Source organism: Nonomuraea longicatena, from assembly GCF_039525605.1.
Classification (GTDB): domain Bacteria; phylum Actinomycetota; class Actinomycetes; order Streptosporangiales; family Streptosporangiaceae; genus Nonomuraea; species Nonomuraea longicatena.
Genome location: NZ_BAAAHQ010000008.1, coordinates 144,016 through 200,452 on the forward strand (window position 1 = coordinate 144,016; position 56,437 = coordinate 200,452).

50 protein-coding genes (2 of these 50 running past the window's edge) are annotated in these 56,437 nt (G+C 70.9%); 30 read left to right on the forward strand and 20 right to left on the reverse strand.

Annotation, left to right across the window (positions count from 1 at the left end):
- Positions 1-901: the start of an ATP-binding protein gene (locus tag ABD120_RS09880; RefSeq protein WP_343949452.1), read on the reverse strand. It extends 2,195 nt beyond the left edge of the window; only the first 901 of its 3,096 coding nucleotides appear in the window; the start codon lies at positions 899-901; the stop codon falls past the left edge of the window.
- A 58-nt stretch (positions 902-959) separates the two neighbouring features.
- Between ABD120_RS09880 and ABD120_RS09885 the strand changes: the two genes are divergently transcribed.
- Positions 960-1,808, forward strand: coding sequence for an NAD(P)-dependent oxidoreductase (locus tag ABD120_RS09885; RefSeq protein ID WP_343949453.1), 849 nt, complete (start codon positions 960-962; stop codon positions 1,806-1,808).
- Here ABD120_RS09885 and ABD120_RS09890 read toward each other — a convergent pair.
- The 4 genes from ABD120_RS09890 to ABD120_RS09905 form a co-directional block, all read right to left on the reverse strand.
- Entirely contained in the window at positions 1,805-2,767 is a 963-nt protein-coding gene (locus ABD120_RS09890) for an LLM class flavin-dependent oxidoreductase (RefSeq protein WP_343949454.1), read from the reverse strand. The two genes, ABD120_RS09885 and ABD120_RS09890, sit on opposite strands and share 4 nt — an antisense overlap.
- A gap of 112 nt (positions 2,768-2,879) precedes the next feature.
- Positions 2,880-4,199, reverse strand: a complete 1,320-nt coding sequence (locus ABD120_RS09895) for a maltokinase N-terminal cap-like domain-containing protein (RefSeq protein ID WP_343949455.1) — start codon at positions 4,197-4,199, stop codon at positions 2,880-2,882.
- A gap of 3 nt (positions 4,200-4,202) precedes the next feature.
- Positions 4,203-5,915 (reverse strand): maltose alpha-D-glucosyltransferase, encoded by a 1,713-nt coding sequence (gene treS / locus ABD120_RS09900; protein WP_343949456.1) that lies wholly within the window; start codon positions 5,913-5,915, stop codon positions 4,203-4,205.
- Positions 5,916-5,924: 9 nt separating this feature from the next.
- The gene (locus ABD120_RS09905; RefSeq protein ID WP_343949457.1) at positions 5,925-8,057 is read right to left on the reverse strand and encodes an alpha-1,4-glucan--maltose-1-phosphate maltosyltransferase; all 2,133 of its coding nucleotides are present in this window, start codon (positions 8,055-8,057) and stop codon (positions 5,925-5,927) included.
- 246 nt (positions 8,058-8,303) lie between these two features.
- Between ABD120_RS09905 and glgP the strand changes: the two genes are divergently transcribed.
- The gene (gene glgP, locus ABD120_RS09910) at positions 8,304-10,874 is read left to right on the forward strand and encodes an alpha-glucan family phosphorylase (RefSeq protein ID WP_343949458.1); all 2,571 of its coding nucleotides are present in this window, start codon (positions 8,304-8,306) and stop codon (positions 10,872-10,874) included.
- A 32-nt stretch (positions 10,875-10,906) separates the two neighbouring features.
- Complete coding sequence (locus ABD120_RS09915) at positions 10,907-11,782, forward strand: MurR/RpiR family transcriptional regulator (RefSeq protein WP_343949459.1); 876 nt, start codon at positions 10,907-10,909, stop codon at positions 11,780-11,782.
- A gap of 122 nt (positions 11,783-11,904) precedes the next feature.
- Here ABD120_RS09915 and ABD120_RS09920 read toward each other — a convergent pair whose 3' ends face one another.
- Together ABD120_RS09920 and ABD120_RS09925 are read right to left on the reverse strand one after the other, a co-directional pair.
- Positions 11,905-13,809 carry an N-acetylmuramoyl-L-alanine amidase gene (locus tag ABD120_RS09920; protein ID WP_343949460.1) on the reverse strand — a complete coding sequence of 635 codons (1,905 nt, stop codon included), beginning with the start codon at positions 13,807-13,809 and terminating at the stop codon, positions 11,905-11,907.
- A gap of 212 nt (positions 13,810-14,021) precedes the next feature.
- Positions 14,022-14,459, reverse strand: coding sequence for a VOC family protein (locus ABD120_RS09925; protein ID WP_343949461.1), 438 nt, complete (start codon positions 14,457-14,459; stop codon positions 14,022-14,024).
- 445 nt (positions 14,460-14,904) lie between these two features.
- Here ABD120_RS09925 and ABD120_RS09930 point away from each other — a divergent pair, with 445 nt between their 5' ends.
- From ABD120_RS09930 to ABD120_RS09945, 4 genes are read left to right on the forward strand one after another with little or no spacing between them, the layout of a single operon-like run.
- On the forward strand, positions 14,905-15,945 hold the full coding sequence (locus tag ABD120_RS09930; RefSeq protein WP_343949462.1) for an iron ABC transporter substrate-binding protein: 1,041 nt from the start codon (positions 14,905-14,907) through the stop codon (positions 15,943-15,945).
- A gap of 49 nt (positions 15,946-15,994) precedes the next feature.
- A complete protein-coding gene (locus ABD120_RS09935) occupies positions 15,995-17,479 on the forward strand; it encodes an ABC transporter permease (protein WP_343949463.1) in 1,485 nt (494 codons plus the stop codon).
- Positions 17,476-18,573 (forward strand): ABC transporter ATP-binding protein, encoded by a 1,098-nt coding sequence (locus tag ABD120_RS09940; protein WP_343949464.1) that lies wholly within the window; start codon positions 17,476-17,478, stop codon positions 18,571-18,573. Before ABD120_RS09935 ends, ABD120_RS09940 begins: the two co-directional genes overlap by 4 nt.
- Before the next feature lie 10 nt (positions 18,574-18,583).
- Positions 18,584-19,357 (forward strand): enoyl-CoA hydratase/isomerase family protein, encoded by a 774-nt coding sequence (locus ABD120_RS09945; protein ID WP_343949465.1) that lies wholly within the window; start codon positions 18,584-18,586, stop codon positions 19,355-19,357.
- Between the two features lie 94 nt (positions 19,358-19,451).
- On the opposite strand, the gene ABD120_RS09950 is transcribed toward ABD120_RS09945, so the two are convergent.
- Positions 19,452-19,973 carry a hypothetical protein gene (locus ABD120_RS09950; protein ID WP_343949466.1) on the reverse strand — a complete coding sequence of 174 codons (522 nt, stop codon included), beginning with the start codon at positions 19,971-19,973 and terminating at the stop codon, positions 19,452-19,454.
- A gap of 227 nt (positions 19,974-20,200) precedes the next feature.
- Between ABD120_RS09950 and ABD120_RS09955 the strand changes: the two genes are divergently transcribed.
- From ABD120_RS09955 to ABD120_RS09995, 9 genes are all read left to right on the forward strand, one after another.
- Positions 20,201-20,539 carry a hypothetical protein gene (locus ABD120_RS09955; RefSeq protein ID WP_343949467.1) on the forward strand — a complete coding sequence of 113 codons (339 nt, stop codon included), beginning with the start codon at positions 20,201-20,203 and terminating at the stop codon, positions 20,537-20,539.
- Positions 20,540-20,862: 323 nt separating this feature from the next.
- Positions 20,863-21,150, forward strand: coding sequence for a hypothetical protein (locus tag ABD120_RS09960; RefSeq protein WP_343949468.1), 288 nt, complete (start codon positions 20,863-20,865; stop codon positions 21,148-21,150).
- Between the two features lie 314 nt (positions 21,151-21,464).
- Entirely contained in the window at positions 21,465-22,307 is an 843-nt protein-coding gene (locus tag ABD120_RS09965) for a M55 family metallopeptidase (RefSeq protein WP_343949469.1), read from the forward strand.
- A 392-nt stretch (positions 22,308-22,699) separates the two neighbouring features.
- Entirely contained in the window at positions 22,700-23,221 is a 522-nt protein-coding gene (locus tag ABD120_RS09970) for a YbaK/EbsC family protein (RefSeq protein WP_343949470.1), read from the forward strand.
- A 178-nt stretch (positions 23,222-23,399) separates the two neighbouring features.
- Positions 23,400-25,724: a serine/threonine-protein kinase gene (locus tag ABD120_RS09975; protein WP_343949471.1), complete on the forward strand. Its 2,325-nt coding sequence runs from the start codon at positions 23,400-23,402 to the stop codon at positions 25,722-25,724.
- The gene (locus tag ABD120_RS09980) at positions 25,721-27,517 is read left to right on the forward strand and encodes a serine/threonine-protein kinase (protein ID WP_343949472.1); all 1,797 of its coding nucleotides are present in this window, start codon (positions 25,721-25,723) and stop codon (positions 27,515-27,517) included. The genes ABD120_RS09975 and ABD120_RS09980 overlap by 4 nt, the downstream gene beginning before the upstream one ends.
- Positions 27,518-27,553: 36 nt before the next feature.
- A complete protein-coding gene (locus ABD120_RS09985) occupies positions 27,554-28,753 on the forward strand; it encodes a serine/threonine-protein kinase (RefSeq protein WP_343949473.1) in 1,200 nt (399 codons plus the stop codon).
- Positions 28,754-28,946: 193 nt separating this feature from the next.
- A complete protein-coding gene (locus ABD120_RS09990) occupies positions 28,947-29,726 on the forward strand; it encodes an electron transfer flavoprotein subunit beta/FixA family protein (protein ID WP_343949474.1) in 780 nt (259 codons plus the stop codon).
- 19 nt (positions 29,727-29,745) lie between these two features.
- Positions 29,746-30,699: an electron transfer flavoprotein subunit alpha/FixB family protein gene (locus ABD120_RS09995; RefSeq protein ID WP_343949475.1), complete on the forward strand. Its 954-nt coding sequence runs from the start codon at positions 29,746-29,748 to the stop codon at positions 30,697-30,699.
- A 158-nt stretch (positions 30,700-30,857) separates the two neighbouring features.
- Here ABD120_RS09995 and ABD120_RS10000 read toward each other — a convergent pair whose 3' ends face one another.
- From ABD120_RS10000 to ABD120_RS10020, 5 genes are all read right to left on the reverse strand, one after another.
- Entirely contained in the window at positions 30,858-31,694 is an 837-nt protein-coding gene (locus tag ABD120_RS10000; RefSeq protein ID WP_343949476.1) for a hypothetical protein, read from the reverse strand.
- The gene (locus tag ABD120_RS10005; protein WP_343949477.1) at positions 31,673-32,197 is read right to left on the reverse strand and encodes an RNA polymerase sigma factor; all 525 of its coding nucleotides are present in this window, start codon (positions 32,195-32,197) and stop codon (positions 31,673-31,675) included. Before ABD120_RS10005 ends, ABD120_RS10000 begins: the two co-directional genes overlap by 22 nt.
- A gap of 66 nt (positions 32,198-32,263) precedes the next feature.
- The gene (locus ABD120_RS10010) at positions 32,264-32,752 is read right to left on the reverse strand and encodes an HIT family protein (RefSeq protein ID WP_343949478.1); all 489 of its coding nucleotides are present in this window, start codon (positions 32,750-32,752) and stop codon (positions 32,264-32,266) included.
- 92 nt (positions 32,753-32,844) lie between these two features.
- Positions 32,845-34,038: an MFS transporter gene (locus tag ABD120_RS10015; RefSeq protein WP_343949479.1), complete on the reverse strand. Its 1,194-nt coding sequence runs from the start codon at positions 34,036-34,038 to the stop codon at positions 32,845-32,847.
- Between the two features lie 217 nt (positions 34,039-34,255).
- On the reverse strand, positions 34,256-34,756 hold the full coding sequence (locus tag ABD120_RS10020) for a TetR/AcrR family transcriptional regulator (protein ID WP_343949480.1): 501 nt from the start codon (positions 34,754-34,756) through the stop codon (positions 34,256-34,258).
- A 54-nt stretch (positions 34,757-34,810) separates the two neighbouring features.
- Between ABD120_RS10020 and ABD120_RS10025 the strand changes: the two genes are divergently transcribed.
- Positions 34,811-35,974: a cysteine desulfurase family protein gene (locus tag ABD120_RS10025; RefSeq protein WP_343949481.1), complete on the forward strand. Its 1,164-nt coding sequence runs from the start codon at positions 34,811-34,813 to the stop codon at positions 35,972-35,974.
- Between the two features lie 85 nt (positions 35,975-36,059).
- Here the strand turns inward: ABD120_RS10025 and ABD120_RS10030 are convergent, their stop codons facing one another.
- The gene (locus ABD120_RS10030) at positions 36,060-37,100 is read right to left on the reverse strand and encodes a DUF695 domain-containing protein (protein WP_343949482.1); all 1,041 of its coding nucleotides are present in this window, start codon (positions 37,098-37,100) and stop codon (positions 36,060-36,062) included.
- A 64-nt stretch (positions 37,101-37,164) separates the two neighbouring features.
- Here ABD120_RS10030 and mnmA point away from each other — a divergent pair, with 64 nt between their 5' ends.
- A complete protein-coding gene (gene mnmA, locus ABD120_RS10035) occupies positions 37,165-38,226 on the forward strand; it encodes a tRNA 2-thiouridine(34) synthase MnmA (protein ID WP_343949483.1) in 1,062 nt (353 codons plus the stop codon).
- Between the two features lie 34 nt (positions 38,227-38,260).
- Here mnmA and ABD120_RS10040 read toward each other — a convergent pair whose 3' ends face one another.
- Positions 38,261-38,893, reverse strand: coding sequence for an MBL fold metallo-hydrolase (locus ABD120_RS10040; RefSeq protein ID WP_343949484.1), 633 nt, complete (start codon positions 38,891-38,893; stop codon positions 38,261-38,263).
- 44 nt (positions 38,894-38,937) lie between these two features.
- On the opposite strand from ABD120_RS10040, the gene ABD120_RS10045 reads away from it, so the two are divergent.
- The 6 genes from ABD120_RS10045 to gatB all read left to right on the forward strand — a co-directional run bounded on the left by ABD120_RS10045 (position 38,938) and on the right by gatB (position 47,809).
- Positions 38,938-39,933: a methionine synthase gene (locus ABD120_RS10045; RefSeq protein ID WP_343949485.1), complete on the forward strand. Its 996-nt coding sequence runs from the start codon at positions 38,938-38,940 to the stop codon at positions 39,931-39,933.
- 68 nt (positions 39,934-40,001) lie between these two features.
- Positions 40,002-42,188 (forward strand): NAD-dependent DNA ligase LigA, encoded by a 2,187-nt coding sequence (gene ligA, locus ABD120_RS10050; RefSeq protein ID WP_343949486.1) that lies wholly within the window; start codon positions 40,002-40,004, stop codon positions 42,186-42,188.
- Between the two features lie 210 nt (positions 42,189-42,398).
- A complete protein-coding gene (locus tag ABD120_RS10055) occupies positions 42,399-44,444 on the forward strand; it encodes a putative bifunctional diguanylate cyclase/phosphodiesterase (protein ID WP_343949487.1) in 2,046 nt (681 codons plus the stop codon).
- A gap of 85 nt (positions 44,445-44,529) precedes the next feature.
- Complete coding sequence (gene gatC / locus ABD120_RS10060) at positions 44,530-44,829, forward strand: Asp-tRNA(Asn)/Glu-tRNA(Gln) amidotransferase subunit GatC (protein ID WP_184960458.1); 300 nt, start codon at positions 44,530-44,532, stop codon at positions 44,827-44,829.
- Positions 44,826-46,316, forward strand: coding sequence for an Asp-tRNA(Asn)/Glu-tRNA(Gln) amidotransferase subunit GatA (gene gatA, locus ABD120_RS10065; protein WP_343949488.1), 1,491 nt, complete (start codon positions 44,826-44,828; stop codon positions 46,314-46,316). The genes gatC and gatA overlap by 4 nt, the downstream gene beginning before the upstream one ends.
- Positions 46,277-47,809, forward strand: a complete 1,533-nt coding sequence (gene gatB, locus ABD120_RS10070) for an Asp-tRNA(Asn)/Glu-tRNA(Gln) amidotransferase subunit GatB (RefSeq protein ID WP_343949672.1) — start codon at positions 46,277-46,279, stop codon at positions 47,807-47,809. Before gatA ends, gatB begins: the two co-directional genes overlap by 40 nt.
- Before the next feature lie 196 nt (positions 47,810-48,005).
- On the opposite strand, the gene ABD120_RS10075 is transcribed toward gatB, so the two are convergent.
- On the reverse strand, positions 48,006-48,518 hold the full coding sequence (locus ABD120_RS10075; protein ID WP_343949489.1) for a GtrA family protein: 513 nt from the start codon (positions 48,516-48,518) through the stop codon (positions 48,006-48,008).
- Positions 48,519-49,081: 563 nt separating this feature from the next.
- On the opposite strand from ABD120_RS10075, the gene ABD120_RS10080 reads away from it, so the two are divergent.
- Complete coding sequence (locus ABD120_RS10080) at positions 49,082-50,119, forward strand: NAD-dependent epimerase/dehydratase family protein (protein WP_343949490.1); 1,038 nt, start codon at positions 49,082-49,084, stop codon at positions 50,117-50,119.
- Here the strand turns inward: ABD120_RS10080 and ABD120_RS10085 are convergent.
- The gene (locus ABD120_RS10085) at positions 50,080-51,438 is read right to left on the reverse strand and encodes a hypothetical protein (protein ID WP_343949491.1); all 1,359 of its coding nucleotides are present in this window, start codon (positions 51,436-51,438) and stop codon (positions 50,080-50,082) included. The two genes, ABD120_RS10080 and ABD120_RS10085, sit on opposite strands and share 40 nt — an antisense overlap.
- A 374-nt stretch (positions 51,439-51,812) precedes the next feature.
- Here ABD120_RS10085 and ABD120_RS10090 point away from each other — a divergent pair, with 374 nt between their 5' ends.
- The gene (locus tag ABD120_RS10090; protein WP_343949492.1) at positions 51,813-52,667 is read left to right on the forward strand and encodes an SAM-dependent methyltransferase; all 855 of its coding nucleotides are present in this window, start codon (positions 51,813-51,815) and stop codon (positions 52,665-52,667) included.
- The gene (locus tag ABD120_RS10095) at positions 52,664-53,017 is read left to right on the forward strand and encodes a hypothetical protein (RefSeq protein ID WP_343949493.1); all 354 of its coding nucleotides are present in this window, start codon (positions 52,664-52,666) and stop codon (positions 53,015-53,017) included. The genes ABD120_RS10090 and ABD120_RS10095 overlap by 4 nt, the downstream gene beginning before the upstream one ends.
- Positions 53,018-53,188: 171 nt before the next feature.
- On the opposite strand, the gene ABD120_RS10100 is transcribed toward ABD120_RS10095, so the two are convergent.
- The gene (locus ABD120_RS10100; RefSeq protein ID WP_343949494.1) at positions 53,189-53,572 is read right to left on the reverse strand and encodes an alpha/beta hydrolase; all 384 of its coding nucleotides are present in this window, start codon (positions 53,570-53,572) and stop codon (positions 53,189-53,191) included.
- Positions 53,526-54,248 (reverse strand): alpha/beta fold hydrolase, encoded by a 723-nt coding sequence (locus tag ABD120_RS10105; RefSeq protein WP_343949495.1) that lies wholly within the window; start codon positions 54,246-54,248, stop codon positions 53,526-53,528. The genes ABD120_RS10100 and ABD120_RS10105 overlap by 47 nt, the downstream gene beginning before the upstream one ends.
- Positions 54,249-54,400: 152 nt before the next feature.
- Between ABD120_RS10105 and ABD120_RS10110 the strand changes: the two genes are divergently transcribed.
- The 3 genes from ABD120_RS10110 (at position 54,401) to ABD120_RS10120 (ending at position 56,247) form a co-directional block, all read left to right on the forward strand.
- A complete protein-coding gene (locus ABD120_RS10110; RefSeq protein ID WP_343949496.1) occupies positions 54,401-54,655 on the forward strand; it encodes a hypothetical protein in 255 nt (84 codons plus the stop codon).
- Positions 54,656-55,211: 556 nt separating this feature from the next.
- Positions 55,212-56,036 (forward strand): helix-turn-helix domain-containing protein, encoded by an 825-nt coding sequence (locus ABD120_RS10115; protein ID WP_343949497.1) that lies wholly within the window; start codon positions 55,212-55,214, stop codon positions 56,034-56,036.
- Positions 56,029-56,247, forward strand: coding sequence for a DUF397 domain-containing protein (locus ABD120_RS10120; RefSeq protein ID WP_343949673.1), 219 nt, complete (start codon positions 56,029-56,031; stop codon positions 56,245-56,247). The genes ABD120_RS10115 and ABD120_RS10120 overlap by 8 nt, the downstream gene beginning before the upstream one ends.
- Positions 56,248-56,326: 79 nt before the next feature.
- Here ABD120_RS10120 and ABD120_RS10125 read toward each other — a convergent pair whose 3' ends face one another.
- A protein-coding gene (locus ABD120_RS10125; RefSeq protein ID WP_343949682.1) for a WD40 repeat domain-containing protein crosses the window boundary here: on the reverse strand, positions 56,327-56,437 show its 3' portion. 1,773 nt of this gene lie beyond the right edge of the window; the window shows 111 of its 1,884 coding nt (coding positions 1,774-1,884); the start codon falls outside the window, past its right edge; the stop codon is at positions 56,327-56,329.

Below are 56,437 nucleotides of genomic sequence, written 5' to 3' on the forward strand. Positions count from 1 at the left end.
GGTGGCAGCCGGCCGCCTGCCCGGCCACGGCCAGGGCCAGCCGCGTCTTGCCCACCCCGCCGGGCCCGGTCAGCGTGACCAGGCGGTTGCCGCGAAGGAGCCCGCCGAGTTCGGCGACGGCCGCGTCCCGGCCGATCAGCTCGGTCAGGGAAGCGGGCAGGTTGGTGGCGGCTCGGGCGGGCGCGGCCAGCGCCGGGTCCTGCCTGAGGATCCGGGTGTGCAGGTCGGCGAGCGCGGGCGACGGGTCGACGCCCAGTTCCTCCGACAGGCGCTCGCGGAGCGCGGTGTAGGCGGCCAGCGCCTCGCTCTGCCGTCCCGCCCGGTAGAGGGCGGTCATCTGGACGGCCCGCAGCCGCTCCCGCAGCGGGTGCTCGGCCACCAGGTCGGCGATCTCGACCGGCTCGCCCAGCGCCAGCAGCGTCTCCGCCTGCTCCTCAAGGGCACTCAGCCGGGCCTCTTCGAGCCGGGAGACCACGGGTAGGGCGAAGTCCAGGTCCTCGAACCCCGAGTACGCGGGCCCGCGCCAGAGCCCGAGCGCCTCGGCCAGCGCGCCGGCCCGCTCGCGCGGCCCGGCGTCACCGGGGGCGACCAGGGCGAGGAACCGGTCGGCGTCGACCGCGTCGGCGGGCACGTCGAGCAGGTAGCCGGGCGGCTGGTGGCGCACCACGTCGCGGGAGCCGAGCGCGGTGCGCAGTTGCGACACCTTGACCCGCAGCGCCGCGACGGGGTCGCGCGGCGGACGATCCTCCCAGAGCGCGTCCACGAGCCTGGACGACGACACGACCTGCCCCCGGTCCGCGAGGAGCACGGCGAGCAGGAGCCGGACCTTCGCCTCCGGAACCGGCGAAGGAGCCCCGTCGGAAGCCCATACGGCCAGCGGACCCAGCACCCCGAACCGCATCCCCACCCCATAACGAATTCGAAATCAGACCATAATCCCCTGTCGGCACTCTAGGGCCATGACAAAGATCTCGATTGTCGGCCTGGGACTCATGGGTACCGCATTGGCCGAGACGTTGATGAACGCGGGGCACGACCTCACCGTATGGAACCGTACCGCCGCCAAGGCCGACGCCCTCGCGGCGCGGGGGGCGGTCAAGGCGGAGACGGCGGCGGAGGCCGTCGCCGCCAGCCCGCTGGTGATCGTCGTGACCTTCGACTACGCCTCCGTGGAGAGCACGCTGAAGGGCGCCGACCTCGGCGGCAAGGTCCTGGTCAACCTGACGAGCGGCCGGCCCGCCGAGGCCCGCCGTACCGCCGAGTGGGTGCGCGGGCAGGGCGGCGAGTACCTGGACGGCGGCATCATGGCCGTGCCTCAGATGATCGGCCAGCCGGGCGCGCTGATCCTCTACAGCGGTTCGCGGACCGCCTTCGACAGGTACGAGGGTGAGCTGGGCGCGCTCGCCGAGGCCAGGTTCATGGGCACCGATCCCGGGGTCGCGCCCCTTCTCGACCTGGCCATGTTGACCGGCATGTACGGGCAGATCGCCGGAATGATGCAGGGGGTCGCGCTGGCCAGGTCGGAGGGCATGTCGGCGGCCGACTTCACCCACAATCTGCTGATGCCGTGGCTGCGCGCGATGCTCGAACTGATGCCGGGCTGGGCGGAGGAGATCGACGCCAAGAGCTGGGGGACCGACGTCGCCAACCTCGGGGTCAACGGCGTGGCCCTCCGCATGATCGAGCAGGCCGGGCGCGAGCAGGGCCTGGAGCGCAACCTCCTGGCGCCGCTCAAGGAAGTGGTGGACAAGCGGGTGGCCGACGGAAACGCCGACCACGGTCTGCAGAGCCTGGTCGAGGAGCTTTAGCCCGCGATCAGTTCGATCGAGCGCAGCCAGGCCTTCCTGTCGGGCGCCGACGAGACGACGATCAGCTCGTCGGCGTCCGCGAGCTCGGCGAACCGGTCGAGGTAGTCGCGGACCTGCTGCCGTGTGCCGACGGCGGTGTACCTGGTCATCTGGAGGAACTGCTGCCCGGCGGGGGCGGCCAGCACCGCGTCGGCCTCGGCGTCGGAGAAGTCCTGCCGCAGGAACCTGCTCACCCGCCAGCGCTTGGCGGCAAGGAACTGCTCCTGCGCCTCCTGCTCGGTGTCGGCCGCGACCACGTTCACCCCCGCGATCACGTACGGCTCGGCCAGCTGCGCCGAGGCCCGGAACTCGGCGCGGTAGACCCGCACCGCCTCCTCCAGGGCGGCCGGGGCGAAGTGCGAGGCGAACGCGTACGGCAGCCCGAGCAGGGCGGCCAGCCGCGCGCCGAACAGCGACGAGCCCAGGATGTACAGCGGCACGTCGGTGCCCTTGCCGGGGATGGCGTCCACGCCCGGGATGCGGCTCTCACCGCGAAGGTAGCCCTGGAGCTCCAGCACGTCCTCGGGGAAGGCGTCCGAGGTCTCCGGCGTACGGCGCAGCGCCCGCAGTGTGGCCTGGTCGGTGCCCGGCGCCCGGCCGAGCCCGAGGTCGATGCGGCCGGGGTGCAGCGTCTCCAGGGTTCCGAACTGCTCGGCGATCGTGAGCGGCGCGTGGTTGGGCAGCATGATGCCGCCCGCCCCGAGACGGATCGTGCTGGTGTGGGCGGCCACGTGGGCGATCAGCACGCTCGTCGCGGAGGAGGCGATGCTGGGCATGTTGTGGTGTTCCGCGTACCAGACGCGGAGAAAGCCGAGTTCCTCCGCGCGCCGGGCCAGCGTCACGCTGGCGGCGAAGCTGTCGCGGGCGCTCTCACCAGGACCGACGTGCGCCAGATCCAGGATGGACAGTGCGGGTGCCATAACGGGTGCCAACACGGGCGCGCGCTCCGGTATTTCAGCCCTGGGTTCCCGCCGTGTTTCAGTCCCGTGTTTCAGCAGGGTGGTTCAGCCGGGTGTTTCAAGCCCCGGTGGTTCACCCGAAGGCCGCCAGCGGGATCGGCAGCCAGGTCGGCCGGTGCCTGGCCTCGTACACGACCTCGTAGACGGCCTTGCCCAGCTCGAAGGCGCGCAGCAGCGGGGTCTCGGCCTCGCCCAGGCTGCCACCGCCCGCCCGGTAGCCGCACAGGAAGGCCGCCTTGTTGCGGTCCGCCCAGTCGGCGGCCTGCGGTTCGTGCACCTCGGCGTCGGGGTGCCCGGCCAGCAGGTGGCGGGCGGCGTACTCGAACGAGCGCAGCATGCCGGCCACGTCGCGCAGCGGCGACGACAGCGCACGCCGTTCGGCGAGGGGCTGGCCGGGCTCGCCCTCGAAGTCGAGCACGATCCAGTCGGTCGGGGTGCGCATCACCTGGCCGAGGTGGTAGTCGCCGTGCACCCGCTGGACGTTCATGTCCCCGTCGAGGTCGTCGAGGGTGGCGATGGCCGCCTCGATCGCGCCGACGTGCGGGCGCAGTTCCGGCACCTCCGCGACGGCCCGGCCGAGTCTGCGGCGCAGGTCCTCGGCCATGAGCCGGATCTCGGGCGGCTCGACCGTGTCCACCGGGAAGGCGGCGGCCAGTTCGACGTGGACGCGGGCGGTCGCGGTGCCGAGCCGTTCGGCCTCGGCGGCGAAGTCGCCGCCCGCTTCGGCCGCGCCGGTCTCGGGCGGCGAGCCGTACAGGTCGCGGACGCTGGTGAGGGCGAGGTCCCAGCCGTCGTTCGCCACCGACAGGAACTCCTGGGTGATCGCGAGCGTGGTCGGTGTGCCGTCGAGGTCGGTCTCCACCCATCCGTACGGCTGGGCGATGTGGGGCGCCTGGCGGGCGGCGAGCGCGGTGACGATCTCCAGCTCCGGGTTGACGCCGGGGATGAGGCGGCGGAAGAGCTTGCAGATGTAGGACTCGCCGTACACGAGGGAGGTGTTGGACTGCTCGGCGCCGAGCACCAGGCTGCGCGGGGTGGTGTCGATCTCGGTGCCGGGGACGCGGCGCAGGCGCAGGCTCTCGCGGGTCTCGTCGCGGGCCATGCCCTCCAGGAGCCAGGTGGTGCACGTGGCGTCGTGCAGGGCGTCGTACGCGTACATGTCGTGAAAAATCCCGATCAGGGCGTGCTGGAGATTCTCCGGCAGCTCCTCCCTCAGCCCGAGCAGGACCTGGTAACGCTCGCGCGAGCCGTCCTGCCACACGCCGACGACCAGATGCCGCAGCCCCTCGCGCACCTCGATGTCGGCGTCGATCGACAGCGACTCGATCGCGCGCCCCTTGCCCCCGAACCAGCGCTGGTGCGGCAGCCACGCGGCAAGGAGCTGTTCGAGCACGACTTACTCCTCCCGGACGGCGGCAGGCGGCAGGGTGAACCAATAGAACCCATGCCCAGGAAGCGTCAGAAGATACGGAAGTTCGCCGATCGGGGGGAAAGGTACCCCGCCCATGGTCTCGACCGGTGAGACCCCGGTGAAGCGCCGCAGATCCAGCTCCACCGGCTGGGGGAAGCGCGAGAGGTTGTTGACGCAGAGTATGCGGTCGTCGCCCAGCTCGCGCACGAAGGCCAGCACGCTCGGGTTGGAGGAGTTCAGCTCGTTGAACTCGCCCAGCCCGAACACCGGGTGCCGCTTGCGGATCTCGATCATGCGCTTGGTCCAGTGGAGCAGCGAGCCCGCGTTCTTCTGCTGCGCCTCCACGTTGATCGCCTGGTAGCCGTAGATCGGGTCCATGATGACCGGCAGGTACAACCGCCCGGGGTCGCAGTCGGAGAAGCCGGCGTTGCGGTCGGGGTCCCACTGCATGGGCGTACGGACCCCGTCGCGGTCGCCCAGCCAGATGTTGTCGCCCATGCCGATCTCGTCGCCGTAGTAGAGCACCGGCGAGCCGGGCAGCGACAGCAGCAGCGCCGTGAACAGCTCGATCTGGTTGCGGTCGTTCTCCAGCAGCGGGGCCAGCCGGCGCCGGATGCCGACGTTGGCGCGCATGCGCGGGTCCTTGGCGTACTCGGAGTACATGTAGTCGCGCTCTTCGTCGGTCACCATCTCAAGCGTCAGCTCGTCGTGGTTGCGCAGGAAGATGCCCCACTGGCAGTTCTCGGGGATCTTCGGCGTCTGCGCCATGATCTCGGAGATGGGGTAGCGCGACTCGCGGCGCACCGCCATGAAGATGCGCGGCATCAGCGGGAAGTGGAAGGCCATGTGGCACTCGTCGCCGCCGCCCACCGGCTCGCCGAAGTACTCGACCACGTCGGAGGGCCACTGGTTGGCCTCGGCCAGCAGCACCCGGTCGGGGTAGAGCCGGTCCACCTCGGCCCTGACCGTCTTGAGGTAGGCGTGGGTGTCCGGCAGGTTCTCGCAGTTGGTGCCCTCCTCCTCGAACAGGTAGGGGATGGCGTCCATGCGGAAACCGTCGATGCCGAGGTCCAGCCAGAAGCGCAGCACCTCCAGCATCGCCTCACGCACCGCCGGGTTCTCGTAGTTGAGGTCCGGCTGGTGGTGGAAGAAGCGGTGCCAGTAGTACTGGCCGCGCACCGGGTCGTAGGTCCAGTTGGAGGTCTCGGTGTCGATGAAGATGATCCGGGCGTCCTGGTACTTCTCATCGCTGTCGTGCCAGACGTAGAAGTCGCCGAACGGCCCCTCCGGGTCGTGCCTGGAGGCCTGGAACCAGGGGTGGGCGTCGCTGGTGTGGTTCATCACCAGGTCGGCGATCACCCGCATGCCGCGCTTGTGGGCCTCGTCGACCAGCCTGACGAAGTCGCCGAGGTCGCCGAACTCCGGCAGGATCTTCATGAAGTCCGCGATGTCGTAGCCGCCGTCACGCAGCGGCGACTCGTACAACGGTAGCAGCCACAGACAGTCGACACCCAGCCACTGGAGGTAGTCCAGCCGCTGGATCAGGCCCTTGATGTCGCCCGTGCCGTCGCCGTTGGAGTCGGCGAAGCCTCGGATGAGCACCTCGTAGAAGACCGCGCGCTTGTACCAGTGGGGGTCGCGCGGCTTCTCCTCGTCGAAGGTGTTGGGGATGGCGGCGGTGTTCACGGTGTCGGCCAAGTGGGACTCCTACCTGTGAGCCGCTCGCACGGTGAAGATGTGCGCCGGATGCTTGTGGGGGTCGAGGCGCACGTAGTTGCTCTGCCGCCACCGGTACGACTCGCCCGACAGCTCGTCGTCCACGACGAACTCGGCGTTCCAGTCGAGGCCGAGGGCGGGCAGGTCGAGATCGACCGTCGCCTCGTGGGTGTGGTGCGGGTCGAGGTTGACGACCGCGAGGACCACGTCGCCGAGCCCGTGCCGCCGGGTGGCCGGGTCGTAGGCGCCGGGCAGCCGCTTGGAGAAGCAGACCAGGTCCGGGTGGTCGACCCGGTGGAAGGCCAGGTTGCGCAGCTCCTGAAGCGCGGGGTGGGCCCTGCGGAAGAGGTTCAGATGGGTGATGAACGGCGCCAGGCTGCGGCCCTCGCGCTCGGCCGCCGCCCACTCGCGCGGGCGGTACTGGAACTTCTCGCTGTCGAGGTACTCCTCGCTGCCCGGCCGTACCGGGACGTTCTCCCCGAGTTCGTAGCCCGAGTAGACGCCCCAGGTCGGTGAGGTCAGCGCGGCCAGGATCGCCCGGATCCGGAACGCGGGCACCCCGCCCTGCTGGAGGTATTCGTGCAGGATGTCCGGCGTGTTGACGAACAGGTTGGGGCGCAGGAAGTGCGAGCTGTCGCGGGCCAGCTCCGACAGGTACGCCTCGACGTCCTGCTTGGAGTTCTTCCACGTGTAGTACGTGTACGACTGGTGGTAGCCGACCTTGGCCAGCGTGTGCAGCATCGGCGGGCGGGTGAACGCCTCGGCCAGGAAGATCACGTCGGGGTCGGTGGTGCGGATGTCGGCCAGCAGCCGCTCCCAGAACGCCACCGGCTTGGTGTGCGGGTTGTCCACCCGGAAGATCCGGACGCCGTGCTCCATCCAGTGCAGCAGCACCCGCCTGACCTCGGCGTAGACCCCCTCGGGGTCCTTGTCGAAGTTGACCGGGTAGATGTCCTGGTACTTCTTCGGCGGGTTCTCCGCGTAGGCGATCGAGCCGTCCGCCCGGATCGTGAACCACTCGGGGTGCTCCTTGACCCACGGGTGGTCGGGGGAGCACTGCAGCGCGAAGTCGAGCGCGATCTCGATGCCGAGTTCGCGGGCGCGGGCGACGAACTCGTCGAAGTCGTCGATGGTGCCGAGGTCGGGGTGGATCGCGTCGTGGCCGCCGTCCTCCGAGCCGATGGCCCACGGCGAGCCGGGGTCGTCGGGTTCGGGGGTGAGCGTGTTGTTACGGCCCTTGCGGAAGGTGGTGCCGATGGGGTGGACGGGCGGCAGGTAGACGACGTCGAAGCCCATGCGGGCGATGGCGGGCAGCCGCTTGGCAGCAGTCTGGAAATTTCCGGACTTGCTGATGCCGGTGGCGTCGACCACCGCCCCTTCCGACCTCGGGAAGAACTCGTACCACGAGCCGTACAGCGCCCGGCGCCGGTCCACCCGCAGCTGGTGCGTCCTCGACCGGGTCACCAGGTCGCGCAGCGGGTGCGCGGCCAGCAGCGAGGCCGTCTCCGGCAGTTGCGCGATCGACAGCCGCGCCCTGGGGTCGAGGTCCTCGTCCCGCAAGGTGGCCGCGATCCCCAGCAGCGCCGCCCGGTGCCCGCAGGCACCGTCCCCGTCGGGCCGCTCGCTGTTCTGCTCGGCCTGCTGCCCGGTCTTCTGCTCGGTCTTCTGGCCGGCCTTCTGCCCTGTCTTCCGGCCGGGCTTCTCACTGGAGGGGGCCGGGCAGTCGGCCTGCCGTACGGCCCGCGCCGCCCGCTCGAACAGCCGCGCGCCCTCCTCGCACATCAGATCGGCGTCCAGCCCGCGCGGGATCTTGATTCCCGCGTCGTGCAGCCACGTGGCGATCGGGTCGCTCCACGCCTCCACGCGGAACTGCCAGTCGCCCTCGTCGGCCAGGCTGATCGGCACCGACCACCGGTCGGTGCCCTGTCCCTGCTCGCGCATCGGTTTGAGCCGCGAGCGCGTGCCGTCGGGCGACGTGAGCACCACGCCCGCCGCCACGGCGTCGTGACCCTCACGGAACACGGTGGCGGAGATGTCGAAGGTCTCGCCCGCGACCGACTTGGCAGGCCACTGCCCGCAGTCGACGACAGGCTGGATGTCCGTGATGGGAATGCGTCCGATCATCGTTTCTCAAGGTAGCGACGGCACGCCGGGTGCCGCCGGAGGCTTGCGTGGTGAAAACGATCCTTGCATCTAGATTGTGTAGGAGCGGGCAGCCTCTCCGATGTGTCCTCGGACGGCCCTAAAAGGGAACTGCCCCAATAGTCCCTCTTCATGCTTCCGGCGGGGAGGGGGTTTGAAGGCCACTGTCCGGGGTGAGGGACCTGACGTCCGGTCACCACGTGCTACGACGCCCTAGGGTTCACCAACGTGAGAGCAATCCGCAGGTTCACCGTCCGCACCGTCCTGCCCCCGGAGCTGTCCGCGCTGGACGAGCTCGTCCAGAACCTGCGCTGGTCCTGGCATCCGCAGACCACCGACCTGTTCGCCGAGGTCGATCCCGAGCTCTGGGAGCGCGTCGGCCACGACCCTGTGGCGCTCCTCGGTGCCGTGGACCCGGCGCGGCTCGGCGAACTCGCCGCCGACCCGGGCTTCCGGCAGCGCCTCGCCGACGCCGCCGCCGACCTGCGCGCGTACATGACGGCCCCGCGCTGGTACCAGGGACTGCCCCACGCCCCCCGCGCCATCGCCTACTTCTCCCCGGAGTTCGGCGTCGCCGGAGCCCTGCCCCAGTACTCCGGGGGGCTCGGCATCCTCGCGGGCGACCACCTGAAGACGGCCAGCGACCTCGGCGTGCCGATCCTGGGCCTCGGGCTGCTCTACCGGCACGGCTACTTCGCCCAGTCGCTGTCACCGGACGGCTGGCAGCTTGAGCACTACCCGTCGCTGGACCCCGGCGGGCTGCCGCTGTCGCTCCTCAAGGACGTACGGGTGCGGATCGGCCTGCCCGACCAGCGAGTGCTGCACGCCCAGATCTGGGTGGCCCAGGTCGGCCGGGTGCCGCTGCTGCTGCTCGACTCCGACATCTCGGACAACGACGCGGCCGCCCGCGACGTCACCGACCGCCTGTACGGCGGCGGCACCGACCACCGCCTGATGCAGGAGCTGCTGCTCGGCGTCGGCGGCGTGCGCGCCATCCGCGCCTACTGCGAGCTCACCGGTCACCCGGAGCCCGAGGTCTTCCACACCAACGAGGGCCACGCGGGCTTCCTCGGCCTCGAACGCATCCGCGAGCTGACCGAGTCCAGGCTCACCTTCGACGAGGCGCTGGAGGTGGTGCGGGCGGGCACGGTCTTCACCACGCACACGCCGGTCCCGGCGGGCATCGACCGGTTCCCGCGCGAGATGATCGAGCGGCAGTTCGGCGGCGACAACGCGTGGCCGACCGTACCCGTCGACCGGATCCTGGACCTCGGCGCCGAGGAGGACCCCGGCCGCTTCAACATGGCCGTGATGGGCATGCGCCTGGCCCAGCGGGTCAACGGGGTGTCGCGGCTGCACGGCGCGGTCAGCAGGGAGATGTTCCAGCGGCTGTGGCCCGGCTTCGACCTGGACGAGGTGCCGATCGGCTCGATCACCAACGGCGTCCACGCCCCGACCTGGGTGAGCCGGGAGATCATGGAGCTCGCCGGGCGCGAGCTGCCGTCCCTGGTCGAGAAGGCGAAGGGCTGGGAGGACATCCAGAAGATCCCCGACGCGGAGATCTGGGCGATCAGGGGCCGCCTGCGCGCCCGCCTGGTGGAACAGGCGCGCGTACGGCTGCGCGCCTCCTGGCGCTCGCGCGGCGCCTCCGACGCCGAACTCGGCTGGATCGACGACGCGCTCGACCCCGGTGTGCTGACGATCGGCTTCGCCCGGCGGGTGCCGTCGTACAAGCGGCTGACGCTCATGCTCTCCGACGAGGACCGGCTGCGCCGCCTGCTGCTCCATCCGGACAAACCCCTCCAGATCGTGATCGCGGGCAAGGCGCATCCCGCCGACGAGGGCGGCAAGCGCCTCATCCAGAAGATCGTGACCTTCGCCGACTCCGAGGACGTCCGCCACCGCATCGTCTTCCTGCCCGACTACGACATCGACCTCGGCCAGCTCCTCGTCCAGGGCTGCGACGTGTGGCTGAACAACCCGCTGCGCCCCCTTGAGGCCAGTGGCACCTCCGGCATGAAGTCCGCCCTCAACGGCGGCCTCAACCTGTCCATCCGCGACGGCTGGTGGGACGAGTGGTACGACGGCAACAACGGCTGGGCCATCCCCACAGCCAACGGCGTCGCCGACCCCGACCGGCGCGACGAACTGGAGGCCGCCGCCCTCTACGACCTGATCGAGCACGAGGTCGCCGAGCGCTTCTACGACCGGACGGCGGGCGAGCCGCCCCGGCGCTGGCTGGAGATGGTCAAGCACACGCTGACCTCGCTCGGCCCGAAGGTGCTGGCCGGGCGCATGATGCGCGAGTACGTCCTCGACCTCTACCAGCCGGCCGCCGCCTCGGCCCGCGCGCTCGCGGCCGACTCCTACGAGTCGGCGCGCGAGTTCGCCACCTGGCGGCTGCGGGTCACGAAGTCCTGGCCGGGCGTCCGGGTCGAGCACGTGGCGGCCTCGGGCGTCGGCGACACCCCGGAGGTGGGGGCGCGGCTCGACCTGCGGGCCACGGTCGCGCTCGGCGACCTCGACCCCGCGGACGTGCTGGTCGAGGCCGCCTACGGGCGGGTCGGCGGGCACGACGAGCTGATCCACCCGTCGTACCGGCCGCTTGAGCTGCAGGGCCGCAACGGCGACGACGGCCGCGCCCACTACACGGGGGAGATCCCGCTCGACCGTACGGGCGCCTTCGGCTACACCGTCCGGGTGGTGCCGTCGCACCCGCTGGCCTCCGCCCGCGCGGAACTCGGCCTGATCGCCGTGCCGGAGGAGCCGGTGGGGATGACGAACGGGACACTTCGCTGACCGCCGGGCGACATTGGGCCCATAATCGTCATGTGGACGATAGCCGCGACGGCCTGCGGGCCGACACCCTGGTGGCCACGGTTCGAGGTGTGCTGCCGTCGCTGACGCCCGCCGCCCAGACGGTCGCCCGGCTGATCCTTGAGGACCCCGCGACCGTGGCCAGGAGCACGATCACCGAGTTGTCGGCGGCCTCCGGCACCAGCGAGGCCACGATCGTGCGCACCGCCCGGCTGCTCGGCTTCGCGGGCTACCCGCAGCTCCGGCTGGCGCTGGCCGCGGCGGCGGCGCAGCCCGACCGGCTGGTGCCCGGCGACCTCGCACCCGACGACCCGCTGTCCGAGGTGATCATGAAGGTGGCGCGGGCCGAGTCTGAGGCGATCAACGACACGGTCGCCCAGCTCACCTCCGAGCGCCTGGGCCTGGTCGTCGACGCGATCACCGGCGCCCGCCGCGTCGACGTGTACGGCGTCGGCGCCTCCGGCCTGGTCGCCAATGACATGGCCCAGAAGCTGATGCGCATCGGCATGTCGAGTCACGCCTTCTCCGACGCCCATCTGGCACTGACCAGCGCGGTGCTGCTGCGGGCCGGTGACGTGGCCATCGGCATCAGCACCTCGGGGGAGACGCCCGACGTGCTGGAGCCGCTGGAGCGCGCCCGAGAGGCCGGAGCCACCGCGGTCGCGATCACCAACAACCCGCGCTCCACGATGGCCGCGCGCGCCGATCACGTGCTCATCTCGGCCGGGCGTGAGACGGAGTTCCGGCCGGGCGCGCTGGCCAGCCGCATCAGCCAGCTCGTCGTGGTCGACTGTGTGTTCGTCGGCGTCGCGCAGCGGGTCTATGACTCCTCGCAGGAAGCGCTGCGGCGCACCCGCTCGGCCGTCGCCGAGTACATCAAAAGACGCTGAGAGGACGTCGAGAGACGCCTGAAGGCCATCGGTTCGTCAGAAGACCCCGAGCACGTCGGGGACGTCGAGCATGTCGGGAGGCACCTGAGAGGAGGGCGCCCGGCGCCCTCCTCTCAGGTGGTTCAGGACCAGGTCAGCACGACGTCGTCGGCCTTGACGAACATCACGCGGTGCCCGAACTGGATCTGGTAGTACTTCGTCTTGCCCCTGACCACCTTGTGGGCGGAGGCGTCGAGCGAGACGGCCCGGTAGTACTCGCCGAAGCGCACCCCGCCGAAGGTGTACTTCTCACCCGCCGAGAACGTGTACTGCAGCGGCGTGATCGGCTGGTAGGGGATGTCGGCCGGGTAGGCCTCCTGCTCCGGGTAGGCGCGGCCGTACACCGGGACGGTGGCGAGGCCCGGCTTCGGTGTCACGACCAGCCCGGCCGACGGGATCGCCGTCGGGGCGGCCTGCGGGTTGTGGAACCACGCCTTCTGGCCGAGGTACCAGATGGCCGTCCACTCGCCCTGCCGGTCGGCGACGGCGTAGCGCTGGCCGGTCACCGCGCGGGCGCTGTGGTCGTACACGCTGTAGAGCGAACGGCCGGGGCCGCGCTTGCCGATGTCGTCGACGAGCGGGCCGTCGGTGCGCGGCTCCTTGCGCAGCCACACCGTGGAGGCGCTGGTGGGCGGGCAGGCGAGCTCGGGCTGCTTACGGTCGCAACCGTAGAAGTACGGCTTGTTGGTGGTGAAGTCCGGCCGGATCATGACAGAGCCGGAGTTCGCGCCGCCGGACGGGTGGAGCGGCTTGCCGAGGAGCTGGAAGTAGCGGTCCCAGTCCCAGAACGGGCCCGGGTCCTCGTGCATGCCCCTGACGGTGGTCGGCAGGGTGCCGGGCACGTTGTCGTGGCCGAGGATGTGGGCCCGGTCGAGCGGCACCAGGTGCTTCATGGCGAGGTAGCGCACCAGCTTGGCCGAGGTGCGGTACATCGCCTCGGTGTACCAGGAGCCGCGCTCGGCCAGGAAGCCCTCGTGTTCGAGGCCGATGGACTTGGCGTTGACGTACCAGTTGCCCGCCTGCCAGCCGACGTCCTTGGTCTTGAGGTGCTGGGCGATGTGGCCGTCGCCGGAGCGCAGGGAGTAGTGCCAGCTCGCCGCCCGCGCGGGGTTCTGCACCAGCCCGACCGAGGGCCCGAAGTAGCCCTCCATGTCGTGGATGATGATGTAGTCGACCTTCTGGTTCCACGGCCGGTTGGAGGTGTCGAAGTTGCCGTACTTCCCGCCCGGCAGCTCGGCCTGCTTGGCCGGGATCCACTCGCACGAGATCGAGCGCGGGCACTCGACGCCGTCGCGCTTCGGCGGCTTGAGGCCGAGCTTGTCGAGCCACTCCTTGATCGCCTCAAGGCCGGGCACGGGGTCGAGCGCGACCCGGTGGCCGTCGTCGGTGGTGCGACTGACGCCGGTCTTGATCGTCGTGTAGACCTCGTCGGCGAAGAACCGCGCGGCATCCTCCTCCGCCGCGCCCGAGTATCTGGCGACCGCGCCGTACCACTGGGCGGGGTCGTCGCTCAGCGGCGCGCCGAGGGCCTTCTGATAGGCGGCCAGCAGCGCGGCGCCGCCCCGGATGTTGGCGGCGGCGTCGGTGCGCAGCCGCTCGTGGGACTCGCCGGTGAGCTCGGCAGCCTTCTCCATCGTGCGCAGCGAGGCGGGCGGCTCCTGCGGAGCGGGCGGTTCCTTGTCGCCCGTCGAGGGGCGGCTGTCGTCGCCGCGTGGGTCCTCCTCGCCCTCCTCGTGGTGGTTGGTGGTGGTGTAGGCGGCCGCGTCGGTGAGGTGCATGGGGCCGAAGCCGGCGTCGGTGCTCGGCCGTCCGGCGTTGGCGTCCCACCGCGACTCCAGGTAGGAGACGCCGAGCAGGACGGATTCCGGGACCTTGAACTCGCCGGCGGCCGCCGTGAACGCCTGCTGGCGTTCGGAGGGCTCGGTCGCGCCGGCGGGCGAGGCGTTCAGTAAGGGGAGCAAGGCGACGATCGCCATCGCTCTGCGCATCTACCGCTCCTAGGCTGGGGGGATGTCGGGCGCAGCCAGCGTCTCAACATTTTCCTTCTCTGGCGAGAGCTTTGCGAAGGAATCTTTCATCCGTGGCTGTATGCCGACGTTCCTCGCACGGTGGAGGGCCTGGTCCGGCATTCCGGGCCGTGGTTCGGCCCCGGCATCCCGGGTCGCGGCTTGGCCCTGGCATCCCGGGTTGCTGGGGCGGATCAGCCGTTCGCGGCCTTCTCCAGCGCCCTGACGTCGATGCGGGTCATCTGGAGCATCGCCTGCACGGCCCGCTCGGCCCGGCCCGGGTCGGGGTCGCCGAGCAGGTGCGGCAGCGCTCTCGGGATGATCTGCCAGGACAGGCCGTACCTGTCCTTCAGCCAGCCGCACCGGCCCTCCTCGCCGCCGTCGGCGATGAGCCGCGCCCACAACCGGTCGACCTCGTCCTGGTCGTCGCAGTCGACGTAGAGCGAGACGGCCTCGTTGAAGGCGGCCTGGGGTCCGCCGTTGAGCGCGTAGAAGCGCTGGCCGTCGAGCTCGAAGGCCACCATGATCGGCGAGAGCTCGGTGATCCGCGAGTTGGGGAAGATCGACACATAGTGCCGAGCCGCCTCCTCTGCCTGGTGGTCGAACCAGAGGAAGGTGGTGATCTTCTGCATGCTGGGCTCCTCGTGGGTGTGCGCCGATGATGCGCCCCCGGTCGCGGGCAGAGCTCGCGGGTGCTCGGCCGGGATCACCCTCAGAAAGTAGCGACCGCGACCGACAGAACCCTTGAGGGCAGGGTGTCCGTACGGCGCCGAGTGAGGTTTGTCATCTTTACGGCCCCTATGAGGCGAAGCGTGGTGAGGTTAGGCTATCTTTACTCTCCAGTACGGGGTCAGAGAAGGGACAAAGGTGACGCTCGTCGTGACCGGGTCCGCCGACCCCTGCCGCGCGTTCGCGCGCGCCCTGCGCGACGACGACCACGACCTCGCCACAATGGGCATGACCTGCCCGGACGTACTTTTAGGCACCCGCTCACCGGTCTGTCGGGCGTTCACACGCACCACCCGCCTGGAACGCCGTCTTCGTCGTGTTCTTCACCACCGATCCTGAGGAATCCCCATGTCCCTGCGCAGACTGCTCGCAGCAGCCTCGATCCTGCTGGTCTCCGCAACCGCCGCCGCCTGCGGCTCCTCCTCCGGCACCGCCGAGCCCGCCGCGTCCGGCTCCGCGAAGCCCGACGCGGGCGCCGACGCCCTGGTCGTCTACTCGGGCCGCAACGAGAAGCTGGTCAGCCCGCTGCTGGACAAGCTCAAGGCCGCCACGGGCCGCGACGTCCAGGTCAGGTACGGCGACAGCGCCGAACTCGCCGCCCAGATCCTCGAAGAGGGCGAGCGCACCCGCGCCGACCTGTTCTTCTCCCAGGACGCCGGGGCCCTCGGCGCGCTGTCCAAGCAGGGCCTGCTGGCCCCCGTCGCCCAGCCGAGCCTCGACAAGGTCTCGGAGAAGTACCGGGGCACCGACTGGGTCGGCGTCTCCGGCCGCTCGCGCGTGCTCGTCTACGACCCCCGCGCGGTCCAGACGCCGCCGAAGAGCGTCTTCGAGCTGACCGACGCCAAGTGGCGCGGCAAGGTCGCCTGGGCGCCCACCAACGCCTCCTTCCAGGCGTTCGTCACCGGCCTGCGGGTCCTGAAGGGCGACGCCGCCGCCAAGGACTGGCTCGACGGGATGAAGGCCAACGAGACCCAGACCTTCAAGAGCAACGCCGAGATCCTGGACGCGGTCGACGCCGGCAAGATCCAGGTGGGCCTGATCAACCACTACTACTGGTACGCCAAGACGGCGGAGAAGGGCTCGATCCCCTCCAAGCTCGCCTTCCTGCCCGGCGGCGACCCCGGCGCGCTGGTCAACGTGGCCGGAGTCGGCGTGCTCAAGACCACCAAGCACGCCGAGGCCGCCCAGAAGGCCGTCGACTACCTGCTGAGCGCCGACGCGCAGCAGTACTTCGCGAAGACCACGAAGGAGTACCCGCTGGCCGCAGGCGTCGAAGCCGACCAGGGCCTGCCCAAGCTCGACACCCTCACCGGCCCGGCGATCGACCTGGCCAAGCTGGAGTCGCTGGAGCAGACGCTCAAGCTCCTGCAGGACACCGGCGTCGTCTGATGTCCCGCCGCGTCCTGCCCGCGCTGCTCGTCCCGCCCTTGGTCGTCTGATGTCCCGCCGCGTTCCGCCCGCTCTGCTCGTCCCCGCCCTGGTGGCGACGGCGCTTTCTCTCGCGCCCGTCGCCTACCTGGTCGTGCGGGCGGCCGAGCGGCCGGACGCGGCGCTCGGGGTGCTCCTGCGCCCCCGTACGGCCGAACTGGCCCTGCGCAGCCTCGGCCTGGCCGCGACGGTGACCGCCGCCTGCCTGGTGGTCGGGGTGTCGCTGGCGTGGCTGGTGGTCCGTACCGATCTGCCGGGCCGCCGCGTCTGGGGTGCGCTGGCGGCCCTGCCGCTGGCCGTGCCGTCGTACGTGGCCGCCTACACCTGGATCGCCGCCTTCCCCGACATCTCGGGATTCTGGGGATCGGTCCTGGTGCTCACCCTGTGCACCTACCCCTACGTCTACCTGCCGGTGGCCGCCGCCCTCAGCCGCCTCGACCCCGCCCTCGAAGAGGTGTCGCTGTCGCTCGGCAGAGGCCGCGCCGCCGTCGTGCTGCGCCAGCTCCGCCCCTCGGCGGCGGCGGGCGCGCTGCTGGTCGCCATGTACGCGCTCGCGGAGTTCGGCGCGGTGTCGATCATGCGCTTCGACGTGTTCACCACGCAGATCTACACCTCCTACCGGGCCGCTTTCGACCGCACCCCCGCCGCCGTGCTCGGCCTCGTGCTCGTGGTCGTCACCTTCGTCGTGGTGCTGGCCGAGGCCCGCACGCGTGGGCGCGCCGCCTACGCGCTGCGCGGCACCCCGGCCAGGCGGCGCGTCGCCGTACGGACGTGGAAGGCGCCCGTGCTGGCCTGGGCCGGGCTCGTCGCGGCGCTGGCCGTCGGGTTCCCGCTCGTCAGCATCGGCTTCTGGCTCGTCACCGGCACCTCACGCGGACTCGACCTCGACACGCTGGCCTCGGCCACCGCCGCCACCCTCGGCGTCTCCGGGGCGGGCGCGCTGCTCACGGCGGCGCTCGCCGTGCCCGTCGGCGTCCTCGCCGCCCGCCACCGGGGCGGACTCGCCCGGTTCGTCGAGCGGGCCGCGTACGTGGCGCACGCGCTGCCCGGCATCGTCATCGCGCTGTCGCTGGTGTTCTTCGCCGTCCGCTACGCCTACCCGATCTACCAGCAGTGGCCGCTGCTCGTGCTGGCGTACGCGGTGCTGTTCCTGCCCGCCGCCGTCGGGGCGGTGCGGGCCTCCGTGCTCCAGTCGCCGCCCGTGCTGGAGGAGGTGGCGCGCTCGCTCGGCCAGAGCGCGACCGGCGCGCTCAGAAGGGTGACGCTGCCGCTGGCGCTGCCCGGCGTGCTCGCGGGCACCGCGCTGGTGTTCCTGACCGCGATGAAGGAACTGCCCGCCACCCTCCTGCTGCGGCCCACCGGGGCCGACACCCTGGCCACCCGGCTCTGGACGGAGACCGGGTCGGGCTCCTACGCCGCGGCGGCGCCGTACGCGGCACTGCTCATGGTGCTGGCGGCGGTGCCGGGATTCATGCTGGGAAGGCGGGAGACATGAGCGGGCTGAAGGTCGCGGGGATCGTCAAGGCGTTCTCCGGAACGCCGGTGCTGCGCGGCGCCGCGATGGAGGTCGCCGACGGCGACCTGGCCGCCGTGCTCGGGCCGTCCGGCTGCGGGAAGACCACCCTGCTGCGGATCGTGGCCGGGTTCGAGCGGGCCGACGCGGGCTCGGTGCTGATCGGCGGCGCCGAGGTCGGCCACCTGCCGCCGGAGAAGCGCCGGGTGGGCGTGGTCCCGCAGGACGCCGCCCTCTTCCCGCATCTCAGCGTCGCCCGCAACGTCGGCTTCGGGCTGCCGCGCGGGTCACGGGAGCGGATCGCGGAGTGCCTGGAACTCGTCGGGCTCGACGGGTACGGCAGGCGGATGCCGTACGAGCTGAGCGGCGGGCAGCAGCAGCGGGTCGCGCTCGCCAGGGCCCTGGCGCCCAGGCCCGGCGTGGTGCTGCTCGACGAGCCGTTCAACGCGCTCGACCGTTCGCTGCGCACCAGCGTGCGCGACGACGTCCGGGCCGCGCTGAAGGCGGCGGGCGCGACGGCCGTCATGGTCACGCACGACCAGGAGGAGGCGCTGTCGATGGCGGACACCGTCGCCGTCATGCGCGAAGGCGAGATCGTCCAGCAGGGCGACCCGGTGCGCCTCTACTCCGCGCCCGCCGACGTGGGCGTGGCCGCCTTCGTCGGCGAGGCCGTCGTCCTCGACGGCGTCTCGGCGGACGGTACGGTCACCTGCGCCCTCGGCACCCTGCCCACTTCGCCCACTTCGCCCACTTCGCCCACCTTCGGTACGGCGCCCGCGACCGGCTCGCTACCCGCCCTCGACACGTTGCCCGCCCTCGACACGTCGCCCGCGACCGGCCGCAGGGGCGCCGGACGCGTCGTCGTGCGCCCCGAGCAACTGCTGCTGTCGGCGGGCGGCGAGGCCACGGTGGAAAGGGTCGAGTACTACGGTCACGACGCCGCCGTCACCGTCCGGCTGCCCTGCGGCACGCCCGTGCGCGCCCGCACCCGGGGCGACGTGCCGCACCGGCCGGGCGACAAGGTCACCGTGCGCGTCGACGGATCCGTCCTCTTCTACGGGGAGATCGTCCGGTAGCGTGCGGGCCATGGGTGAGTTCGTGCGAGTCGAGGTGTCCGATCAGATCGCGACGATCAGGCTGGATCGTCCGAAGATGAATGCCCTCAACGGGCAGTTGCAGCAGGAGCTCGGAGAGGCCGCGCGGCTGGTCGACGCCGACGCCGCCGTCCAGGCCGTGATCATCTACGGCGGCGAGCGGGTCTTCGCCGCCGGAGCCGACATCAAGGAGATGGCCGACCGGTCCTATGCGTACATGATCGAGCACTCCAAGGTCCTGGCCGACAGTCTCACCGCGATCTCCCGCATCGGCAAGCCGGTGATCGCGGCCATCAGCGGTTACGCCCTCGGCGGCGGCTGCGAGCTGGCGCTGAGCGCCGACTTCCGGGTCGCGGGCGAGAGCGCCAGGCTGGGACAGCCGGAGATCCAGCTCGGTCTCATCCCGGGCGCGGGCGGCACCCAGCGGCTGACCCGCCTCATCGGACCCGCCAAGGCCAAGGACCTCATCTTCAGCGGCAGGCACGTCGGCGCCGCCGAGGCGCTGGCACTCGGCCTGATCGACAAGGTCGTCGCCGACGATCAGGTCTACACCGCCGCGCTGGAGTGGGCGGCCACCTTCGTCGGCGGTCCCACCCTCGCGGTGAGGGCCGCCAAGCAGGCCGTCGACCTGGGCGCAGAGGTCAACCTCGACACCGCGCTGGAGATCGAGCGGCAGCTTTTCGCCGGTCTGTTCGCCACCGAGGACGCCAAAGCGGGCATGCGGGCCTTCATCGACAAGACCCGGCCCAAGTTCACCGGCGACTGACCGACCCTGAGTCGCCGGCCTTGGGGCGTCTCGGCTCGACCGGCCCTCCTGGCCACGCCCATGTAGAGGCTGACCACGCTGACATGGTGGGCGATCACGTCGTGCAGTTCGCGGGCGATGCGCCGCCGCTCCTCGCGTACGGCCTGCTCGGCCGCCTGCTGCTCCCTGCGGGGGTCAGTTCGCCGCGCAGGCGCACGATGTAGCCCGCGGCGACCGGCAGCGCCGGCGCCGTGGCCACGGCCGTCCACAGCAGGAAGTCGTGGAGGACGGCCTCCCTGGCGATCCAGAACGAGACAGCCAGGGCCGCTGCGGCCGTGCCGGCCGCCCAGGGCACGGAGGCGTACCTGCCCACCTGGTAGAGCACCAGGAGCACGGCGCTGACCGGGGCGTCGACGTCCGGGCCCTGCCGTCCGAGGAGTTCGAGCCCGCCGATGAGCACGGTGGCGGCCACCGGTGCGCGCCTGCTCAGCCCGATGACCACGACGGCACCCAGCGAGACGAACAGGGTCTTGGGGGTGGGCGACGAGAGCGCGTCCGGCAGCTCCATCACGAGCACCACTGCGGCCAGGGCGAGGTCCGACACCAGTGGCCGCCTCGCCCGGACGATCAGTGACATGTCCTCCAGCGTATGGCGGGTCCGCGCGTCCGGGAATGTTTCCGCTGCGCGCGATCGCGCCGGTCGGCTGGGGCCGCGCGCCCTGGGGGGTTTTCGCTGTTCGTCATGATTGTGTATTCGCGAATATGTCCTGTTTGGGTGAGAGGTGTGAAGTGCTGCGCCGACTCACCGGGGGTTGACCGATCGTGAGCCGGCGCGGCGGCAAGGCCGATCGAAAGGCTGTGTTCATGTCCATCACCATCCGTACCGCGTTCGCCGCCGCAGCTCTGGCGGGGGCCGGCCTGCTCGCGGCACCCGCCGCCCAGGCGGCCGTCACCACCGGCCCGGTGCAGGCCGCGGTCACCGCCGGCCCCGTCCAGGCGGCCGCCCTCCCCTCGTGCGTCTCGACCACGACCTGGATGAGCGGAATTCGCTATGTGAAGGTCACCAACAACTGCAGCACGACCAAGCGCGCCAAGGTCCTCTTCCGCACGGGCGGGACCAACTCCCCTTGTAAGACCCTCGCGCCCGGCGCCAGCTTCACCCACGGCTCCAGGGGCGTCTACTTCAAGACCGAGAGCTGCTGACCCGTCGGCGGGGGCGGCCGTCGAACGGCCGTCCCCGCCGCGACCCCTGCACCTCGCGGCTCCGCTGGAGGAAGCCACCTCTGACACCTCGTCGCCGGAGAGACTTCCGAAACCTCGCCGCGCTCCTGGAGGAGGTGACCTCCGGCGCATCGCCGCACTGCTGCGGGAGGCGGGTCCTGACACCTTGCCGTTCCGGTGGACGAGGTGGGCTCCAGGGCGTCGGCGCGGATGCGGCGGAGGGAGGAGAACTCCCGCAGGCCGTACCATCCGGCAGGGAAACGACAGGGAGATCACAGGGGTGATTGCCGGTATCGTGACGGTTCATGATGCGCGTCCTGGTCCCCGCTCGGCTGCGTAAGGCAGTGCGCAGCTGGTTCGACTCCCGGTACATCTCGGTAGCCAACCACCGCCAGGACATCAAGGACGCGCTCTGGGAGGTCCAGACCCTCCGGCGCGAGGTCGTGACCCTCCAGGACGAGGTCCGGAAGCTCGCCGGGCACTCCCGCGACGCACTCCGCCTGAGCAGGGAGAACGCCGAGGCGTTAGACCGCGTCGTGCAGAACGAGGTGCTCGTCTGGCAGGCCGTCGACGCCCTCAGGGAGCGGCGGTGAGGACCACCTGAGTCCGGCTCACGCGAACTCGACCCCGAGCTCACCGGCAGGTACCCCGTCGAACTCCGCCCCAGACCCGCACAGCCCGGACCAGTGCACCCGGCGGTGTGCCCGCCCGCCAACCCCAGCGCGCTCGCGCCCCGCCGCCGCGATCTTCCCCGCCCGCTGTTCGCGCCAGTCCGGTGGGTTTCTCCCCGGGTGGACCCACAACCGTGTAGACGTGTTCGCCGCGATCCCGCCGCCGGGGCGCGAGCGGGCGGCGCCCGCCATATCGCCCTGGTGACGGATGACCGTCGTGTGGGGGAATGGGGTTCATGAAGATCTACCTGTCCGTAGACATGGAAGGCGTCACCGGGCTCACCGACCCCGAGGAGATGCACGCAGGCAAGCGCGGATACGAACGCGGCTGCGAGTTGATGACCGCCGACGCCAACGCCGCCATCGAGGGCGCGTTCGCCGCCGGAGCCACGCAAGTGCTGGTCAACGACGCCCACGGCTCCACCAAGAACCTCCGCATCGACCTGCTCGACCCCCGCGCCACCCTGCTCAGGGGGCCCGGCAAGTCGCAGCGCATGGCGCACGGACTCGACCCGGGTTTCCAGGCCGCCTGCCTGATCGGCTACCACGCGCGGGCCGGGGTACGGCACGGCGTGCTCAACCACACGTGGATGGGCAAGGAGATCCAGAACGTCTACCTCAACGGCGAGGTCTGCGGCGAGACCCGGGTGGTCGCGGCCTGCGCCGGGTTCCACGGGGTGCCGGTCGTGCTGGTGACCGGCGACGAGGCCGTGGGGGAGGAGGCGCGTGAACTGCTCGGCGACGTCGAGACCGTCGCGGTCAAGAAGGGCGTCGACAAGTTCGCGGCCGAACTGCTGCCGCCGAGCGTGGCCCAGGAGCGTATCCGCGAGGCGGCGGCACGGGCGGTCGGGCGCGTGGGCGACTACGAGCCGTACCGGGTGGCGGCGCCGTACACGCTGGGGGTGGAGTGGAACTCCACGGCCATCGCGGCGGCCGTGGCGCTCATCCCGGGTGTGAAGTCCGTGGACTCGCGCCACACCGAGTTCACCACCGACGACTACACCCAGATCATGGCGTTGTTCGGGCTGTTCGCCGCCATCGCCGGCCAGGTCGCCTGCGGATCGGGCCCGTACGGCTGAGCCCGCCTTAGGGGTGGTGGAGCGATTGACCACGCGCCCAGTCTCACGTCAGGCCCGTACGGCTCAGCCCGCCTCACCCCGCTGAGCGCGCTGATCGGGCGGCCACGGTCGTGATCATCGGCGCCGGCGTGGCGGGCCGGCGACGCCGGGGTGGTCGGCCGCAGACTCTACCAACGCTGGGTGAGCTGGCCCGCCCTTGACTGGGTGTGCCGGTCCGCCTTTGATCCGTCGTTCACTGTTCTGCAACGCCACGGCGGAAGTGTTTACTTCGCGGGGGACTGGCTCACCCGTCTGGCAGGCGGGGGCCATGGATTCCGCGCGCGACGCCGTCACGCGCCCGCACCGCAGGGTGCCGGATTCAGCGCGGTGACGGCGGGCGTAGGGTCCAGAGGATGGAAGAGAAGTTGCACTGGCTGCCCGCGAGTGACCACACCGAACTCATCGCAGCCCCCGTGTCCGCCGCTCTCCACGGCGTCGAGGGCGATGTCACCGTGGCCGCGATCGACCCCGCCCTCTCTGACACGGCCGAGTTCTGCGACAGGTACGGCTGGACCCTCGAAGCCTCGGCCAACTGCGTGATCGTCGTGGGCCGGCGCGGCGGTGAGGTGCGCTACGCGGCCTGCATGGTGCTGGCGACCATGCGCGCCGACGTCAACGGGGTGATCCGCAAGCGCCTCGACGTCCGCAAGTCGAGCTTCGCGCCGATGGCGGAGGCCGTGGAGCTCACCGGCATGGAGTACGGCGGCATCACCCCGATCGGGCTGCCCGCCGACTGGCCGATCCTGGTCGACTCCCGGGTGGCGGCGCACCCCCGGGTGGTCATCGGCAGTGGCGTGCGACGCTCCAAACTCGCCCTGCCCGGCGCCTCGCTCGCGGCGTTGAAGGGCGCGGAGGTCCTCGACCTGGCCAACTGAGACTTACGGGGTGGGCGACCGCAGAGAGGAGGCGGCTGGTGTGTACGGGGGCCGCGTGTCCGATTCGAGACCATGGGACGGGAAACCGATGAGCCCGCATCGCACGTTATACGAGATGGAATGTGGCTTCTTGGTGCATCTCTTGGGCGAGGATTAAGCCGGTATGGTGCTGCATGCCATGAACGATGACCGACTTGGCCCTTACCGGCTGCTCAGGCGGCTCGGCGAGGGCGGAATGGGTGTTGTCCACCTCGCGGTCGACCAGCAGGGCCGTCAGGTGGCGGTCAAGGTCCTGCGCGCAGAGGTCGCGGGCGACGCCGTCGCCAGGCGGCGGCTGTCTCGCGAGGTCGAGACCATGCGCCGGGTCCGCAGTGACTACATCGCCGAGGTGCTCGACGCCGACGTGACGGGTCATCGCCCCTACATCGTCACCCGCTACGTCGCCGGACGCTCCCTCGACGAGATCGTCAGGGACGACGGCCCGCTGGCGCTGCCCGCGCTCCTCGTGATCGCCCACGGCGTGGCGGCGGCGCTGTCGGCCGTGCACGCGGTCGGCGTGGTCCACCGCGACCTGAAGCCGGGCAACGTGCTCATCCTCGACGGCAAGCCGGTCCTCATCGACTTCGGCATCGCGCAGGCGGTCGACGCCACGCGGCTCACGCAGACCGGCATGTTCATCGGCACGCCCGGCTACCTCGCGCCCGAGATCATCGAAGGGCAGGAGGCCGGGCCCGAGGTCGACGTGCACGCCTGGGCGGGCACGATCCTCTACGCGGGCACCGGCCAGCCGCCGTTCGGCAAGGGCACGCTGGAGATGATCTTCTACAACATCACGGCGGGCAAGGCCGACGTGGCGGCGGCGCCGCAGGCGTTGCAGCCGCTGCTGAAGGCGGCCTTCCAGCGCGACCCGGCCAGGCGTCCCAAGGCGGCGGAGCTGGCCGAGCAGTCCGTCCGGCTGATGGCGGCGCCGGGGCGTGCCGTACCGGACGAGATCTCCACGGCCCCGGTGTCGGGGCCGGTCGAGCTGTCCACCCCGCTGGTACGGCAGCCGCCGTCCCCGCCGTCCCAGCCGTACGTCTCCCTCCTTCCCGGCCCGACCCCCCAGCCGACCGGCCCCCAGCAGGGCGGACAGCACTCGACCGGCCCTCAGTCCGGTGGACCTCACGGAACCGGCCCCCAGCAGGGCGGACAGCACTCGACCGGCCCTCAGTCCGGTGGACCTCACGGAACCGGCCCCCAGCAAGGCGGGCGGCACTCGACCGGCCCTCAGTCCGGTGGGCCCCACGGAACCGGTCCTCAGCAGGGCGGGCAGCCGGGTGGTCCGTACACCAATGGCCCCTATCCTGGTGCGCAGCCGTCGAGTGGCCCGTACCCGGGCGGTGCGCAGCACCCTCACCCGCCCTACCCTCACAGCGCCTACCCGCCGACGGCGCCCTCTCACCCTGGGCCCCCGGCTGCTCAGGCCGTCCCGCAGCACGGCGCGCACCCGCAGAGCGGTCCCCACAGCGCTCCCGATGGGGCTCCTTACGGCGGTTCCCACGGCGGGTCCGGCGGACAGTACGGCGCGCCGTCGCAGGCCCCCTACGGCTCAGGGCCGTACGGTGGGCAGGCCGCGCCCCCCTACCAGTACGGCGCCGACGGCAGCGACCGGTGGCCGACCAGGCGCGTCACCCCCGAGGAGCTCCGCCGCGTGCAGGACGGCGCCCAGAGCGCGCCCTGGCACGGCGGCGCGCAGTCCTGGTCCCAGCCCGGCGGCGACCACGAGGCCGACGTGCCCACCATGCGCGTACGTCCGGAGGCCCCGCCGCCGTACATCCCGGTCCAGGCCCCGCCGCAGCCGCTGCACGAGGGCCCGGCGGCCCGGCGCGACCCGTTCGCCCCCGACAGCCCGATGGCCCGGTCGGCGAAGCCCTCCAAGGCGTACGGCGTCGCCTGCGCCATGCTCCTGATCATCATGATCGTGCTGGGCGCCGTGGCGCCGGTCGTCGTGGCCGCCGTGGCCATCCCGTGCGCGATCCTGCTGCGCGCCGCCGACCTGGCACAGGCGCAGCTCGCGGCCAGGAGGCAGGCGGGCTCGGCGGCGCTCGACGTGATCCGGGTGCTGTCCGACCCCGTGGCGCTGGCCAGGTCGGCGGGCATCACGCTGGCGCTCGGCCTGTACGCGCTGATCCTCGGCCTGCCGGTGACGCTCCTGCTCTCCGTGGTGGCGGACATGGCTCCCGGTAACGCCCTGGCCTGGGGGGTTTCTGTGGCGATCTGGACCGTTTGCGCGGGCCCGGGAGTGGAGGGACCCGGGCGACAGATGCGCAGGACCCTCTCGTCCCTCGTACCCTCTAAGACAGCGGCAACGGTGACGGCCGGTGTCTGCGCGGTAGGCGCCGCGCTGTCACTGGTCCTGGCCGCCGCGACGTTCGGGGTCGACCCGGTGGTGGACTCCGTGTGGAGCCCGGCGACGGTCCGCGCCCTGACGTCGCAGCTGGCCGAACTCGACTCGGGGGGATGATGAGCACACAGGTGCCGGAGAGGCTCGGTCCGTATCGGCTGGTCAGGAAGATCGGCGAAGGCGGCATGGGCGTGGTCCACCTCGGCATCGACGCCGACGGCGGCCAGGTCGCCGTCAAGGTGCTGCATCCTCACGTCGCGGCCGACCTGAAGGCCCGCGACCGGCTGACGCGCGAGGTCGAGACCATGCGCCGGGTGCGCAGCCCCAACGTGGCCGAGGTGCTCGACGCCGAACTGGTGGGCGGGCAGCCCTACGTCGTGACCAGGTTCGCGCCGGGGCGCACGCTGGAGGACACCGTCCTCGGCGACGGGCCGTTGGAGGGGCGGCGGCTCATCAAGGTCATCCAGGGCCTGTGCCAGGCGCTGGTGGCGATCCACGCGGCGGAGGTCATCCACCGCGACTTCAAGCCCTCCAACGTGATGCTGATCGGCCACGAGCCACTGGTCATCGACTTCGGCATCGCGCACCTGGTCAACGCCACGCGGCTGACGCAGACCGGCATGTTCGTCGGCACCCCCGGCTACCTCGCCCCGGAGATCATCCGCGACTCGGAGATCACGCAGGCGGCCGACGTGCACGCGCTGGCCTCCACCGTCTTCTTCGCCGCCACGGGGGTGCCGCCGTTCGGCACGGGCACCTTCGAGGCGGTCTGCTTCAACATCATGGAAGGCCGGGCCCAGCTCGACAAGGCGCCGGCCTGGTTGCGCGGCTGGCTGAGCCGGGCGCTGCAGATCGACGCGGAGGCGCGGCCGAGCGCCCAGGAACTGCTGCGCATGGCGCGCAGGCTCGATCCGAGCAAGACCGTCTTCCACGAGGTGCCCACCGCCTCGCCCGCCTCGGCGGCGCCGCCCAACGGCACCCGGGTGCTGCCCGCCGGCGACGGCTACACCGACCTGCTGCCGCCGGTCGAGTACACCAAGCCGCCCCGGCGCTCCGAGCGCAAGCCGCCGCCCGCCCCGCGTATGGAGCAGCCGCCGCCGTACATCCCGGCGCCGCTGCCCCACGCCGACCGGCCGCTGCCGCACACCGACAGGCGGGTGGCGGGCTATCCGACGCCGCCGCAGGTCAGGCCGCAGAGCGCGCCGGAGACGCGGCCCCGGGCGTACACACCGCCGGGGGAGCGCAAGCGGTTCGTGGTGGGCTCGCAGCTCATCGGCGCGCTGCTGCTGGTGGCGCTGGTGTCGTTCACGGTGATGATGCCGGTGGCGATCGGCGTGGCCGCCATCGCCGTCGCGGTGGTCCTGAGGGTCGGCGAGTACCTGTTCGGCGACATGGTCGACCGGCGCCGGGCGCGTGGCGGCGGCAGTTCGGCCGACCCGCTGCTCGCGGTCGTCGGCACGCCGTGGGCGCTGGTGAAGTCGGCGCTGGTCACGCTCGTGCACGTGCCGCTGTGCCTGGCGTTCGCCGCCTGTGTGTGGGGCATCCTGCACTGGGGCGCCAAGATGGACGTCAACCCGTCGGCCGCCTGGGCGGCGGGCGCCTTCACGGCGGGCCTGTTCTTCCTGCCGGGCGGCGGGGCGCCGCGCAAGGCCGTCACCCGCAGCCTGACCGGCGTGTTGCGGACGCCGAGCGTGGCGCTGGTCGCCGCGTTCATCGCGGGCACCGTGGCGGTGCTGGCCCTGATGCTCGCCTTCGACCAGCCCACGGACTGGGCACCGTGGCGGGCGCCGGAGAAGGTCATCGAGGACCTCTCCCGCGATGCGAGAGAGAGCGTGATCGGCCTGACGACCGGCCTGATCGGCGACCTGTTGAAGGAGGTCGGGCTCGGCTTCCTGTCGCCTTGGTCACCCTGACGTGTCCAGGCGCACTCACGGGGGGAGAAGAGGGGTATGAGCGAGCAGCTAGGCCCGTACCGCCTGCTGTCCAGGCTCGGGGCGGGCGGGTTCGGCGAGGTGCATCTCGCGCTCGACGCCGAGGGCCGTACGGTGGCCGTCAAGATCCTCCATCCCCACGTGGCGGCCGACGCGGCCGCCCTGGCCCGCTTGGCGCGCGAGGTCGAGACCATGCGGCGGGTGACCGGCCCGCACGTCGCCGAACTCCTCGACGCCTCCCTCGACGCCGAGCGGCCCTATCTGGTGACCCGGTACGTCCAGGGACGCCCGCTGAGCGCGATCACCTCGCCGGTGGCCGACCTGCGGCTGCTGGCCGCCGGATTAGCCGCCGCGCTCGCCTCCGTCCACGCGGCCGGGGTGATCCACCGCGACCTCAAGCCCGCCAACGTCATGATGGCCGACGGCGAGCCCGTGGTGATCGACTTCGGCATCGCCTACGCGCTCGACTCCCTGTCGGTCACCGCGTCGGGCGCGGTCATCGGCACCCCCGGCTATCTCGCCCCCGAACTCCTCGAAGGCGGTGAGGCGGGGGCGGAGGCCGATGTCTTCTCCTTCGGCGCCACGCTCGCGTACGCGGCCACGGGGCGGCAACCGTACGGGGAGGGGCCGGCCTCCGCCGTCGCCTACCGGGTGGTCCACCACGAGCCCGACCTGGACGGCGTGCCGGAGTGGCTGGCTCCGCTCCTGCGCGAGTGCCTGGCGGCCGATCCGGCGGCCCGCCCCACGGCGGCGGACGTCGTCGCCGCGCTCGGCGGTGCGGCGGCAGGCCGTCCCAAGCGGTCCTTCCTGCGGGCCGCGCCGGTGCCGGACCCGCGTGATCCGGTCACCCGGGAGTGGCGGCCGGGGACCCGGCCGGCCGAGGTGGAGAAGGTCCGGCACCGCGAGAAGGTGCGCAGGCGCTGGCTGATCGGCGCGAGCCTGTTCGTCTCGCTGCTGGCGGCGGCGGCCCAAGGGCCGCTGCCCGAGGTCTCGCTGTTCCTGTTGTCCGGCTTCGCGCTCGCGGTGCTGGCCGACGCCGGGGTGGCGGCGTTCACCCGCAGCGAGGTCATGGTCCGCCGGATCGTGGCCGACCTGTCGGGCATCGCGGGGGCGGTCGCGCTGTGGTTCGGGCTGAGCACCTTCTTCAGCCCGTTCACGCTGGCCTTGTTCGGGGTGACGGCGCTGGTGGTGGGGGTCGTCTTCCTGATGTCGGCCTGAGGGGACGCTTCCGGAACAAAGTTCGGTATGGTGGGGATGTCCGTGAGTTTGCCCTGAAGCTACTCATGGGTAACATGACGCTCGGGGGTCAGCGCCGACCCGGGATGGGCCCGGCCGCAGGCACCTGGCAGTCTGGACACCGCACGAGCTCTTACCGAGCTTTCCGGCGAACACGGGAGGTCGGCCACCGGCCATGAACATCGTCGTCTGCGTGAAGCAGGTTCCCGACACGGCGACCGAGCGCAAGCTGCGGTCCGATGACAAGACGCTCGACCGTGACGCCGCCGACGGCGTGGTGAACGAGCTGGACGAATACGCGGTCGAGGAGGCCCTGAAGCTCAAGGAGGCCCACGGCGGTGAGGTCACCGTCCTCACCATGGGCCCCGGCAAGGCCACCGAGACCATCCGCAAGGCCCTGGCCATGGGCGCCGACAAGGCGGTCCACCTGACCGACGACGCGTTGCACGGCTCGGACGCGCTGTCCACGTCGTACGCGATGGCGCAGGCACTGAAGAAGATCGGCTTCGACCTGGTCATCCTCGGCTCCGAGTCCACCGACGCGCGCACCGGCGTGCTGCCCGCGATGCTGGCCGAACGGCTCGGCGCCCCGCAGCTCACGCTGGCCAACAAGGTCGACATCGAGGGCTCCTCGATCACGATCCAGCGGCTCACCGACTACGGCTACGACCGGGTCGAGGCCACGTTGCCCGCCGTCGTCTCGGTGGTCGAGAAGATCAACGAGCCGCGCTACCCGTCCTTCAAGGGCATCATGGCGGCCAAGAAGAAGCCGGTCGAGACCCTCGGCGTGGCCGACGTCTCCGCCGATGGCGCGCTGGTCGGCCTCGGCGCCGCCTGGTCCGAGGTGGTCGACTTCGCGGCCGCTCCGCCGCGCGCGGCCGGGACGATCGTCAAGGACGAGGGGGACGGCGGCGCCAAGGCCGCGGACTTCCTCGCGTCGAAGAAGTTCATCTGAGAACGGGGGTTTTGCTGATATGTCGGAAATTCTCGTTCTGGTCGAGCAGGTCGACGGCGAGGTCAAGAAGGTCACCCTCGAACTCCTGACGCTGGCCAAGTCCCTGGGTGAGCCGTCGGCCGTCTGGGCGGGTCCCGGCCTGTCCGACGCGGCCGCCGCCAAACTGGCCGAGTACGGCGCCGACAAGGTCTACAACGCCGCCGCCCAGGAGGTCGTCGACTACGTCGTGGCGCCCAAGGCCGAACTGCTGGCGCAGCTCGTGGCCGACAAGTCGCCCGCCGCCGTCCTCGTCGCCGCCACGGCCGAGGGCAAGGAGGTCGCCGGGCGCCTGGCGGTCAAGACCGACTCCGGCGTCATCACCGACGCCGTCGGCGTCGGCGAGGGCTTCGTCGCCGACCAGTCCATCTTCGGCGGCGGCGTCAACGTGCGCTCGAAGGTGGCCAAGGGCACCCCGATCATCGCCGTCCGCCCCAACTCGACGCCCCCCGCCCCCAACGCGGGCGCGGGCGCCGTCGAGGAGGTCGCGGTCGCGCTGAGCGAGGCCGCGAAGGCGGCCCGCGTGGTCGAGCGGGTCAAGCAGGAGAAGGGCGCGCGCCCCGAACTGGCCGAGGCCGCGATCGTGGTCTCCGGCGGGCGCGGCGTGGGCTCGGCCGAGAACTTCTCGGTCATCGAGGGCCTGGCCGACGCCCTGGGCGCGGCCGTGGGCGCCTCCCGCGCCGCCACGGACGCGGGCTGGTACCCCCACCAGTTCCAGGTCGGGCAGACGGGCAAGACGGTCTCACCGCAGCTCTACATCGCGGCGGGCATCTCCGGTGCGATCCAGCACCGGGCGGGCATGCAGACCGCGAAGACCATCGTCGCGATCAACAAGGACCCCGAGGCCCCGATCTTCGAGCTCGCCGACTACGGCGTCGTGGGCGACCTGCACCAGGTCGTCCCCCAGCTCACCGAGGAGATCGACAAGCGCAAGTAGCGCACCCGTGAAGGGCCCGGCGCGCGCCGGGCCCTTCACGTTTCCCAGGGTGAGCGGCCCGGGTTCTGCAGGGAGGACTCTGCGCCGAGTCTCTCGCCCTTGGGGGCCGGGTCCTTCGCGTCTCCGCGGGCTGAAGCGGTTTCGAACGCCGTGTCCGGCTACTTCGGGCAGCCGCTCAGGCCGGTCTCGTAGAGGTCGGCCAAGGCTTGGCCCCGGCCCTTCTCCGGAGCGGCCATCAGTTCGACCTCGCCGGGCCCCAGTGCCAGGGCGTCGGCCACCCACCAGCTCTCCGGGACCTGCCCGGCCTTTCCCTTCTGTTCGGCGGGGCGGGCGGTCACGTCCGAGATCCCGCGCTCGGCCAGTTCGGCGCGCACCTGTGCGACGGTCATCTCACGGAACGGCACGCACGCGAGGACCTCGCCGCGCGCGCCCACCCAGCCACCGGCCACGTATCGCTCACCGGGCTTCGCCGGTCTGCCCAGCGTCACCTCCTGTCCGCCCGGGTAGCCGGAGGGGACCAGGAGGGTGACCGCGCAGGTGCCCCAGCCGTCGGGGCATTCCTTCTGTTCCACGGGCCGCACGGATCGCGCCGGATCCGGTCCGTCGACGCTGGGGAAGGCGACGGAGATGATCTCCCCGATCCGGGTGGGGGAGGCGGGTTCGATCGTCAGCCCCAGGTCGATGCCGCGTTCCCGGAACTCCTGCCGGTACTTCGCCGGGTCGGCGTACATGTCCGTGACCTTGACCAGATAGTCGTCGCCGGAACGCCGGAACTCCAGCGCGCTCGCCGTCGTCGGAGGCGCCACCAGCACGGCGAGCAGCGCTCCCGCCGCCGCCGTCGCGGCGGCCAGCGCCAGAGGCCGCCGCCGCCACCTTCGGCGGCGCTCGGGCTCGAAGGCGGTGATCCGGTCCCTGAGGTCGCGGGCGCCCGGCCCCTGTGCGGGCGCGTCGGGCATGGGGTCGGCGGCCTTGATCAACTGGTCGAGTTCGCGCATGGCTCCTCCAACGTCGTCATGGGGTGCGGGCCGAGGGCGGTGGCCAGCCGTTTGCGGGCCCGGTGGAGGCGGATACGGGCGGCGGTCGCCGTACAGCCGAGGACCTTGCCGATCTCGCGGCCGTTCAGGCCCTCCCACACGGCCAGCGCCAGCACCTCCCTGTCGGTCTCCGGCAGCGCGTCGAAGGCGGCGCGGACGTGGTCGAGTCCCGTGGGAGAGGGCGGGCGGGCGGCGGCCAGGTCCTGGCGGAGGCGGTCGCCGAGGTCCGAGCGGCGGGCGGCGCCCCTGCGCTGGTTGGCGAGGACGCGGCGGGCGACGCCGTACAGCCACAGCAGGGCGCCCTCGCTCTCCGGTACGTCGTGCAGGCGCCGCCACGCCGTCAGGAACGTCTCCGAGATCGCGTCCGCCGCGTCCTCCGGCGTGGCCGTGCGTCGGACGGCGTACTGGTGGATCAGCGGATAGTACGCGTCATAGATCGCCTCGAAGCGATCCCGGTGCGTCACAGATGGTCTCCTCCGCCGTGGTTTGCTGGACACTCCGGTAGATGTCCGGCAGACCGTGCGGGTGTTTCACCCCAGAGCCTCTCGGAGGCTTTCCGCCAGTGCGCGGCCCTCCTGCGGCGTCCAGGAGAGGATGCCGTTCTCCGCCATCAGCGCGTGGTACTGCTGTCTGTCGTACGGTGTGCCCGGCGGCAGCGGCGCGATGTGCCAGTGCAGATGGGAGTTGCCCTGCTGGCTGCCGAGGCTCAGCAGGTAGGTCCGCTCGGAGGGGACCGTCGCCTCGACCGCCAGCGCCACCCGGCGTACCAGGCGCATGAGCGCGAGATAGGCGTCCTCGTCCAGGTCGCGGACGGCGTGCTCGACGTGCTCCTTGGGGCATACCAGGACGTATCCCCACAGGGTGGCGTAGCGGGCGAGGAAGGCGATGTGGTGCTCGTCCTCGTAGAAGACCTCCTCCACGTCGTGGGCGGGGTCTCCGGCGACGATCGCGCAGACGAAGCAGGGGCCGTTGAGGCTGCGCTCGGTGTAGGCGGCCAGGTCGAAGGAATCTGCGTCCATCGGCCGAGAATGACAGAAACGGGGCGGGCCTGAACGATGTCAGGCCCGCCCCGTTCCTGCGGCCAGTCTCAGTGGCGGGTTCCAGTGGCGGGTCACGCCGGGAGCAGTTCCCGCTCGTCGTCGCGGGCGACGGCGGCCGACGCCGTCTGGTGCTGCCTCGGCAGGAACCTGGCGGAGATCGCGATCAGCACGCCGAGCACGACGGCCAGGCCGAGCGCGGTGCGCAGCGAGGTGAAGTCCGACACGAAGCCGATCACCACGGGGCCGAGCAGCAGTCCCGCGTACCCCATCGCGCCCGCCTGGGCGATGGCCGGGCCGGGGTTGTCGGTGGACGTACCGGCCAGTGACATCGTCAGCGGGGCGATGGTGGCCACGCCGAGTCCGACGAAGAACATCGCGGAGACCGCCACCAGCGGCGAGGACACGGTCAGTACGACGGTGAAGAAGGCGGCGGTGGCGAGACCCGACACCGTCATGATTCCCTTCACCCCGAACCGGACCCGCAGCCGGTCACCGGTGAGCCGGGCCAGCAGCATGCCGGCCTCGAAGATCGGGTAGCCCAGCGCGGCCAGCGCCTCCGGGGCGCCGAGCGAGTTGCGCAGGTAGAGGCCGTTCCAGTCGGCGACGGTGCCCTCGACCATGAAGGCGAAGAACATCATCGCGCCGAGCAGGTACACGACCGGCGGCATCCGGCGGCGCCCGGCGTTGTCGGCGGAGGCTGCGGCGGGGGTGTCGGGCAGGTAGGTGCGGCCGATGACGAACATCACCGGCAGCGCGGCCAGCGCCACGATCGTCAGGTTGGCGGTCAGCGACAGCCCCATCGCGATCGACAGCGAGCCGAACAGCCCGGCGCCCATCGCGCCCACGCACCAGCCGGCGTGCAGGCCGTTCATCAGCGGGCGGCCGTACCTCTTCTCGACCGTCGCGCCCTGGGCGTTCATGGCCACGTCGACGGCGCCGAAGGCCATGCCGAACAGGGCCGCCGTCACCATGAGCAGCGGCACGCTCGGTGCGAAGGCCAGCCCGAGCAGCGACAGCGCGGTCAGCGGCCCGGCCACGCGCAGCACGGTCCTGCTGCCCGCCCGGTTCATGAGACCGCGCATGGACTGCATCGTGACCAGCGCGCCCAGTCCCCACGCGAGCAGGAGCCCGCCGACCGCGGCCTCCGACAGGCCGAGCTTGTCGGTCAGCGAGGGGATGCGGACGGTCATGGTGCCGACCATCAGGCCGGCAAGGACGAAGGTGAGGATCGCCCCGAAACGGGCAGTCCTCAGGTCGCGGGTCATCGGCGGGGTCCTTTCAAAGCGGGTTCATACGGGAGTTTCAGGGCGCGTCTGAGCCGGGGTGTGTGATCAGAAGTGGGGTGTGGGCGTCCGTGGCGGGCGCGGTCTGAGCGTGCGGCTCCGGGCAACACGCCGCGCGTTGTCGGCATTCGGGGTGCCTGGTGCGCGCATGAAGAAGGGGCACGGCCGGGCGGCCGTACCCCTCGGTGACGCGGAGGGGTCAGAGGAGCGCCGTCAGGCGCTTCTCCAGTGCCTGCAGTTCGGCCTCCGAATGCAGGTCGGGGTCATGGCTGGCCACGTCCCACAGGCCCTCGCAGGCCAGGCGGACGATCTGGGCGGCCACCGGGTCGGGCTCGTCGTCGAGCGCCTCGGTGTGCCAGCGTTTCATCGCCTCGCGCACCGGCGCGAGCAGGAACATGTTGCCGGAGGAACCGGTGACCACGGCCCATCGTCGCAGCCTGCCGGTGCGGATGGCGGTCATGGTGGCGCCCAGGTACCTTCGGGTGTAGGTGCCGTGCGGTTGCTCGGCCACGAGTTCGTCGAAGTCGGTGATGAGCCGTTCGGCCATCGCCTTGATCAACGCGTCCTTGGTGCTGAAGTGGTAGAGCAGGCCGCCCTTGCTGACGCCCGCGCGCTCGGCCACCGCGGCCAGGGTGAGCGCGTCGGACCCCTGGTCGCACAGCAGACCCTCGGCGGCGTCCAACAGCTCATCCCTACGCATACCTGACACTGTACCGTCCGGACGGTACAGTTGCAAACGGGATACCCTTACCGCGTGACCAGACCGTCGGCCTACCTTGATCACGCGGCGACCACGCCCATGCTGCCCGAGGCCGTCGCGGCCATGACGGAGCAGCTCGGACGCGTGGGAAACGCCTCGTCGCTGCACACCGCCGGGCGCCGTACGCGCCGGGTGGTCGAAGAGTCGCGCGAGAGCATCGCGGATGCCCTCGGCGCCCGTCCCAGCGAGGTCGTCTTCACCTCGGGCGGCACCGAGGCCGACAACCTCGCGGTCAAGGGCCTCTACTGGTCGCGCGGGCCCGCCCGGCGGGTGCTCGTCAGCGCGATCGAGCACCACGCGGTCCTCGACCCCGCCCACTGGCTCCAGCGCGACCAGGGCGCCGACGTCCGCCTGCTGCCGGTCGACCACCAGGGCAGGGTGCGGCCGGAGGTCCTCGCCGAGGAACTCGGCCGCGACCCCGGCGGCGTCGCGCTGGTCAGCGTGATGTGGGCCAACAACGAGGTCGGCACCGTCCAGCCCGTCGCAGAACTGGCCGCCCTCGCCCGCGCGGCCGGTGTCCCCTTCCACACCGACGCGGTGCAGGCGGTCGGCCACCTGCCCGTCTCCTTCGCGGGCTCCGGCGTCGACGCGCTCTCCCTCACCGGCCACAAGATCGGCGGGCCCATCGGGGTCGGCGCGCTGCTGCTCGGCCGGGGCCTCACGCCGGTCTCCGTCGTGCACGGCGGCGGCCAGGAGCGCGACGTGCGCTCCGGCACCCTCGACGCACCCGCCATCGCGGGGCTCGCCGCCGCCGTCCGCGTCGCGGTCGCCCACCGCGAGCACGAGGCCGCCCGGGTCGCGGCCCTGCGCGACGACCTCGTCCACCGGGTACGGCAGGCGGTCCCCGACGCCGTCCTCAACGGCGACCCCGACCACCGGCTGCCGGGCAACGCCCACTTCTCCTTCCCCGGCTGCGAGGGCGACGCGCTGCTGATGCTCCTCGACGCCAAGGGCGTGGAGTGCTCGACCGGGTCCGCCTGCTCGGCCGGGGTGTCCCAGCCGTCGCACGTGCTGCTGGCGATGGGCGCCGACGCCGACACGGCGCGCGGCTCCCTCCGCTTCACCCTGGGCCACACCTCCACGGGCGAGGACGTCGACCGCCTGATCGAAGCCCTCCCCGCCGTGGTCGAGCGGGCCCGCAGGGCGGGCCTGAGCTGACTTTCGGCCACCCGGCCGCTCTCGGGGTGTGACAAAGGGCGGCCCGCCGCGCTCTCGGGCGTATAAAGGGAGGACCGCTACCCGCTCAGCTCAGGAACGGTGCGACGGAGACCCACCCCGGGTCGGCGGAGACCTCCACGCCGGCGTCCGCCCAGCCGTCGGCGACCTCGCGCGCGACCAGTGCGCCCCTGCCCGCCGGGTCGGCGTACACGTGGACGACCCGGCGGCCCTCCGCGCTCAGGTGCGCGGCCAACAATGCCTCCGTGTACGGCTCGGCCAGCCGCGCCGTCAGCCGCTCCTCGAACTCGCGCAGCGCCTCCAGCGAGTCGCCCTGCGGCAGCCCGTTCTCGTCACGGTCGGAGTAGGGCAGCGTGATCTCCACGTGCTGGTCGTAGAGCGGGTAGTCGACCGGCCGCAGCGGATAGCGGGCCGCCGCCACCAGCGACGCGCCCCCGGCCGTCACACCTTCGAGCAGCGCCCACTGCTCCTCGTCGAAGCCCGAGGCGATGTCGTCGACCACGGCCCGAAGGTGCGCCGAGGCCACCGCGTCGATCGGCGGGAACGTCGCCGCCGTGATCTCACCCACCCAGCGGGCCACGTCGTCCTCGCCGAGCAGCCGGTCGAGCGCCAGCAGCGTGGCGTCCATGCGGGCCTCGTCGTCGAGGTCGCCGAAGATCGGGTGGTAGGCGGCCACGTCGATGCGCGCGGAACCGCGCGGCACCCGCAGCCCCAGCGTGAGCTGCTCCAGCGCGAACTCCCTGCCCGCGATCTCCACCGTCAGCTCGCTCGCCAGCGGGCTGGCTTCCCGCGTCGGCCGGAACTCCCACAGCAGGTCGGACGGCGGCGCCGCCTTGGCCCACCGATGCGCGAGCGGGCGCAGCTCGGCGTCGCCCGCCGCCGTCACCACGAGCGCGTGGGCGGCCTCGCGGCCCGGCGCGATCTCGTGGACCAGATCGGGATCGAGCCGCGACACGGCGGGCGCGAGCGCCTCGGCCAGCCCGGCGGTGTCGCCGGCCGCGACGAGCGCGTCGAGCTTCGGCCTGGTCTCCTCCCACCACGCCCAGAAGGCGGGGATCCGGTCGGCAGGTTCGTGGGGCTGGTCGTCCTTGCGCCCGAACAGTCGCATAGCCCGTCATTCTCGCAGAGCCCGGGGGTACTCGCTCCGGACGCCCGGGTAGTCTGGGACGGTCATGGGACTTCGTGTGCTTGCCGCCATGTCGGGCGGCGTCGACTCCGCAGTGGCCGCCGCTCGCATCGCCGAGGCCGGTCACGATGTCACCGGCGTGCATCTGGCGCTGTCGGCCAATCCGCAATCCCACCGCACGGGCGCCAGGGGCTGCTGCACGGTCGAGGACTCCCGCGACGCCCGCCGCGCCGCCGACGTGATCGGCATCCCGTTCTACATCTGGGACATGGCCGAGCGCTTCCAGCGCGACGTGGTCGAGGACTTCGTGGCCGAGTACGCCGCAGGCCGTACCCCCAACCCGTGCCTGCGCTGCAACGAGAAGATCAAGTTCGCGGCGGTGCTCGACCGGGCGCTGGCCCTCGGCTTCGACGCGGTCGCCACCGGCCACCACGCGCGCCTGGCCGACGGCGTGCTGTCCAGGAGCGTCGACGCGGGCAAGGACCAGTCGTACGTGCTCGGCGTGCTCACCCGCGAGCAGCTCGGCCACGCGATCTTCCCGCTGGGCGGCTCCACCAAGGCCGAGGTGCGCGAGGAGGCCGCGCGGCGCGGGCTGACCGTGGCCGACAAGCCCGACAGCCACGACATCTGCTTCATCGCCGACGGCGACACCCGGGGCTTCCTGGCCGCCCGGCTCGGCGCCGAGCAGGGCGCGATCGTCGACCAGGAGGGCGCGGTCGTCGGCAGCCACCAGGGCGCCCACGGCTTCACCGTCGGCCAGCGCAAGGGCCTGCGCATCGACCGGCCCGCCGCCGACGGCCGCCCCCGTTACGTGCTGTCGATCGAGCCGGTGAGCAACACCGTGACGGTCGGGCCGCGCTCGGCGCTGGAGGTCACCACGGTGACGTGCGTGCGCCCGCTGTGGAACGGCCCGCAGGCGGCGCAGGGGCCGCTCACCGTGCAGCTTCGGGCCCACGGCGAGGTGTACGGCTGCGCCTACGAGAGCGCGGGCGACAACCTGGTCATCACCCTCGACCGGCCCGCCACGGGCGTGGCGGCGGGCCAGGCGGCGGTGTTGTACTCGGGCGACGTGGTGCTCGGCTCGGCCACCATCGCCTCCGCCGCCTGAACGACGCCGCCTGCCGCCCGGCGTGCCGCGCCCGCTACGGAAGAGTCACCGACTCGCCGATGGCCAGGCGACGCATGTCGGCGCCCTGCTTGTCCGACTCCATGCGCAGCCAGTTGTCCACGAGCGGCAGCGCGCGATCGTGGTAGAGCCCGTCGTGGGTCGAGTACGCGCGGCGCGGCCTGACCGTGCGCAGGTACTCCACGACCTCGGCGAGCTTCAGCCAGGGCGCGCCCGTCGGCACGAGCAGCGTGGGCACCTCCGCCTCCGGCACCGTCAGCGCGTCACCCGGATAGAAGACCTCGGAGTCCACCATGAATCCGACGTTCTGGATGATCGGCATGTCAGGGTGGACCCGCGCATGCCACTCGCCGACGGCCTCCACCGTGAACCCGGCCGAGGTGAAGGTGTCGCCGTGCCGTACGACGCGGACCTCGACCGGCAGGTCGCCCAGCTCGTTCGCGACCGCCTCGCAGGTCCAGACCGGGAGGCCGGGCGGGGCCGTCCTGAGGCGTTCGACGTCGACGTGGTCGGGGTGCGCGTGGGTGACGAGTACCGCGTCGGCGCCGTCGAGCACCGGCCCCTCGGTGTAGACGCCGGGGTCGATGACCAGCGTCTTGCCGTCCTTCTCCAGCCGGACGCAGGCGTGGCCGTGTTTCGTCAGCTTCATGATCCCACGATAGACACGCTCCCGGGGGGCCCTAGGCTGGGCGCATGACTGCGTGGGAGGCGACCGGCATCGGGTCACACCCGGGTGAGGACCACCTGGAGGCGCTGCGGGTGGTGTTCGGCGAGGTGCCCGCTCTGCCGTACCTTCCCGAGCTGCCCGGGCGTGGCGTCGGCGCCGACATGATCGGGCGTACCGCCGCACTGCTGGTCGAGCTGCCCGTCGAGGTGCAGCCGTCCGGCTGGCGGCTCACCGACCGGCCGGGCCGCGACCACCGGCGCGCGGTCGATCATCTTCGGCGCGACCTCGACGGCCTGGAGGAGATCGGCCACGGGCACGTGGGGCCGGTCAAGGTGCAGGTCTGCGGCCCCTGGACGCTCGCGGGGGCGATCGAGCTGCGCCACGGCAACCTGATGCTCTCCGACCCGGGCGCCGTGCGCGACCTCACCGCCTCGCTCGCGCAGGGCGTCGCCGACCACGTCTCAGAGGTACGCCGCAGGCTCCCCGGCGCCACCGAGGTGGTGCTGCAGCTCGACGAGCCCGGCCTGCCCGGGGTGCTGGCGGGGACCGTTCCGACCGCCTCCGGGTTCGGCCGGCTGCCCGCCGTCGAGGAGTGGCGGGTCGAGGAGTCGCTGAAGGCGTTCGAGGCGCCGCTGGTCCACTGCTGCGCGCCGGGCGTGCCGTTCGCGCTGCTGCGCAGGGCCGGGGTGCGCGGGGTGAGCGTGGACGCCGCCCTGCTGCGCAGACGCGACGAGGAGGTCCTGGGCGAGGCCGTCGAGGCGGGGATGCGGTTCCTGCTGGGCGTCGTGCCGTCCGCCGACACGCGGCTGCCCGACGCCGGCGTGCTGGCCAGGCCCGCGAGCGAGCTGTGGCGGCGGCTCGGGTTCGCGCCCGGCGAACTTGCCGGGCAGGTCACGCTGACGCCCGCGTGCGGGCTGGCCGGAGCCTCGCCCGCCTACGCACGGGCGGCGCTTTCGGCCTGCCGCAAGGCCGCGCACGTGCTGCGCGACGACCCGACGAGCGGGATGGAACCCGGCGGGTAACGGCCGGCGCCCCTCACCTGGGCGGTAGCGTTCCCTCAGAACGCCGACCAGGGGAAGGGCCAGAGGAGATGAGCGCCGAGATCGAGGGCGTCCCGGTGGACGCGGTCGAGAGACACGCCGAGCTGAACGCGCTGGTCGCCGAGGCCCGTTACCGCTACTACGAGCTGGACCAGCCCACGGTCAGCGACGCCGAGTTCGACGGGTGGTTCACCGAGCTGCTGGCGCTGGAGGAGTCTCATCCGTCCCTGCGCGTGCCCGACTCGCAGACCCAGCAGATCGGGCCCGCCGCCACCGGCGGCGACTTCGCCAAGGTCGAGCACCTGGCCCGCATGGAGAGCCTCGACAACGCCTTCGACGGCGCCGCCCTGGCCGCCTGGCAGGTGCGGGCGGAGAAGCTGGCCGAGGGGGACGCCGGGCCGTACCTGTGCGAGCTGAAGATCGACGGGACCGCGATGGCGCTCATCTACCGCGACGGGCGGCTGGAGCGCGGCGCAACGCGCGGCGACGGACGCAGGGGCGACGACGTGACCGCCAACGTCCGCACGATCAGGGGCGTGCCGCACCGGCTGACCGGCGACGACCTTCCGTCGCTGGTGGAGGTCAGGGGCGAGGTCTACTTCCCGGTGGCGGAGTTCAAGGAGCTCAACGAGCAGCTCGTCGCCGAGGGCAAGCCGCCCTTCGCCAACCCGCGCAACGCGGCGGCGGGCTCGCTGCGGCAGAAGGACCCCAGGATCTCCGCGCAGCGGCCGCTGCGCCTGATCGTGCACGGCATCGGCGTGTGGGAGGGCGCGGCCGAGCCCCGGACGCAGTCGGAGGTCTACGACCGGTTGCGCGCCTTCGGCCTGCCGGTCAGCGACCTGTACCGGGTGGTGCCGGGCCTGCCGGGGATCGAGGAGTTCATCGAGTTCTACCGTGAGCACCGCCACGATCCCGCCTACGAGATCGACGGCGTCGTCGTGAAGATCGACGACTTCCGCACCCAGCGCGAGCTGGGCTCGACGGCGCGGGCGCCGCGCTGGGCCATCGCCTTCAAGTACCCGCCGGAGGAGGTCAACACCGAGTTGCTCGACATCCAGGTCGGCGTCGGGCGCACCGGGCGGGTGACGCCGTACGCGGTCATGGAGCCGGTGCAGGTCGCGGGCTCGACGGTGGAGCGGGCGACCCTCCACAACGCCGAGATCGTGAAGAAGAAGGGTGTGCTCATCGGCGACACCGTGGTGCTGCGCAAGGCGGGCGACGTGATCCCCGAGATCCTCGGCCCGGTGGTGGCGCTGCGCGACGGCACCGAGCGCGAGTTCGTGATGCCCACGCACTGCCCGGCCTGCGGCACCCCGCTCGCCTACGAGAAGGAGGGCGACGCCGACCTGCGCTGCCCCAACGGCAAGAGCTGCCCGACGCAGTTGCGCGAGCGCATCTTCAGCCTGGCCGGGCGCTACGCCTTCGACATCGAGGGCCTCGGCGAGGTCGCCGCGACCGCGCTCACCCAGCCGCTGTCGCCGCAGGAGCCCGCGCTGCGGACCGAGGCCGACCTGTTCGACCTCACGCTGGAGCGGCTGACGCCGATCCGCTCGATCGTGCGCGACCCCGACACCGGGCTGCCCAAGCCGGACGAGCGCACGGGGGCGCCGCAGAAGGTCGTCTCGCTGTTCTCCAACCAGAACGGCGAGCCGTCCGAGGCGGCGCTGAAGCTGCTGGACGAACTGGAGAAGGCCAAGGACGCCGAGCTGTGGCGGGTGCTGGTGGCGCTGTCCATTCGGCACATCGGGCCGCCCACGGCCCGCGCGCTGGCCACGGCGTTCCGCTCGATGGAGGCCGTCATGGCGGCCACGCAGGAGGAGCTCACCGCCGTGGACGGCATCGGCGACACGGTCGCGGCCACGGTCATGAACTGGTTCGCCGTCAACTGGCACCGGGAGATCGTCGAGCGCTGGCGGGCCTCGGGGGTGCGGATGGAGGACGCGCCGGCGCCGGAGAAGGGGCCGCAGACCCTCGAAGGGCTGACGTTCGTGGTGACCGGCACGCTGGCGGGCTTCACCCGCGACTCCGCCGCGCAGGCGATCACCGATCGCGGCGGCAAGGTCGCGAGTTCGGTGTCGAAGAAGACGGCCTTCGTGGTGGTGGGGGAGAACGCCGGGTCGAAGTATGACAAGGCGGTCGAGCTGAAGGTGCCGGTCCTCGACGCGGCCGGGTTCGCCGTGCTCCTGGAGTCCGGGCCGGAGGCCGCGGCGGAGGCTGCGCCGGCGCCGGAGGCATAGCTGGAGCGCCGAGATGTGAAAAAGTTTCTGGAGCGCCAGCCTCCATCGGCCCGATGACATGGTGAAAGACCCCCGAAGCCGCCGGGGAGGTCGGTGCGGATTGCGGGGGTATGTCGGAATGCCGACGTGACGGAACGTGCGCGATCGGTTTCGCGAAGTGGGGTGGAGGTCGTACCCTCCCATAGTGACCTAATGGGGGTTCTGTTACTCATGGCTGACCCAAACGACACCCGCGACATCGGTCCCCGGCCCGGCACGCCCCTGTGGGCCTTCCTCGCCGGAATCTCCGTGCTCGGCCTGACGGCGCTGGTCGTGGCGCTGCTCGGGCACGACCTCGTCGCGCTGGCCGAGCTCGCCCGCACCCCGCTGTTCTGGGTGCTCGCCGTCCTCGTCGTCCTGGGCGAGCTGCGGCCCGTGATGCTGTCGTCCGCGGCGTCGGTCGGCGGCACCCACCCCTCGACCATGTTCACCTTCGCCGTCCTGCTGCACCTCGGCCTGCCCACCGCCGTGCTCATGCAGGTCGTCGCCGTGGTCATGAACGGGATCGTCACCCGCAAGTCGTGGCACCGGGTGATCTTCAACGTCGCCCAGTCCACGCTCGCGCTCACCGCCTCCGCCGCGGTGCTCGGCCTGTTCGGGGTCGCGCCGAGCCCGGCCGCCCCCTGGGTTCCCTCCGGCGCCGACCTGCTCGCCATCGCGCTGGCCGGTGTCGCCTACTTCGTCGTACGGGCGTTGCTCGTGTGCGGCGCCGTCGCCCTGCACGAGCGCCGTTCCATGCTGCGGGTCCTGCGCGCCACCTCGGGCCCGCAGGCCCTCGTCTACAGCGCACTGCTCGGCCTGGCGCCGCTCGTCGTGGTCGTCATGAACCACTCGCCCGGCCTGGTGCCGATGTTCGTCGCCCCGCTCGCCGCCGTCTACTTCACCGCCACGCTGTCCATGCGCCGCGACCACCAGGCCATGCACGACGAACTGACCGGCCTGCCCAACCGCAAGCTGCTCAGCGTCAGCACCGAAGAAGCGCTGGCCGAGGCCCGCGACGGCGAGCGCGTCGGGTTCTTCCTGCTCGACCTGCACGGCCTCAAGCAGGTCAACGACACGCTCGGCCACCCCGTCGGCGACCGCCTGCTCCAGCTCATGGCCCACCGCCTCACCCACTCCGTACGGCCCGGCGACGTCGTCGCCCGCCTCGGCGGGGACGAGTTCGCCGTCCTCCTGCCCAAGATCAGGGACGTCCAAGCCGCCCGCGAGGTCGCCGCCCGTCTCCGGGTCGCCCTCACCGAGTCCGTACGCCTGGAGGGCATGTCGTTCGACCTCGACGGCGCCGTCGGCATCGCCCTCTACCCCGACCACGCCCCCGACTTCGAACTGCTGCTGCAGCGCGCCGACGTCGCCATGTACCAGGCCAAGGAGGCCCGTACCGGCGTCGAGCTCTACCAGGCGGACAAAGACCGCAACTCGCCCGAACGTCTCGGCCTGTTCGGCGAGCTGCGCCGCGCGCTCGAAAGCGGCCAGCTCGACCTGCACTACCAGCCCAAGGTCGACCTGGAGGACGGCCGTGTGATCGGCATGGAGGCGCTGCTGCGCTGGGACCACCCGACGCGCGGCCGGATCCCGCCCGCCGAGTTCATCCCGCTGGCCGAGCAGTCCTACCTGATGCGCCAGCTCACCGAGTACGTCATCGACCGCGCGCTGGCCCAGGCCGCCCGCTGGTGGCACCTCGGGTTGCGCGTGCAGCTGGCCGTCAACATCTCGGCCCGCGACCTGCTCGACTCGGCGTTGCCCGACCAGCTCGCCGTCGGCCTGGCCCGCTACCGTCTGCCTCCGGTGGCCATCCAGCTGGAGGTCACCGAGCGGGTGCTGACGGGGGAGCAGGCCCACGAGACCATCAGGGCCCTCGCCGTGCTGGGCGTGCCGCTGAGCCTCGACGACTTCGGCACCGGCTACTCCTCGCTGATCCGGCTGCAGCGCCTGGTCGTGTCGGAGGTCAAGATCGACGCCTCCTTCGTCACCCGCATCGGCGAGTCCGCCGACGACGAGCGCATCGTCCGCTCCATCGTCGACCTGGTGCGTTCGCTGGGGCTGCGCTCGGTCGCCGAGGGCGTCGAGTCCGAGGACATCGCCGCCCGGCTGCGCGCCATGGGCTGCGATCTCGGGCAGGGCTGGTTCTACTCCGAGCCGATGCCGTCCCCGGAGGCCACGGCCTGGCTCGGTGAGCGGTGCGCGCCCGAGCTGGCGGAGGCCACGCAGACGGCCTGACCCCAGGTTGCCGGGTGGGGGCGGGCCGCAGGCCCCCTAGGATGGCAGTGTCCAAAACTCCATCCAGAAACGGGTTCAACGACTCATGTCCGCCATAACCCGCGACGAGGTCGCCCACCTGGCCCGACTGTCCAGGATGGCGCTGTCCGACGACGAACTCGACCACTACGCCACCCAGCTCGATGCCATCATCGAGGCTGTCGCGAAGGTCGCCGAGGTCGCCGCCGAGGACGTGCCACCTTCCTCGCACGCGCTCCCGCTGACCAACGTCTTCCGCGCCGACGAGGTGCGCCAGTCCCTGACGCCCGAGCAAGCCCTGGCCGGGGCCCCGGCCGTCGAGGACGACCGCTTCCGCGTTCCGCGCATCCTGGGAGAGGAAGCATGAGTCTCACCCGTAAGTCCGCGGCCGAACTCGGCGCCCTGATCGCGGCGGGCGAGACCACCGCCGTCGAGGTCGCCCAGGCCCACCTCGACCGGATGGCCGAGGTCGAGCCCAAGGTCAACGCGTTCCTCCACATCGACGCCGAGACGACCCTCGCGCAGGCCCGCGCCGTCGACGCCCGCCTCGCCGCAGGCGAGAAGCTCGGCCCGCTCGCCGGTGTGCCGATCGCGCACAAGGACATCTTCTCCACCCACGACATGCCGACCACGGCCGCCTCGAAGATCCTCGAAGGCTGGCGGCCGCCGTTCGACGCCACCGTCACCGCACGCCTGCGCGCGGCCGGGCTGGTCATCCTCGGCAAGACCAACCTCGACGAGTTCGCGATGGGCTCTTCCACCGAGAACTCCGCCTTCGGCGAATCCCACAACCCGTGGGACCTCACCCGCACCCCCGGCGGCTCCTCCGGCGGCTCGTCGGCGGCCGTCGCCGCCTACGAGGCCCCGCTGTCCACCGGCACCGACACCGGCGGCTCCATCCGCCAGCCCGCCGCCGTCACCGGCATCGTCGGCATGAAGCCGACCTACGGCGGCTCCTCGCGGTACGGCGTCATCGCCTTCGCCAGCTCGCTCGACACGCCCGGCCCGTTCGCGCGCAACGTGCTCGACACCGCGCTGCTGCACGAGGTCTTCTCCGGCCACGACCCGATGGACTCCACCTCCATCGACGCGCCGGTGCCGTCCGTGGTCGAGGCCGCGCGCCACGGCGACGTCCAGGGCATGCGCATCGGCGTCGTCAAGGAGTTCGCGGGCGAGGGCTACCAGCAGGGCGTGCTCAACCGCTTCCACGAGGCGGTCGCGCTGCTGGAGTCGCTGGGCGCCAAGGTCGTCGAGGTCTCCTGCCCGACGTTCACCACCGCGCTGCCCGCCTACTACCTCATCGCGCCGTCCGAGGCCTCCTCCAACCTGGCCCGCTTCGATGCCATGCGCTACGGCCTGCGCGTCGGCGACGACGGCACCCGCAGCGCCGAGGAGGTCATGGCGCTGACCCGGGCCGCCGGATTCGGCCCCGAGGTCAAGCGCCGCGTCATGCTCGGCACGTACGCGCTGTCGAGCGGCTACTACGACGCCTACTACGGCCAGGCCCAGAAGGTGCGCACGCTCATCACACGCGACTTCGAGGCCGCCTACCAGCAGGTCGACGTCCTCATCTCGCCGACCACGCCGACCACGGCGTTCAAACTGGGCGAGCGCACCGGCGACCCGATGGCGATGTACCTCGCCGACCTGTGCACGATCCCGTCCAACCTCACGGGCAACGCGGCCATCTCGGTGCCGTGCGGACTCGCCGACGAGGACAACCTGCCGGTCGGCCTGCAGATCATGGCCCCGGTGCTCGGCGACGACCGCTGCTACCGCGTGGCCTCGGCCGTGGAACAGGCCCTGGAGAGCCGCTGGGGCGGCCCGCTGCTGAAGGAGGCTCCGGCGCTGTGAGCACGATCCCATTCGACGAGGCACTCGGCCGATACGAGCCGGTCCTCGGCCTGGAGACGCATGTCGAACTCGGCACCGCCTCCAAGATGTTCTGCGGGTGCAAGACCACCTTCGGCGGCGCCCCCAACACCCAGGTCTGCCCGACCTGCCTGGCCCTGCCCGGCGCGCTGCCGGTGGCCAACGAGAAGGCGATCGAGTCGACGATCCGCATCGGCCTGGCGCTGAACTGCTCCATCGCCGAGTGGTGCCGCTTCGCCCGGAAGAACTACTTCTATCCGGACATGCCGAAGAACTACCAGATCTCGCAGTACGACGAGCCGCTCTGCTTCGACGGCCACATCGACGTCGAGGTCGAGGGCGAGATCGTCCGCATCGAGATCGAGCGGGTGCACCTGGAGGAGGACACCGGCAAGTCCACCCACATGGGTGGCGCGACCGGGCGCATCCACGGCGCCGACCACTCCATCGTCGACTACAACCGGGCGGGCATCCCGCTGGTCGAGATCGTCACCAAGCCGATCCCGGGCACCGACCGGCTCGCGCCCGAGGTGGCCAGGGCCTACGTCACCGAACTACGCGAGGTCATGCGGTCGCTCGGGGTCTCCGACGTACGCATGGAGGAAGGTTCCCTGCGCTGCGACGTCAACGTGTCGCTGATGCCGCGCGGCGGCAGCGAGTGGGGCACCCGCACCGAGACCAAGAACGTCAACTCGCTGCGCAGCGTCGAGCGTTCGGTGCGCTCGGAGATCGAGCGGCAGGCCGCGATCCTCGACGGCGGCGGCAAGATCGTCCAGGAGACCCGCCACTTCCACGAGGACACCGGCACCACCACCTCGGGCCGTTCCAAGGAGGAGGCGCAGGACTACCGCTACTTCCCCGAGCCCGACCTGGTGCCGATCGCGCCGGATCCGGCGTGGGTGGCCGAGCTGAAGTCCGAACTGCCCGAGCTGCCCTCGGTCAGGCGCAAGCGGCTGCAGGCCGAGTGGGGCGTGTCCGACCTCGACATGCAGGCCATGCACAACGCCGACGCCATCGACCTGGTCGAGGCGACGGTGACGGCGGGCGCACCGGCGGCCGACGCGCGCAAGTGGTGGATGGGCGAGCTGGCCCGGCGGGCCAACGAGTCCGGCACCGCGCTGGGCGACCTGCCGATCACCCCGTCCGACGTCGCGCGGGTGACCGCGCTGGTTTCCTCGGGGGCGCTCAACGACAAGCTGGCCAGGCAGGTGCTGGAGGGCGTCCTGGCCGGTGAGGGCACGCCGGACGAGGTCGTGGCGGCACGCGGGCTGCAGATCGTCAACGACGAGGGCGAGCTGACGGCGATCATCTCCCAGGTGCTCGCGGACAACGCGGACGTGGCGGAGAAGGTACGCTCCGGCAAGATCGCGGCGGTGGGCGCGCTGGTCGGCGGCGTCATGAAGGCCAGCCGAGGCAAGGCGGACGCGGGCCGCGCCCGCGAACTGATCCTGGAACAACTCGGCGTCAGCGAGTAGCTGTGGTGAAGCCCTGGGCCCCGACACCCAGGGCTTCACCCCTAAAGGCAAGGTCCTCGCGCGGCTCCCCTCATTGGGGCTTTCGCCCCAAACCCCGAGCGGGGGCCCCGGCCCCTGCACACCGAGTCCGTGATGGGATCGACGGTCACCGGGAGAGCGCGGGTCACAGCATGATTCAGGCGAATGGAGGGTCGGCTCAGGCCGCCTCGTCCTTGAGCTCGGGCGCTGGAGCCAGCCGTACGCGGCCGGGGTGAGCCTCCTCGTCGGGGAAAACCCACTTCCGGAATGCCCAGAAACGGAAGACCATGGCGATCAGCGTGCCGATGACCTGCGCGCTCACGAAGTCGGCGATCTCCTGGGTGGTCAGGCTCACCCCCGGGGTCTCCAGGAGGAACACGTACCGGGAGATCCACAGTGGCACGGCGCTGAGCACCAGGCCGACGCCACTGACCAGAAAGAACAGCGCCGCCTCGTGGTGGCGCTCGCGCCCGCCCCTGATCCGGAACGACCATTCACGGTTCAGCACGTAGGACACGATTGTCGCCACGAGCACCGCGATGACCTTCGCGGTCACCGGCTTCGGTTCCAGGACAGTCAGCTTCAGCCCGTAGAACACCGTGTTGTCCACCAGGAACGCCGCTCCACCCACCACCGTGAACTTCAGCAGCTCACGGTGCTTCAGCGCCAAGGCGAGCAGCGGTCCCGGCAATCTTGCGAGTACTGCGTTCGCTATTTCAAGCATTCCGATCTTCTCTACAGCTGGACACTCTGGTCTCAAGACTCACTGACACGGCCTTCCGGCTCCGGTGGCTGAGCCGCACTCGACTTGGTCTCGATCCACACTCACGCCACAGCCGAGCACTTCGCGGTGGAGCGCCCGTCGGAGACCGGACCGTTTCGGTGACCGGGTGCCACCCAGCGAGCTCAAGCCTGGACACGACGTTGGGATGAGCCCCCGCCGAAGCGGATGATCAATACCGAACAGAGCTGGAACGCTCGGGTGATGATATGGCTTCTCGCCACCGTCGGGCTCTCGCCGTGACGTCTCCACTCTTCTCCATGCGCTCTCGGTAGTGGACGGCTTCGCCGTGTGCGGGAATCGTTCGCGGGTGGACGGGCTGTTGCCGTCGGAGAAGAGAGAGTCGAGAACACACCGTCGTGGCAGAGGCGGACGTCGGTGTCGGCGTCTCTGAGTCTCCCCGGGGTTGTCACACACCCCTATGTTCCGTCGTGGTCATGGCCTTCCTTCCGGCCCTGCGTGAGGATCGAGGCATGCGATTGCTGATCCTCGGAGGCACCTGGTTTCTCGGTCGGGCGGTGGCCGAGCTAGCGATTGAGCGCGGCCACGACGTGACGACCTTCACCCGCGGCCGCTCCGGAACGGATGTCCCCGGCACCGTTCCGGTACGCGGAGACCGTACCAGTGGCACCGACCTGACCCGGCTCGCCGGCACCGGCTCGTGGGACGCCGTGGTGGATACCAGTGGCATGACTCCGGCCATGGTCGAGACGGCCGCTGTCTCCTTGGCCGAGGCCGTTGCCTTCTACGTCTTCACCTCGACGGTGAACGTCTTCCAGGGCTGGCCTCTCACCCCACTCGATGACGCTTCCCCACTGCGGGTCTACACCCCGGATGGCCCTGCGGGGGAGAGCGTCGCGGACAGATACGGTCGCGAGAAGGTCGGCGCCGAACAGGCGGTCACGCGCTCTTTCCCCGGCCGCGCCGCGCTGCTCCGCCCCGGAGTGATCGTCGGCCCGTACGAGTACGTCGGCCGGATCCCGTGGTGGTTGCGGCGGCTTGCTCGCGGTGGCCGCGTACTCGCCCCCGGAACCCCGGATCAGGCGATCCAGCCGATCGACGTGCGCGACGTCGCGACGTTCGCGCTGGACACCGCCGAGGAGCACCGTACCGGCTCATTCAACCTGGCGGCCCCGATCGGGTCCGCCACCTTCGGCGGGTTCCTCGGTGCCTGCAGGCAGGCCGTCGGCAGCGACGCCCACCTGGAGTGGGTCGAGCATGACTTCCTGATCCATCACAAGGTTCGCGAGTGGGTGGAGCTGCCGCTGTGGCGGCCGTACGCGGGGACGTGGGCACTGGACGCGGAACGCGCCCGAACTGCGGGCCTGACGTGTCGGCCACTGGCCACCAGCGTGGCCGACACGTGGACGTGGCTCACCGGGACGGGGCAACTCGTCGATCACGAACGCGCTGCAGAGCTGGGCATCGCGGCCGAGCGCGAAGCGGAGCTCCTGGCGGCGTGGGATGCCCGCTACGACCCGGCAGGCAGCGCCTTGACGGTGCTGCCCTGAACGAAGGCGGCCACATCGTCGCCAAGCTGGCGTGCGGCCCGCCCGGTCTGGGCAGCCAGCCGAGTGCGCATCCCTACCAACCGGTGCAGAACGGGCAGTGAGCGCATGTCGGCAGGTAGCCGCAACGCCACCGCCAGGCATTCGCGGGCACCTGGGAGATCGCCGAGCAGCACCAACGCGGTGGCCATCTCGATCCTGATCGTGGCCTCCACCATCTGCGACCGCTCGTCCGTCGGTAGGGCCTGCGCCATGTCAAGCGCCTGCTGGGTATGGGTGAGCACCTGACCGGTGAACCGGCGCACTGCCGCTGTCTCGAAGTCGTCGCCGCGTTGGTGGAGTAGTTGCAGCAGGGCGGTGCTGAAACAGCGTCGTTGCCGTACCTCGTCCCACAGGAACACCCCGCCGATCATCTGGAGCTCGTCGCTGCCCTGATCCTCGGCGCGTGCTTCGGTCGCGGCCCGGATCGCTCGCATGGTTTCGTCTGTGTCGCCCAGATGCGACCAAGCACGCGCCGCGATGCTCTGCACCCGCGCGGCGGCGAGCCCGGTCGGCCGGTGCTCCTCGGCTCTGCTGATCGCCATGACGGCCTCTCGAGGACGGCCTGCCCAGTAAGAGCTGGAGGCCATCAGTCCCCGCGCGTGTACGGCAAGTGGTACGTGATCGATGGAGATGGCGAACGACCAGGCCGCGCGGGCATGGTGGCGCGCCATTGTGATCTCCCCCAGGTCGATGCATGCCTCGGCCAGCAGGGCGGTCACCACTCCGGACAGGAAGTTGAGCTCGCCGAGTTGGGCAGGCTTACGCGTCCGGCTTTTGCGGGCGGCAATGTGGTCGCGGACGGTGGTCAGTTCGGGGAAGATCGTCGTGGGTGGTCTCTGGAGGAAGGTCCGGGCCAGCTGGATGACGTTGTCCTGCAATTGCTCCATCGCCGCACCTCCGAGCATGAGTTCCGCGTCGCCGGCGGCCTCCCTTGAACGGTCGGCGGCATCCATCATCAGTTCGTACAGTCCTTTGGCGCGGTCTTCGGAGGGTAGGTCCTGCAGGCCGGAGGCCACGTCGCCGCAAGGCGGGGCGAGAACGTCGACGAGGCGGAACAATTCGGTCGCTGGCCTGTCGAAGACATGCCTGAGCACCTCGCGGGCTCTCGGATGTGGTAGGCCCTTCATCCGGCCCGACAGCCACCGGTCCCACTGTCGGTCGCTTACGGTCAGATCGGTGTGACCGACCTCTCTGGCCGCTGCTTCGAACACCCGTATGAAGCTGGCGTAGTGCACGAGATCTCGCTTCTCGGCGAGTTGTCTCAGCACGATGACTTCCACGCTCGTCCTCCTGACGGACATGACGCGGCTCCGTCACTCACGGTAGACCCGCGATGCCTCAGCCGGAAGCCGATCTGACCGCCGCGCCTGAGAAGGCGCCGGGATGACGCTGAAACGGCGTCGAGAAGGCGCTGTCTCGGCGTGGAGAAGTCGACGCTGAACAGCGACGATGCAAGTCCCGCTGATCACACCCGACCTGACAGGAGGGACATGGGGCCGTACCGGAGATCTTCTGTTCGTCGGATGCCGCATGGCGGACAGTGCAGCCGTGATGGTTTCAGGCGAACAAGAGCGGCCTGTCATGGCAAGTCGGAGTCGCCGTGCTCGTCGGAGGTGGCGTGCGGCGAGGCCTTGATCGGATCGAGGTCAGACCCATGACGAGCAAACTCACAGGAGCCTTCGCGCTCCACCGGATCGCGTCTGCGGGAGACGAGGACATCGTCATTCATCCGGCGTTGGACAGGAGCAGGCCCAACGCCGCTCGTGTGCACAACCGCCTGCTGGGGGAGAGAGACAATTCGCTCGCGGACCGGAGGGTCGCAGCGACGCTGGAGAAGTGCCTGCCGGGCATGGCGGACAACGCGTGGGCGGCTCGCCGCTTCGCGGTGGACGCCGTGCGGGCGGCGGCTTGGCTGAGGTTCGGGCTGTTCGTGGATCTCGGCTGCGGATACCCCGTCCGGGAGACCGTCCATGAGGTGGCGCAGGGGATCAACAGGCGCGCTTCGGTGCTGTACGTGGATCACGATCCGGTGGTGGTCGCGCATGCGCGGGCTCTGCTGGCGGGCGGGGACGCGGTCGAGGTGGTGCAGGCCGACGTGCGCGATGAGCTCGGCCGCGTTCTCGGTCATTCGCGCGTTCGAGCGTGGGTCGATCTCGATGAGCCCGTGGCCGTGGTGATGGCGGCGCTGGCTGAGCACCTCGCCGACGGCGAGTTGGCCGCCGTCGTGGACGCACTTGCCTGCATGTTGCCAGGTGGGAGTGCGCTGGTCTTCACTCATGTCTGCGACGAGGGGTTGGACGGGCGGGCGGTTGAAGCTGCCGCCGCCGCGTTCGGGGAGACCGACGTCGAGATGACGTTCCGGTCTGCGGGGAAGATCCGGGAGCTGTTCTCGGACGGCCGGTGGAGTTGGGAGGAGTCGCCGGTCGACGCCGGGCTCAGTGTCTTCGTCGATCCCGGAAGCGTCACGTTCGTCGGCGGTATCGCCACGGTTCGCGGGAGGTGGTCGTGAGCGGTCTCGATGTGGCAGTGGTGCCCGCCCAGCGGGAGCCGGAGGGGCGGTGGGAGGGCCGATGCAGTGAGGACTACTGTCCGGCGCCGGTCTCGGCGAGGGCGTATCGAGTGAGTTGGCAGGTCGAGGGCAAGATGTGGGTGGTCCGTTTCGGGAGGTCGCCCCGGGTGATTCGGTTGAGCTGCCGCTGCCAGCCGGTCGAGTACGAGGAACTCGCCATCGGCGGATTGCACTGGATCCGCCGCTTCGATCGGACCGGCGACAGGCTCGTGGTCCAGGTCAGCCGCGAAACCACGAACCGCAGGGTGAGCGAGCTGTGGGACGGGATCATGTTCGGATACGTGAGATGACCTTCCGTCATCCGCAGGGTATGCACCGCCTGGCAGTGCGCCGTGCTGCCAGGGGTGGCGCAGCCGTCTTCATGGGCTCTGGCTCGCTCTTGACAATCTCGGTGACACTGCGTGGAGCTGAGCGGCGCGTCGCCCGCTCACCGGGCCAGGGGATCACCCCGGCGCGGGCGGCTACTCGGCTGGGCAGACGGTGTCCGGCTTGGGTAGCGTCAGGTCGGTCAAGTAGGCGGTGGCGTGGCGGATCGGGCATTTCTTGCCTGACAGGTAGGTGACGTTTCCGGGCCCGTCGTAGGCGATGGTCACCGATCCCGGGAACATACCGGTGAAACTCTCGGTCAGGGCGTAACCGGCCCATGTGGTGCCGACTCCGAGCAGGGGCGGCAGGTCCTGGGTGGGCAGCGGGCGGGCGGGGTTGGCCACCGGCAGTGGCCAGCCCGTGCATCCCAGCATGCCGATCTCCGCCCCCGCGTACTCGGGCGCGATCTTGCGCGCCTTCCGACGGAAGTCCTCAAGCTGGGGGTAGTCGGTGTAGCCGCGCCCGTCTCCGCAGCTCATCGCCAGTGCGCCGGGGGTCGCCGCGTACTGTGCGGTGAACAGCGCCGTGTCGGCGAACCCCGACCCGTCTCCGCGCCGGGCCTTGTCGACGGAGGTCGCGAAAGCCAGCCAGCCGGCGTTCTGCGGCCCTGGATCGAAGGGGGACCAGGGTTCCCAGCAGCCAGCCGGTCAGCTTCCCCGAACCGTATCGCGGGGAGGTGACCGGAATCGGATCGCGATCGGCGGCCCGCAGCAGCCTGTGCCATACCGCCTCGGCGTCCTGACCGTGCAGTGCGCAGGCGGGGGTGTTCGCGCACCACTCGGCGAACCTGGTGAGCATCCGTTGCCGGATGGGCAGGAGTCGCAGTTGGTGAGCGGGCCAGCCCTGGGGCTGGTTGCCGACGCTGTCGACGTACATGGCCCGGATGCCCTGAGGGAACAGCCGGGCGTACGCGGCCGCCGCCACCCCGCCGAGGGAGTGGGCGGTGAAGCTCAACCGCTCCTCACCCAGCGCTCGGCGGATCGCCTCCACGTCCCGGGCGATCGACAGGGCGTCCAGGTGCGCGAACAGCCCCGTCCCGTCGGCCTGCCGGCACGTGGTGAGGGCTTTGGTCATCGCCGCTGCCTGCGCGGTGTACTGCTTCTTGCCGCGCGGGTCGTGCAGCGTCGCTCCCGGCTGCTTGCAGGCCTCGGGCATCTGTGAGATCCACACGGTGGTTCGGGTGTCGAAACCGACGAGATCGAACGTGCGCCGTAGTTCGGTGAGGTCGGCCGCGCCCCCGGTTCAGGTCCGCGATCCTGTAACCGCTGGAGATCCCCAGGACGCTGCCGCGCCGACGTGCCGGTTCGGTGGCCGGTAGCCGGGCCACCTCCAGTGTGATCTTCCGCCCGTCCGCTTGCGCCCAGTTCAGGGGCACCTCGATCGCGGCGCATTGCATGCCCGCAGGTCTGCCCTCGCCCTCGCAGGCCCGCCACGTCAGCCCTTCGTCGGCGGCCTCGGCCGCCGACGGCGTCATGAGCGCCAGCGCCACCGCCACGGCGATGACCAGCCGCCTGCTCCGGCCGCGTGGGCGACCCCGGCGCCTGCTCGGCGTCGTCGCGTGAATCGTGATCATCGTTCCAGCGTGGCGGCACAGACCAGCTGGCTCTTCCTCCTCGGGGACCGTTCTCGCGGCGACGATCTGGGAGCCTTGTCCTACTCTCTGCGGCGGATCAGGTGGTCTCGGCGGGGGTCTGTTCCTTCATATGACGTTACGGCAAGCCACCCCACCGCCACCCGCCGTTTCCTCTCCAGGGCCTCCAGGGAAACGCTCCGCACGCCCGCTGGCCTCTCGCCGTGACGACTCCGTCCTTGCCCAAGGCCCGGCTCACGTCGGCCACCAAAAGTGGACGCCATTTTTCGCCGGACAAGGACGATTATAGAAACACGCTGATTGTGGCATGGCAATGCCTTTTGGTGTTATGTACGGTTTGTCGCGTCGCTACTAAGTTAATCTACTCGGTAGTAGCGCCATTCTTGTAGCCGTTTGGATACTCTATATCATGGCGCTGTCCAGCTACTTTTTCCTTAAGGCCAGCACTCGCAGACGGCGCTACAACTCTTGAGTGGTGTGTGAGTGAGGCTTGTAGGTTTTTGTAGTTCCGTGAGATCGGAGCCACGATGGCGGATGTCGAGACGATCCCCGCGAACCCGCTCGCCCATTTCGGTGACGAGCTTCGCCGCTACCGGCTGGAGAAGGGATACACCATTGAACAGCTCGCGGCGAGGGTGCGCTTCAGTGCAAGCATGGTCGGCGCGGTAGAACGCGCTCAGAGACGCCCGAGCTACGAACTCATCGAAGGCTGCGAGAAGGCGCTGGACCTGGCGGGTGAATTGGTCCGCACCTGGGCGCGAGTCTCCAAAGAGACCAGCCCGCCGTGGTTCCGGCCCTGGACGCACATCGAGGAGCGGGCGGTGGCACTCCGTACCTGGGAGCCGCTTCTCATCCCGGGACTCATCCAAACACCTGAGTACGCACGCGCCGTGCTCACGTACAAGCGAGGGGTCACGCGTGAAGGGCTCGATCAGGCCGTGGAGGAACGCCTAGCCCGACAGAGAATCTTCGACAGGCCCAAGCCGCCGGTCTTCTCGGCGGTGCTGGACGAGGGTGTGCTGCTGCGGCCCATCGGGGGCTCTGCCGTGATGAGGCAGCAGCTGGAACACCTGCTCAAACTCGCGAGCTACAGCAATGTCATGCTGCAGATCCTTCCTCTCGATCTCGGGTTGTCTCTCGGGATGGAAGGAGGGTTTATCGTCGCGGATCTGCCGGGAGATGCCGATGCGGCCTACTTCTCTTCCTCCGCGAAGGGCCTCGTAAGCAATCGCGAAGATGAAGTTCGGGAAGCTATGATCAGATTTGAACAGATTCGTGCTCGTGCCCACCCCTTGCATGTATCCGAGGGAGTCATACGAAAGGTGTTGATGACCAAGTATGGCCATGCATGATGATCTGACCGCTGAGCTTCGGAGTGCCGCTTGGCGGAAGGCGTCGAAGTCCGGCCCCCAAGGCGACAACTGCATCGAGGTCGCACCCCTGAGTGGGGGGCGCGTCGGAGTCCGCGACACGGAAGCTCCTGGGCAGGCGCCCTTTGTGGTGTCCGCTGCTGTGTGGGATGCGTTCCTCGATGGTGCGAAGCGGGGCGAGTTCGACTTCTAGTCCATGGTTGCGGTGGCAGGCGTCCCGTTTGGGCGCCTGCCCCGTCGCGCGAGCCACGGACTGCGCTGCCGCCGCTCGCTTATCCGCTGGTCTCCCTGACTGCCTGCCGTAGTTTCCGGGTGTCCGGTGACGTCGTGCGGAGATTGGCGACCGCAGTGGCCGCGTCCGGCCAGATGTCGAAGCGGCCCCA

Excerpts from the sequence above, each read along its gene's own strand:
- ABD120_RS10015 (WP_343949479.1), bottom strand. The coding sequence starts at position 34,038 with ATGACCCGCGACCTGAGGACTGCCCGTTTCGGGGCGATCCTCACCTTC.
- ABD120_RS10030 (WP_343949482.1), bottom strand. The coding sequence starts at position 37,100 with ATGCGACTGTTCGGGCGCAAGGACGACCAGCCCCACGAACCTGCCGAC.
- ABD120_RS09930 (WP_343949462.1), top strand. The coding sequence starts at position 14,905 with ATGTCCCTGCGCAGACTGCTCGCAGCAGCCTCGATCCTGCTGGTCTCC.
- ABD120_RS09960 (WP_343949468.1), top strand. The coding sequence starts at position 20,863 with ATGATGCGCGTCCTGGTCCCCGCTCGGCTGCGTAAGGCAGTGCGCAGC.
- ABD120_RS09940 (WP_343949464.1), top strand. The coding sequence starts at position 17,476 with ATGAGCGGGCTGAAGGTCGCGGGGATCGTCAAGGCGTTCTCCGGAACG.
- ABD120_RS09935 (WP_343949463.1), top strand. The coding sequence starts at position 15,995 with ATGTCCCGCCGCGTTCCGCCCGCTCTGCTCGTCCCCGCCCTGGTGGCG.
- ligA (WP_343949486.1), top strand. The coding sequence starts at position 40,002 with ATGAGCGCCGAGATCGAGGGCGTCCCGGTGGACGCGGTCGAGAGACAC.
- mnmA (WP_343949483.1), top strand. The coding sequence starts at position 37,165 with ATGGGACTTCGTGTGCTTGCCGCCATGTCGGGCGGCGTCGACTCCGCA.
- ABD120_RS09985 (WP_343949473.1), top strand. The coding sequence starts at position 27,554 with ATGAGCGAGCAGCTAGGCCCGTACCGCCTGCTGTCCAGGCTCGGGGCG.
- gatC (WP_184960458.1), top strand. The coding sequence starts at position 44,530 with ATGTCCGCCATAACCCGCGACGAGGTCGCCCACCTGGCCCGACTGTCC.
- ABD120_RS09920 (WP_343949460.1), bottom strand. The coding sequence starts at position 13,809 with ATGCGCAGAGCGATGGCGATCGTCGCCTTGCTCCCCTTACTGAACGCC.
- ABD120_RS10000 (WP_343949476.1), bottom strand. The coding sequence starts at position 31,694 with ATGCGCGAACTCGACCAGTTGATCAAGGCCGCCGACCCCATGCCCGAC.
- ABD120_RS09905 (WP_343949457.1), bottom strand. The coding sequence starts at position 8,057 with ATGATCGGACGCATTCCCATCACGGACATCCAGCCTGTCGTCGACTGC.
- ABD120_RS09885 (WP_343949453.1), top strand. The coding sequence starts at position 960 with ATGACAAAGATCTCGATTGTCGGCCTGGGACTCATGGGTACCGCATTG.
- ABD120_RS09955 (WP_343949467.1), top strand. The coding sequence starts at position 20,201 with ATGTCCATCACCATCCGTACCGCGTTCGCCGCCGCAGCTCTGGCGGGG.
- ABD120_RS10010 (WP_343949478.1), bottom strand. The coding sequence starts at position 32,752 with ATGGACGCAGATTCCTTCGACCTGGCCGCCTACACCGAGCGCAGCCTC.
- ABD120_RS10115 (WP_343949497.1), top strand. The coding sequence starts at position 55,212 with ATGGCGGATGTCGAGACGATCCCCGCGAACCCGCTCGCCCATTTCGGT.
- ABD120_RS10080 (WP_343949490.1), top strand. The coding sequence starts at position 49,082 with ATGCGATTGCTGATCCTCGGAGGCACCTGGTTTCTCGGTCGGGCGGTG.
- gatA (WP_343949488.1), top strand. The coding sequence starts at position 44,826 with ATGAGTCTCACCCGTAAGTCCGCGGCCGAACTCGGCGCCCTGATCGCG.
- ABD120_RS10020 (WP_343949480.1), bottom strand. The coding sequence starts at position 34,756 with ATGCGTAGGGATGAGCTGTTGGACGCCGCCGAGGGTCTGCTGTGCGAC.
- ABD120_RS10120 (WP_343949673.1), top strand. The coding sequence starts at position 56,029 with ATGCATGATGATCTGACCGCTGAGCTTCGGAGTGCCGCTTGGCGGAAG.
- ABD120_RS09975 (WP_343949471.1), top strand. The coding sequence starts at position 23,400 with ATGAACGATGACCGACTTGGCCCTTACCGGCTGCTCAGGCGGCTCGGC.
- ABD120_RS09925 (WP_343949461.1), bottom strand. The coding sequence starts at position 14,459 with ATGCAGAAGATCACCACCTTCCTCTGGTTCGACCACCAGGCAGAGGAG.
- ABD120_RS09890 (WP_343949454.1), bottom strand. The coding sequence starts at position 2,767 with ATGGCACCCGCACTGTCCATCCTGGATCTGGCGCACGTCGGTCCTGGT.
- ABD120_RS10040 (WP_343949484.1), bottom strand. The coding sequence starts at position 38,893 with ATGAAGCTGACGAAACACGGCCACGCCTGCGTCCGGCTGGAGAAGGAC.
- ABD120_RS09945 (WP_343949465.1), top strand. The coding sequence starts at position 18,584 with ATGGGTGAGTTCGTGCGAGTCGAGGTGTCCGATCAGATCGCGACGATC.
- ABD120_RS09990 (WP_343949474.1), top strand. The coding sequence starts at position 28,947 with ATGAACATCGTCGTCTGCGTGAAGCAGGTTCCCGACACGGCGACCGAG.
- ABD120_RS09950 (WP_343949466.1), bottom strand. The coding sequence starts at position 19,973 with ATGTCACTGATCGTCCGGGCGAGGCGGCCACTGGTGTCGGACCTCGCC.
- ABD120_RS10045 (WP_343949485.1), top strand. The coding sequence starts at position 38,938 with ATGACTGCGTGGGAGGCGACCGGCATCGGGTCACACCCGGGTGAGGAC.
- ABD120_RS10100 (WP_343949494.1), bottom strand. The coding sequence starts at position 53,572 with ATGAGCTGCGGAGACGGGCGCGGCTACACCGACTACCCCCAGCTTGAG.
- ABD120_RS09970 (WP_343949470.1), top strand. The coding sequence starts at position 22,700 with ATGGAAGAGAAGTTGCACTGGCTGCCCGCGAGTGACCACACCGAACTC.
- ABD120_RS10105 (WP_343949495.1), bottom strand. The coding sequence starts at position 54,248 with ATGCCCGAGGCCTGCAAGCAGCCGGGAGCGACGCTGCACGACCCGCGC.
- ABD120_RS09965 (WP_343949469.1), top strand. The coding sequence starts at position 21,465 with ATGAAGATCTACCTGTCCGTAGACATGGAAGGCGTCACCGGGCTCACC.
- ABD120_RS10055 (WP_343949487.1), top strand. The coding sequence starts at position 42,399 with ATGGCTGACCCAAACGACACCCGCGACATCGGTCCCCGGCCCGGCACG.
- ABD120_RS10090 (WP_343949492.1), top strand. The coding sequence starts at position 51,813 with ATGACGAGCAAACTCACAGGAGCCTTCGCGCTCCACCGGATCGCGTCT.
- ABD120_RS09995 (WP_343949475.1), top strand. The coding sequence starts at position 29,746 with ATGTCGGAAATTCTCGTTCTGGTCGAGCAGGTCGACGGCGAGGTCAAG.
- ABD120_RS09980 (WP_343949472.1), top strand. The coding sequence starts at position 25,721 with ATGATGAGCACACAGGTGCCGGAGAGGCTCGGTCCGTATCGGCTGGTC.